The organism is Pseudomonas sp. Irchel 3E20, from assembly GCF_900187645.1.
Taxonomy (GTDB): Bacteria; Pseudomonadota; Gammaproteobacteria; order Pseudomonadales; family Pseudomonadaceae; genus Aquipseudomonas.
In genome coordinates this window covers 1-57,671 of sequence record NZ_FYEE01000007.1, presented here as the reverse complement: position 1 = coordinate 57,671, position 57,671 = coordinate 1, and the positions used below count along the sequence as shown (strand labels likewise).

Genomic DNA, 57,671 nt, shown 5'->3' with positions numbered 1-57,671 from the left:
GTTGACGCGAAACTCCAGCCACTCCACCAGCAAAGCCCGCAGGTTTTTCAGTTGCGGCTTGCCGTCCAGGCCAATGATGTTGACGTTGACCCGGTAGCTGGACTCCAGCTCCGTGCTGGCGAACAGGTGCTGCATCAGCACTTCGTGATCGACCCGGTTATTGGTCGGGATAATCACGATACGGCAGGGGTTTTCGTGGTCGGACTCATCGCGCAGGTCAGCGACCTGGGGCAGTTTCGACGGTTTGGCCTGCATCAGCGCAGCGATCTGCTCCAGCACCTTGGCCCCGGAGACCTGATGCGGCAGCGCAGTGACGATGATGTCGCCGTCCTCGACGTGGTACACGGCGCGCATGCGCACCGAGCCCTTGCCGGTTTCGTACATTTTCAGCAGGTCGGCACGCGGCGTGATGATTTCCGCTTCGGTCGGGTAATCCGGGCCCTGGATGTGCTCGCAGAGCTGCGCGACCGTGGCCTTGGGCTCGTCCAGCAGGCGCACGCAGGCGCTGGCCACTTCCCGCAGGTTGTGGGGCGGCACGTCGGTGGCCATGCCGACCGCGATGCCGGTGGTGCCGTTGAGCAGGATGTTGGGCAGGCGCGCTGGAAGCACCAGGGGCTCGTCCAGGGTGCCGTCGAAGTTCGGGCCCCAGTCCGCGGTGCCCTGGCCCAGTTCGCTGAGCAGCACTTCGGAGTAGCGCGACAGGCGCGCCTCGGTGTAACGCATGGCTGCGAACGACTTGGGATCGTCCGGCGCACCCCAGTTGCCCTGGCCGTCCACCAGGGTGTAGCGGTAGCTGAACGGCTGGGCCATGAGCACCATGGCTTCGTAGCAGGCCGAGTCGCCGTGGGGGTGGAATTTACCGAGTACGTCACCGACGGTACGCGCCGACTTCTTGTGCTTGGAGTCAGCGTCCAGCCCCAGCTCACTCATGGCGTAGATAATGCGCCGCTGTACCGGTTTCAGACCGTCGCCGATATGTGGCAGGGCGCGGTCCATAATCACGTACATGGAGTAATTGAGGTAGGCATTTTCGGTGAAGTCAGCCAGTGACCGGCGCTCTACACCGTCCAGGCTGAGTTCAAGGGAGTCGCTCATGCGGGCCTCATCAGTTCGTTGTCTGGCGCAGCAGCATGGTGCCGCCGCGCTGGGTGAATTCAAGTTGCTTCAAAGCGCTCATGCCCAGCAGCACCTGCTCGCCGTCCAGGCCGGGTGCGATCAGGGCACGCACGTCGCGCAGGACGATATCGCCCAGTTGCAGGCGTTCCAGGCGTGTCCGATAACCCTGGCTGCGCCCGTTGGCGGTACTCAAGGTGACCGGCGCGCCCTTCTCCAGGCCCAGGCGCTCGGCCAGTGCCACGGGGATCGCCACGTCGGTGGCGCCGGTATCGAGCATGAACGTCGCCGGTTGGCCGTTGATCTGGCCGCTGGCGACAAAATGCCCCTGGCCATTGCTGACCAGTTTGACTTCTATATAGCCCGCGCCCTGCTGCGAGGTGACTGCGCTATTGGGGTTCTCGCGGCGCGCTTCCCACTCGCCGAAAAACCGGGTAGCCAAAAACAACCCCGCGCACCAAGCCAGGATCAGCAACACCCGGCCGGCGCGTTTGCCCGGCGCTTGCTGGCTCATGGCGTGGCGCTCCAGCCGCCGTCCGGCGCGGCGAAGCGCCAAACTATCGGCCGTTGCTCGCCGTCGGCGCGGGTGTGGCTGCCGTTATCAACGCCAATCCACGCACCGCCCTCGTCCAGGGCCAGGGCTTCGGTGTTGCCAAACCGGGTGTTGTAGCGCCGTGGCTCGGTCAACGCCTCATTGGCGAACGACCAGCAACGCTCGACCGCGCCCGTGGCCGGGGTGCGGCGGCAGATGCGGTAGGCCATGCGTTCGAGGGTAAACAGTTTGTCCTGGTAGAAGGCCAGGTCGCTGAAGTCCTTGTGCTGGCCCCGGCCGGCGGGGATTTGCGGCGGTGGCTGCTGCGCGCCGCCCTCGCTCATCACCACGCAATTGTCGGGGCAGTCCCACAGGCTCTGCTGCTTGCTCACCCGCAACAGGCCACGGCGCTCGCGCTCGGCGGCCAGCCACAGTTGGGTGCCTGCCGGGTTGACGGCGATGCCCTCGAACAACGCATTGAAGTTGAGCAACATGCCGCTGGCCCGCGCCTGGCGCACCATCAGCGGGGAGATTTTCAGCCACTGCGCCGCGCCCTCGACCGGCACGTGCAGCACGGCGGCGTGGGTTTCGCTGACCACATAGCGATTGCCCGCGCCATCGCAGGTGATGCCCTCAAAATCCAGGTCGCCGCCACGCAGGGGGGCGGCCGCCAGGTTGCGCACGCGCAAGCCCCACGGCAGGCCACTGTCGGGCACCGGCGGCACGTCGATTTTCACGGTTTCGGCTTGCCAGACCGGCGCGCGGGTATCGAGCCGGTAAAGCTGCCCATCGTCGCGGTCCGATACCGTCCATAACTCGCCGCTGCACAGCGCCAGCCCCGAGAGGTTGCCGCTGGGCATGCCGTCCACCGGGTGCTCGGCCAACAGCTTGAGCTCAGGCACGGGCGCGGCGGCGACCGCAGTCGTCAGCACCAGTAACGCCAGGGCCAACGCGCTGCGCATCAGCCCAGCACCTCGGCCAGGTTGCCCTTGGACTCCAGCCACGCCTTGCGGTCGCCGGCGCGTTTCTTGGCCAGCAGCATGTCCATCATTTCCGAAGTCGCGGCAAAATCGTCCAGGGTCAACTGCACCAGGCGCCGGGTGTTGGGGTCCATGGTGGTTTCGCGCAGTTGTGGCGGGTTCATCTCACCCAGGCCTTTGAATCGGGTGACCTGGGGCTTGCCGCGTTTCTTCTCGGCCACCAGGCGATCGAGGATGCCGTCGCGCTCGGCCTCGTCCAAGGCGTAGAAAATCTCCTTGCCCAGGTCGATGCGGTACAGCGGTGGCATGGCGACGTAGACGTGGCCGGCATCTACCAACGGGCGGAAATGCTGGACGAACAGGGCGCAGAGCAAGGTTGCGATATGCAGGCCGTCGGAGTCGGCGTCGGCGAGGATGCAGATTTTGCCGTAGCGCAGCTGGCTCATGTCCTCGGCGCCCGGGTCGACGCCAATGGCGACGGCGATGTTGTGCACTTCCTGGCTGGCCAGCACTTCGCTGCCGTCCACTTCCCAGGTGTTGAGGATCTTGCCGCGCAACGGCAGGATCGCCTGGAATTCCTTGTCCCGCGCCTGCTTGGCCGAGCCGCCGGCGGAGTCGCCTTCGACCAGAAACAGCTCCGAGCGCATCGGGTCCTGCCCGGCGCAGTCGGCCAGTTTGCCCGGCAGCGCCGGGCCCTGGGTGATGCGTTTGCGCTCGACCTTCTTGCTCGCCTTGAGGCGGCGCCCGGCGTTGTTGATCGCCAGTTCCGCCAGTTGCAGGCCCAGCTCCGGGTGCTCGTTGAGCCACAGGCTGAAGGCGTCCTTGACCACGCCCGAGACGAACGCCGCGGCCTCGCGGGACGAAAGGCGCTCTTTGGTCTGGCCGGAGAATTGCGGTTCCTGCATTTTCATCGAGAGCACGAAGGCGATGCGCTCCCAGACGTCCTCAGGTGCCAGTTTTACGCCGCGGGGCAGCAGGCTGCGGAATTCGCAGAACTCACGCATCGCGTCGAGCAGGCCCTGGCGCAAACCGTTGACGTGGGTGCCGCCCTGGGCCGTGGGGATCAGGTTGACGTAGCTTTCCTGGACGCTGTCGCCGCCCTCGGGCAGCCACAGCAAGGCCCAATCGACCGCTTCCTTGTTACCGGCCAGGCTGCCGCAGAACGGTTCGTCGGGCAGGCGTTCGAATTCGCTGACCGCGTCCACCAGGTAGGAACGCAGGCCGTCTTCGTAGTGCCACTCGACCTTCTCGCCGGTGCCTTTGTCTTCAAAACTGACCAGCAGCCCCGGGCACAGCACGGCCTTGGCCTTGAGCACGTGCTTGAGGCGGCTGATGGAGAATTTCGGCGAGTCGAAGTACTTGGGGTCGGGGGCGAAAAACACGCTGGTGCCAGTGTTGCGCTTGCCCACGGTGCCGATCACTTGCAGCTCGGTGGCTTTGTAGCCATCGGCGAAAGTCATTTGGTACTCGTTGCCGTCGCGCTTGACCCGCACCCGCACCTCGGTGGACAAGGCGTTGACCACGGAAATGCCCACGCCGTGCAAGCCACCGGAGAACTGGTAGTTCTTGTTGGAGAACTTGCCGCCGGCGTGGAGCTTGGTGAGGATCAGCTCCACCCCCGAGACGCCCTCTTCGGGGTGGATATCCACCGGCATGCCGCGCCCGTCATCGCTGACTTCCAGGGAATGGTCGGCGTGCAGGATCACCTGCACCGACTTGGCGTGCCCGGCCAAGGCCTCATCGACGCTGTTGTCGATGACTTCCTGGGCCAGGTGGTTGGGCCGACTGGTGTCGGTGTACATGCCGGGGCGTTTGCGCACCGGGTCGAGGCCCGAGAGGACTTCGATGGCGTCGGCGTTATAAGAGCTAGCGCTGGGAGTGGCCATGGGGTCTCGTCGTCAGTGTTCGATTAAATAAAGTCCGGGTTGTCACAGTGCCGCAAAGTCGATGCCCTGGTACTGATCCGGGCCAATGCCGGCAAAGCTCAACAGCGCCGGCAGTTGCTGGGCAAAGCCCTGGTAGCTGTGGTCGCCGCCAGCCTGGATGCGCAGGGCGCAGGCTCGGTAATACTGCTGCGCGAGGCGATAGTCCAGCGTTTCATCGCCGGTTTGCAGCCATACCTGGAACCGCTGCGGGTCCCCAGGAGCGGGCACTTCCAGCTCCGCCAGGGCGGTCACGTGGTCGTGGGTCAATTCCCAGGTTTGGTCGGTGTACAGGTTTTTTTGCGGGCCCAGGTAGCCGTCGAACAGTCGATGGGGGCTGACCGCTGGGTTGACCAGCAGGGCCTTGAGGCCGTGGCGCTCGGCAAGGTGAGTGGCATAGTAGCCGCCGAGTGAGCTGCCGACCAGCAGCGGGCGGCCCAGTTCGCCGATCGCTTGCTCCAGTTGGGCCATGGCCTGGCGGGGGTGGTGATGCAGCGCCGGCACCCGCAGTTGCTCACCCAGGCCGAGGCTGTTCATCACCGCGATCAACTGGCTGGCCTTTTTCGAGGCCGGCGAGCTGTTGAAACCGTGGATATACAGGATCGAACCGGACATTTGCGCTCCCCAGGTATCAGGCAAAGGGCGCAGTTTACAGGGAACCCCGGGTTATGGGAGATGGGCAGCGCGCTTGCTTAATCAGCCATTAATAGCCCGTACCGCCGTAATCCACCTGAAAATCAAACCCGGTCACCCGCTCCACCCCGGTTTCCAACCGCCCATCCGGGTGCAGGCGCAGCCAGCGATAGCCGGGGGCCAGCACATCGACCTGGAAATCATCGGCGCCAGGGGTGAACTGGATGCAGGTGGAGGGCGACGCCAACAGGCGCACATCGCCGCGCTGGCGGTCGAATTCTTGGTGCACATGACCCCACAGCACCGCGCGCGCCTGGGGGAAGCGCTCCAGCACCTCGAACAGCGCCTCGGGGTTGCGCAGGCCGATGGGGTCCAGCCAACCACAGCCCATGGGCACCGGGTGGTGGTGAAAACACACCAGGTGATGGCGCTCCGGGGCCTCGCTCAAGGCGCGGGCGAGCAGTTGCAGTTGTTCGCCCTGCAAGTAACCCGGCACCGAGCCCGGCACGGCGGAATCGAGCAGGGTCACACGCCAATTGCCGATGTCCACGACTGGCTCCAGCAGCGCGCTGCCCTGCGTCGCTTGGGCCATCACGCGCGGCTCGTCGTGGTTGCCCGGGAGCCAACGCGCCGGTGCGCCGATCTGCCCGCTCATGCGGCGAAACTGCTGGTACGACTCCAGCGTGCCGTCCTGGGACAAGTCGCCCGTGGCCAGCAGCAGGTCGATGTGCGCTTGTTGCGCCTGCACCAGTTCGATGACTTTTTGCAGGCTTTGGCGGGTTTGCATGCCCAGCAGCGTGCCGTCGGCATCGGCGAACAGATGGCTGTCGGAGAGCTGCACCAGCAGCACAGGGTCGGCGGTCGTCAGGCTCGGCACGCGGCTCTCCCGCAAAAGGTGATGAATGGCGCGATTATGCTGGGGCCGGCAGGAAAGAGGAAAGCGGTGAAGCGGACGCAGTTCACAACCTCAGCGAACCACTTCGTATTCGTGGCCACAGGCCAGGCAGTGGCTCAGCCACTCGCCAAGAAACACGTTCAACTGCGCCTTCTCATCCGGCTGGTGCATAAACGGATTGGGGTAAGGGTAGATGCCGCGAAAGCGCCGCGCATGTTCGGCGCTGATGACTTCGGCCATGCGCGCATCGTGATAGACCTGCACTTCCAACTGCGGCACCGGCAGCCACGGCAGGCTGTGCTCCTGGCGCACGAACAGGGTCGTGGTGTAGGGGCAGGCCAGTTTCACCTCCAGGGCCAGCACGCCGAGCATCTGGTCACCCTGGGTCACGGCGATGCGCCGCGCCATGGGTTGCTCACGCATGTCCGGCAGCAGGCGCATCAAGCGCGCGTAGTTGGCCTCGCAGGCAGCCTGCAAGGCCACCAGGTCCACCCGATAGCGATCGCGCACTTTGTTTACGACCATAGCCCCCTCACTTCCACGCGGTTCAACGCCAGCCATTGCAGGGCAATGATGCTGGCGGCATTGCAGATCCGCCCGTCGCGCACGGCCTGCAAGGCATCTTCGAAGGCCCACACGCTGACGCGGATATCTTCGGCCTCTTCCTCCAGGCCATGCAGGCCACCGGCGCCGCTGCTGTCGCAACGCCCCAGGAACAGATGCACGAATTCATTGCTGCCGCCGGGCGAGGGAAAGTATTGGGTCATGGGCCACAGCGCCGAAAACACCAGGCCGGCTTCTTCCTGGGCTTCGCGGTGGGCCACTTCTGCGGGTTGCTCGTCCTTGTCGATCAGGCCCGCCACCAGCTCCACCAACCACGGGTTGGTGACCTTGCCCATGGCGCCAACGCGAAACTGCTCGATCAACACCACCTCATCGCGCTGCGGGTCGTAGGGCAGCACGCACACGGCGTCATGGCGCACGAACAGTTCACGGCTGATTTCCCGGCTCATGCCGCCAGCGAACAGTTCATGGCGCAGGAACACCTTGTCGAGCTGATAAAAGCCCTTGAAGCACGCTTGGCGACGAACGATCTGCACCGCAGTGGGCACGGCGTGGGTGAAATCAGTCATGGCGGTCCTCGTTTACTGCGTATTCGATACGAGGCGTTCAACCTCGACTTCGCGCCATCCTAACGCGCCCGCGTGCCATCATGCAGCCCCTTTGCAGACGCCGAGATAGACGGCAAGGGGCGAAAGCCTCTCTAATTGACACTCTTGAGCTTAGTGGCGAACTGACTGCCGCGCAGGCAGTCGAAGCCGGTAACTTTTGCCTTTCCCTGGTTTATGAAGGACGCCCATGTCGCTTGTGAAAATCGCCTCCGTGGCCTGTATCGCCCTGACCCTAGGGGCCTGCCAGAGCCTGTTCCAGCCCAACTACCGCGTTCCGCTGGAAGCCAAGCGCGACGCCTCGGAGCAGATCAAGCCCGGTTGCACGGCCAGCGATTGCCCGCTGGTGAACATCGATACTCTGACCTTCCCTGCCGAGCCGCAACTCGATGCCATCATCGAAAAACGCCTGCTGGACATGACCCGCACCGCGCCCGGCCAACCCGTGGCACCCAGCCTCAACGCCTACCGCGAGCAGTTTCTGCGCGCCGCGCAAAGCCGCAGCAGCAGCTATTTGCAGGCCAAGGTACGGGAACAACATGACGGGCTGGTGATTATCGAGCTGTCCAGCTACCTCGACACCGGCGGCGCCCACGGCGAACCGGGGCGTGGCTTCATCAACTACTCGCGCCCGCAGCACAAGGTCCTGAACCTGGCCGACATGCTGTTGCCCGGCCAGGAAGACGCCTTCTGGAAAGCCGCGCAAGTGGCCCACAACAGTTGGCTGATTAGCACCAAGCTGGATCAGGAACCCGAGTTCGTGAAGAACTGGCCCTTCCAGAAAACCCCCAATGTGGCCCTGACCTATGGCGGGGTGATCCTCAAGTACGCCACCACCACCATCGCGCCCTACGCCTTGGGCCACATCGAGCTGAAAATTCCTTACCCACGCCTCAACGGTGTACTGCGGCCCGAGCTGTTTCCCGGGCGCAGCTAAAGAGGAGAGCGCCTTGTAGCGGCAAGCTAAAAGCTTCAAGAAAAAGCAGATTTGCTCTCGCCCTTAACTTGCCGCTTGTAGCTTGCCCCTCAAACTTTCTTGTAAAGCTGGCTCCCCTCCTGCTTGAACCGTTCAGCCTGTTCCGCCAGGCCTTGGGCGATGTCCGCGTCCACCGCTTCGATGCGTTGGTTGGCGGCGTATTCGCGTACTTCCTGGGTGATTTTCATCGAGCAGAATTTCGGCCCGCACATGGAGCAGAAGTGCGCCACCTTGGCCGAGTCCTTGGGCAGGGTTTCGTCGTGGTAGGAGCGTGCAGTGTCCGGGTCCAGGCCCAGGTTGAACTGGTCTTCCCAGCGGAACTCGAAACGCGCCTTGCTCAAGGCGTTGTCGCGGATCTGCGCGCCGGGGTGGCCCTTGGCGAGGTCCGCCGCGTGGGCGGCGATTTTGTAGGTGATGATCCCTGTCTTGACGTCATCCTTGTTCGGCAGGCCCAGGTGTTCCTTGGGCGTGACGTAGCAGAGCATGGCGCAACCGAACCAGCCGATCATCGCCGCGCCAATGCCGGAGGTGATGTGGTCGTAGCCCGGCGCGATGTCGGTGGTCAGCGGGCCGAGGGTGTAGAACGGCGCTTCGTCGCAGCATTCGAGCTGCTTGTCCATGTTCTCTTTAATCAACTGCATCGGCACGTGGCCGGGGCCTTCGATCATGCACTGCACGTCGTGCTTCCAGGCGATCTTGGTCAACTCGCCCAGGGTTTCCAGCTCACCGAACTGCGCCGCGTCGTTGGCGTCGGCAATCGAGCCGGGGCGCAGGCCATCGCCCAGCGAGAAGCTGACGTCGTAGGCCTTCATGATTTCGCAGATGTCTTCGAAATGGGTGTAGAGGAAGTTTTCCTTGTGGTGCGCCAGGCACCACTTGGCCATGATCGAGCCGCCGCGCGAAACGATCCCGGTAACACGCTTGGCGGTCAGCGGCACGTAGCGCAGGAGCACGCCGGCGTGGATGGTGAAGTAATCCACGCCCTGCTCGGCCTGCTCGATCAGGGTGTCGCGGAACAGCTCCCAGGTCAGGTCTTCGGCGGCGCCGCCGACTTTTTCCAGGGCCTGGTAGATCGGCACCGTACCAATGGGCACCGGCGAGTTGCGGATGATCCACTCGCGGGTTTCGTGGATGTGCTTGCCGGTGGACAGGTCCATGACCGTGTCCGAGCCCCAGCGGATGCCCCAGGTCAGTTTCGCCACTTCTTCTTCGATGGACGAACCCAGGGCGCTGTTGCCGATGTTGCCGTTGATCTTCACCAGGAAGTTGCGGCCGATAATCATCGGCTCCAACTCGGTGTGGTTGATGTTCGCCGGGATGATGGCGCGGCCACGGGCGATTTCGTCACGCACAAACTCGGGGGTGATGATCTTCGGCACACTGGCGCCAAAGCTGTGGCCGGCGTGCTGCTGGTCCAGCAGGCCGGCGGCGCGGGCCACTTCCAGCTTCATGTTTTCGCGGATGGCGACGTATTCCATCTCGGCGGTGATGATGCCTTGGCGAGCGTAGTGCATCTGGCTGACGTTGGCCCCAGGCTTGGCGCGGCGCGGGTTGTTGACGTGGGCGAAGCGCAGCTTGGTCAGCTCGGCGTCGGCCAGGCGTTCCTGGCCGAAGTTGGAACTCAAGCCCGGCAGGCGCTCGGTGTCGCCACGGGCCTCGATCCAGGGCGAGCGCACGTCCGCCAGGCCTTTGCGCACGTCGATCAGCACGTTGGGGTCGGTGTACGGGCCGGAGGTGTCGTAGACCACCACCGGCGCGTTGATTTCGCCGCCAAAATCGGTGGGCGTCACGTCCAGGCTGATTTCGCGCATGGGCACGAGGATGTCGGGGCGCGAACCCTGGACATAGATTTTTTGCGAGCGGGTAAAGGGCTGCACCGATTGTTGGTCGACCTTGGCCGATTCACTCAGGTGCGGGGCGTTTTTTGCTTTTGTGGTCATCACGGGCTCTCCAGACACATCCAGGCAGTGGATTTTTGTCGGAGTGAACCTGTAAACGGACGGACGCACCGAGGCTGGTGCTGTGCTTGGCGTACGAGAGGTGTTCGATTGTCGAACGCAAATCCCGGACGAAGCACAAGAGGACTCGCCGGGTGACGAGAAATCTTGTTCCCTACGCAGGCGTTAACCCGATCAGGTTCAACGGGATCCGAAATGATTCGATCTCAGCCTCTTAGCAAGGCACCCCGACAAGAACGCGGCCAGTCTAGACACAACGGGTAGAGAACGCCAACTCCGGTGCAATCAGCGTGATGAATGGCGCAATTGCAGGATTGTTGCCAATTGCTACCGCTACTACACTCGCAAGGCTGTGCCGGGCCTTGACGCTCTGGATCGTGCGCCGTAGCCTTGGCGTTTAAATTATCGCCGTAATATTTACCTAGGGATTGCCTCATGCTGCGCAAACTTTCACTGGCCCTCGCCGTGTCTTGTGCGACCAATGGATTGGCCTGGGCAGCAGAAGCGCCCCTGACCACCAAGACCGATCTGGTCAGCGTCTACCAGGAAGCCGTGGACAACAATGCCGACCTGGCCGCCGCCCGCGCCGACTATCAGGCGCGCAAGGAAATCGTGCCCCAGGCCCGCGCCGGCCTGCTGCCCAACCTGTCGGCCGGTGCCGACCTGAACAACACCCGCACCCAACTCGACCAGCCGTCCATGACCTCCACCCGCAGCGGCACGGTGTACCAGGCCACCCTGGCGCAGCCGATCTTCCGCGCCGACCGCTGGTTCCAGTTGCAGGCTGCCGAAGCGGTCAACGAACAAGCGGCGCTGGAGCTCTCGGCGACCGAGCAGAACCTGATCCTGCGCAGTGCCGAAAGCTACTTCGCGGTGCTGCGTGCCCAAGACAACCTGGCCTCGACCAAGGCCGAGGAAGCGGCGTTCAAGCGTCAGCTCGACCAGTCCAACGAGCGTTTCGACGTAGGCCTGTCGGACAAGACCGACGTGCTGCAATCCCAGGCCAGCTACGACACTGCCCGGGCCAACCGCATCCTCGCCCAGCGCCAGGTAGACGACGCCTTTGAAGCGCTGATTACCCTGACCAACCGCCAGTACAACTCGATCCAGGGCATTGTCCACACCTTGCCGGTGCTCGCGCCAACGCCCAATGACGCCAAGGCCTGGGTGGACACCGCTGCCAAGCAAAACCTCAACCTGCTGGCCAGCAACTACGCCGTCGATGCCGCCGAAGAAACCCTCAAGCAACGCAAGGCCGGCCACGCGCCGACCCTGGACGCGGTGGCGCAGTACAAAAAAGGTGACAACGACGCCTTCGGCTTCACCAACCCGGACCCGGGCCTGCAGGGCGGGCGCTACGGCAATGACGTGTCGCAGCGCAGCATCGGCCTGCAACTGAACATCCCGCTCTACAGCGGCGGCCTGACCAGCTCCCAGGTGCGCGAATCGTACTCGCGCCTGAGCCAAACCGAGCAACGCCGCGAAGCCCTGCGCCGGCAAGTGGTGGAAAACACCCGCAACCTGCACCGCGCGGTGAACACCGATGTCGAACAGGTGCAGGCACGCCGCCAGTCGATCATCTCCAACCAGAGCGCGGTGGAAGCTACGGAAATCGGTTACCAGGTGGGTACGCGCAACATCGTCGATGTGCTCGACGCCCAGCGCCAGCTCTACACCTCGGTGCGCAACTACAACAACACCCGCTACGACTACATCCTCGACAACCTGCGCCTCAAGCAAGCCGCCGGCACCCTGAGCCCGGGCGACCTGCAAGACCTGTCGCGCTACCTCAAGGCCGACTACAACCCCGACCGCGACTTCCTTCCGCCAGACCTGGCCAAAGCCGCGCAGGAACAGCTCAAGGCCAGGCCTTGAAGTGAGCTAAAACCAAAACCTGAGGGAGCGAGCCCGCTCGCGATGGCGGTGTATCAGCCTGCATCTCGGCTGACTGAGACGTTGCCATCGCGAGCAGGCTCGCTCCCACTGAGGTTTTCAGGGGCTATCAGAGTTTTATCAACCGCCCCAAGCCATCGAGCAAGCGCTTGAGCGCGCCCTGGTTGGCGCGCATCACCTGCAACCCCGCCTCGGCCATTTTCTGCGCATCGCGGGGCAGCTCGAACAGCCGTTGCACCGCCACTGCCAAACCCTGGGCGTCGTCCACTTCCTGCAAAGCGCCGGCGCTGCGCAGCATTGCGGCGATTTCCAGGAAGTTGAACAGGTGCGGCCCGCTCAGCACCGGTTTGGCCAGGGCCGCCGGTTCCAGCAGGTTATGCCCGCCGTTGGGCACCAGGCTGCCGCCGACAAAGGCGCTGTCGGCCAAGGCATACAAAAACAGCAACTCGCCCATGGTGTCGCCCAGCAGCACCGAGGTGTCCGGCGCCACGGCGGCGCCGCTGGACCGGCGCAGCGTGGCCAGCCCTTGCTCCTGGCACAACGCGAACACGCGGTCGAAGCGCTCCGGGTGGCGCGGCACCAGAATCAGCAAGGCATTGGGGTAACTGGCGAGCAGTTGCCGGTGGGCCGCCAAGACGATTTCATCCTCACCCTCGTGGGTGCTGGCAGCGATCCACACCGGGCGCTCCAGGGCTTGCCATTGCTCGCGCAAGGCCGCCGCACGTACTAGCAGTTGTGGGTCGATGCTCAGGTCAAACTTGATCGAGCCGGTGACCTGCACCGTCTCTGGGCGTGCGCCGAGGTCACGGAAGCGCTGCGCCTCGGTTTCGGTCTGCACCGCCAGCAAGCTCATTTCGGCCAGCATCGGCGCCGTCAACCGGGCGAAACGCCCATAGCCCTTGGCCGAACGCTCGGACAACCGGCCATTGGCCAGCGCCACCGGGATACCGCGCTTGGCGCACTGGTGGATATGGTTGGGCCACAACTCGGTTTCCATGATGACCGCCAACCTGGGCTGGGCCCGGTCCAAAAACCGTGCCGCCGCTGTGGGCAAGTCGTAGGGCAGGTAGCAGTGCTGAATGCGCGGCTCGTTGGCGAACAACGCCTGGATCCGCTCCGAGCCGGTGGGGGTCATGCAAGTCACGGTGATCGGCAGCTGTGGATAACGTTCCAGCAAGCCGCGGATCATCGGCGCCGCCGCGATGCTTTCGCCCACGGACACCGCGTGCACCCAGATGCCGCCCGGCTGCAATGCCGGCAAGCCGTAGGCAAACCGCTCGCCCACGCGCCGGGCGTAGGCCGGCGCCTTGCGCGCCCGCAGCCAGAGTCGCAACGCCACCAACGGCAGCCCCAGGTAAAACAGCGCGGTATACAGAGTTCTATTCATGGCGGCGGAGTCTATCGGTTTTTTTGATGGGTGGCCTGCAAGTGCGCGGCAAAACGCTCGGAGAGAAACCGCGCCGCCGGCCCCAACGGCTCGTCGCGGCGCCACACCACTTCGACCACCAGCGGCGGCGGCGTCCATTCGCCCACCAGTTCCACCATCAACCCTTGATACGCCGGGTACTGCACCACATGCCGGGGCAGCCAGGCCCAACCCAAGCCGCGCACCACCCATTCGGCCATCACGTAGAAGCTGTCGGCGCGCCACACCTGCGGGCTCGCCGCCTCGCTGCCGGGATAAGAGCTGGACTGGGTGGACATCAGTAATTGCCGGAACTGCGCCAAGCGCTGGCTATCCACCTGGCCCTGGGCCGACGCCAATGGGTGATCGACGCCGCACACCGTGACCATTTCCACGCTGCCCAGGGCCCGGCGCTCCAGGGCTTCGGGGATCTGGTCGTGGTAGAACAGCAGCCCCAGGTCGGCCTTGCGCTCCACCAGTTTGCGCGCCACATCACCCTGGGCCGCGCTGGCCAGTTGCACCTCCAGGCTGGGAAATTGCCCGGCCAGGGCTTCGAGGGCGTCGAGCACCTCCTGGGACAGCATGGCTTCATCCTGGGCCAGGCGCAGGCGCGCCTCTTCGCCACGCATCAGGGCCATCGCCCGGCCGTTGAGGCGCTCGCATTGGCGCAGCACCTCGCGGGCTTCTTCCAGCAACGCCGCGCCAGCTTCGGTCAGGCGTGGCTGGCGGCCGCTGCTACGCTCGAACAGGCTCACCCCCAGGTCCGCTTCCAGCAATGCCACCGCGCTGCTGATGGCCGATTGCGCCTTGCGCTGGTCCCGCGCCACGGCAGAAAACGAGCGTTGTTCGGCAACGCTGACGAACAGGCGCATTTGCTCCAGGCTCCACTGCATAACCTATCTCCTATTCAGATAGGTAATGACTTTACCCCATTCCCGCAAGCTCTAGAATGCCGACCTCAGAACGCACCACATCACCCCGAGGACTGCTCCATGAACGCCTATTCCTACCTGGCCATCGCCATTTGCGCCGAAGCGATCGCCACCGTCTCGATGAAAGCGGTGAAGGGCTTGAGCACGCCGCTGCCGCTGTTGCTGGTGATCTGCGGCTACGGCATTGCGTTCTGGATGCTCACCCTGGTGGTGCGCACCGTACCAGTGGGCGTGGCCTACGCGGTGTGGGCGGGCATGGGCATCGTCATGGTCAGCGTGGCGGCGCTGTTTATCTACGGGCAGAAACTCGACATCCCGGCCATGCTCGGCATGGCGCTGATCGTCCTGGGCGTGGTGGTCATCCAGCTCTTCTCCAAAACCGCTGGCCACTGACGACCCTGGCTACATGCCGACCAATCACGCTTTTACTTGCCCCTCGCCGCTTGCAACTTAAAGCGGCCCTGTATACTGCGCCCCTTGTCTTGAACGCAGAGGTCGCCCCATGCCATCCCCTATTTCCACCGATGTGCTGATCGTCGGCGCAGGCGTTGCCGGGCTCTGGCTCAATGCGCGGCTGCGGCGCCAGGGCTTTTCGACTGTGGTAGTGGAAAACGCCAGCCTGGGCGGCGGGCAAAGCGTGAAATCCCAAGGCATCATCCACGGCGGCGCCAAGTACGCCCTGCATGGCGCACTGACCGGCGCCTCCGAAGCCATCGCCGACATGCCGCGGCGCTGGCGCGAAGCCCTGGCCGGTAGCGGCGAACTGGACCTCACCGGTGTGCGCCTGCTGTCCGACGCCCATTACCTGTGGTCCCCCGGCACCCTGGCCGGCAACCTCACCAGTTTCTTCGCCAGCAAAGCCGTGCGCGGCCGCGTCGACCAGGTCAAGGGCGAGCAATTGCCCCCGGCCCTGCAAGACAAACGCTTCAAGGGCAAGGTCTACCGCCTCGCCGAACTGGTGGTGGACGTGCCGAGCCTGATCCAACGCCTGGCCGAACTGGGCGGCGACAGTTTGCTCGCCGGCCAAGTGATCGAGCCGTGGCTGGAGCACAACGTGCTGGTGGGCCTGCGGGTCGATGGCCGCGAGATCCGCGCCCAGCGCATCGTCCTCAGTGCCGGCGCCGGCACCGCCGAACTGCTCACGGCCCTGGGCCAGAGCAAACCACTGATGCAGCGCCGGCCGCTGCACATGGTGCTGGTCAAGGGCCCGACCCTCAAACCCCTGTACGCCCACTGCCTGGGCGGCGGGCCGAAGCCGCGCATCACCGTGACCACCCACCCGGCGGCCGACGGCCAGTGGGTCTGGTACGTGGGCGGTGACCTCGCCGAAGCCGAAGGCGTGGCCCGCGAGCCCGCCGCGCAAATCGCCGCGGCACAAAAGGAACTGGGCCAGTTACTGCCCTGGGTCGACCTCAGTGACGCCCGCTGGGCGACCTTGCGGGTGGATCGCGCCGAGCCCCAGCAATCGGGCCTGAGCCGCCCCGACAACGCCTTCCTCGCCGAAGAGGGGCGCCTACTCGTCGGCTGGCCGACCAAACTGGCCTTGGCGCCGGATTTCGCCGATCGGGTCATCAACGCCTTGCAACGCGACGGCATCGTGGCGAATCCGCCCACGCCGTTGCCTGAACTGCCACGCCCGCCCCTGGGCGTGCCTGCCTGGGAGCAACTGCTGCCATGAGCCTACCGACCCTGCACCCCTTCCACCGCCCCCTGGGCAGCACCGGCCTGATGGTTTCGCCCCTGGGCCTGGGCACCGTCAAAATGGGCCGCGACCAAGGGGTCAAGTACCCCAATGGCTTCACCATTCCCGATGACGACGACGCGCGCCGGCTGCTCAAAATGGCCCGCGAACTGGGCATCAACCTGATCGACACCGCGCCGGCCTACGGGCGTAGCGAGGAACGCCTCGGCCCGCTGCTGCGCGGCCAGCGTGACCAGTGGGTGATCGTCAGCAAGGTGGGCGAAGAGTTCGATAACGGCCAGTCGCGCCACGACTTCAGCGCCGAACACACCCGCCGCTCGGTGGAGCGCAGCCTGCAACGCCTGGAAACCGAGGTGATCGACCTGGTGCTGGTGCACTCGGACGGCAACGACCTGGCGATCCTCACTGATAGCGAGGTGTACCAGACCCTTGCGACCCTCAAGGCCGAGGGCAAGATCCGCGGCTTCGGCTTCTCCGGCAAAACCGTGGAGGGCGGACTCAAAGCCCTGGAGCAAGGGGATTGCGCCATGGTCACCTACAACCTCAACGAGCAGGCCGAGCGCGCGGTGATCGATTACGCCGCGGCCCACGGCAAGGCCATCCTGGTGAAAAAAGCCCTGGCCAGCGGCCACGTCTGCCTTGAGTCCGGCGTGGACCCGGTGCGCGCCAGTTTTGAGCTACTGTTTGGCCATCCCGGTGTGGCCAGTGCTATCGTCGGGACCATCAACCCGCTGCACCTCGCCCACAATGTGGCGACCGTCGCCAAGGTATTAGGTAGTCGCTAACGCCGTGCCCAACGCAAGAAGGAGCCGACATGTCGCGCACGCTCATCAGAAAAAACCCCAGTAACTTCAAGACCCTGCCGCTGTTCGTAGAGGCCACGCCCGAAGGCCTGAGCTACCAGAGCATCGGCATGCCGCTCAATTTCGCCCAGACCCTGCACCGCCGCCGCCCGGTGGCGGTGGCCGATACCGAACGCTTTGCCGTGGAGCTGGCCAACCTGGGGGTTTCGGTGCGCCTGACCCTGCACTGGCAAAACCGCGATTACTGGGTGCTGGTGCGCCAGCGTCGCCAGGACCGTGGCGATGTGGTGCTCAAGCTGATTTCCGGCTACGTCCCGGCCCACGAATTGAACCTGCCGCTGCACACCGCCATCCAGGAAATCGCCGAGGAATGCCTGCTGGAAACCCCCGAAGGCTGGCTCGGCGGGCGCTTCAATGACACCTGGCTGCCGGCGCCCTACGCCGCCGCGCTGCATTACCGCGAAGCCCTGCCCTTTCGTCTCTCGCCGCTGTCCGGCTCGGCGCGCCCGGTGCGCAATGCCAGCCTGCCGCTGATCGAACGGCCGCGGGCCTACGTGCACCTGCCCACGGCGTCGTTACAGTTGATCTACGACCTGCGCCTGGAAGTGCCGCGCGAAGCCAAGTCCTTGAGCTTGTTCCATGTCGAGGAGCGGCTGGAGGGCGATCAACTGGTGGCACGCCTGGATCGCAAGCGCCCGGACCTGTACCTGATGCCCCTGACGGACGGCCAGCCTTGCGCCGAGTTGTACACCTTGAAGAAGGATCAACTGCACCCGGCCAGCACCCGCGGCCTGTACCTGGCCGAAAGCTTCGCCCGCCAGGAAGGCTGGGTGGTGCGCGATGAGCGGATCAAGTGGAAGGAGTGGCTCAAGCAGCAAGGCTTGAGCGCACCGACCAACGCCTCGGGCCTGAGCCGCCTGACGGGCAAGGCGCGGCAGTTGCTGAAGAAAATCGTGCCCGGCGGCGGGCACTGACACTGTTGTTTTAGGTAGCAAGCGGGCTTGCGTAACGACCCTAAATCTGTGGCCGCTACAACACCGAATCAGGAGCGCTGCGCACTCCAGCGCGGGCACGCTCGCTTGCTACAACCATCAGCGGCTGCGGATTTTGTCGACGATGGCGGTGGTGGAACTGTTTTCCACCAGGCCCAACACCTTCACTTTGCCGCCATAGGCGCTGACGATGTCGGCGCCGACCACTTGGTCGATCCCGTAATCGCCGCCCTTGACCAGCACGTCCGGCTTGACCTGGGCCAGCAGGTTTTCCGGAGTGCCTTCAGGGAAGCTGATAACCCAATCCACTGCACCGAGCCCGGCGAGCACGGCCATGCGCCGATCGACGCTGTTGATCGGCCGGCCCGGGCCTTTGAGGCGGGTGACCGACGCGTCGTCATTGACGGCGACGATCAGTCGGTCGCCCTGGGCACGGGCCTGCTCCAAGTAGGTCACGTGGCCGGCGTGGAGGATGTCGAAGCAGCCGTTGGTGAACACGATCGACTCGTTGTGGGCGCGGGCGTCGTCGATGGCCAACAGCAATTGGTCAAGGCTCAACACCCCACGCTCGGAGCCTTCTTCGCGCTGGATGGCGCGACGCAGTTCCGGGGCGCTGATGGCCGCCGTGCCGAGCTTGCCGACCACGATGCCCGCCGCCAGGTTGGCCAGGGCCACGGCGTGGGGCAAGTCTTCACCGGCAGCAATAGCGGCGGCCAGGGTGGAAATCACCGTGTCGCCGGCACCGGTCACGTCGAACACTTCACGGGCACGGGCCGGCAGGTGCAGCGGCGGATGTTCGGGGCGCAGCAAGGTCATGCCGTGCTCGCCACGGGTCACCAGCAACGCGCCCAGTTCCAGCTCACGCATCAACGTAGCGCCTTTGCTCACCAACTCATGCTCATCGGCGCAACCGCCCACGATGGTCTCGAACTCGCTGAGGTTGGGGGTAATCAGGCTGGCGCCACGGTAAATCGAGAAATCCTTGCCCTTGGGGTCGGCCAGCACCGGAATCCCCCTGGCACGAGCAGCCTGGATCAATGCCTGATGGTTTTTCAGGGCGCCTTTGCCGTAATCCGACAGCACCAGCACCTTGATACCTTCGAGCAACGCATCAACTTCGCCGGCCAGGGCCAGGGCGTCGGTGGCGAAAGGTTCTTCAAAATCAATGCGCAGCAGTTGCTGGTGACGGCTCATGACCCGCAGCTTGACGATGGTCGGCTGGTGGGCGATGCGCTGGAACATGGCGCGAACGCCCGCGCCTTCAAGGCTGTTGGCCAGGCTATCGGCGGCTTCGTCGTCACCGGTGACACCCACCAGCGAGGCCGGGGCGCCGAGGGCAGCGATGTTCAATGCAACGTTGGCGGCACCGCCGGGGCGGTCCTCGATTTGCTCAACCTTGACGACGGGTACGGGCGCCTCAGGGGAGATCCGTGAGGTGCCGCCATGCCAGTAACGGTCAAGCATGACATCGCCGACCACCAGGACAGGGGCCTGTTCAAAACGTGGCATGGATAACTTCATGGAGACTCCAGGGGCGATAAAAGCGTCGCGGATAATAACATAGCGAAAGTGTGCGGCCGCACCTGAGCCAAGGCTCAGCGGCGGTCATCCGGTGGCAGGGGGCCGAGTGGGCGCACCCAGAAAAGTTCGTGGCGGCGCACCGCTTTGCGGAAGAACTCGTCCTCGCCGGTACGCGGCCAGCGGCGCCCGGCCAGCAGGCGCTGGATCACGCGGCGCACGCGGCGCTTGAACGGTGGCCGGCCCTGCAGGTCGTGCTGCATGCCCAGGGCCATGGCCTTGTCCATCTGCTGCGCGGCGCTCAGGGTCGGGCTCCACAGGCCATCGGCCGGCAGCGCTTCGATGGTCGGCGGCAGGGCGATGCCGTAGCCCGCCGGGCCCATGGGCCAGCGGTCGTTGTCGTGCAGGTGATTGGCGTAAAGCAACAGAGTGCGTGGGCGCCAGGTGCTCTGCTCGATGGCTTGCATCAAGGCGCGAGTGCTGGCCACGTGGTCGCTGTGAGGGTCGAGCTCAGGGTGGGGCGTGAGTACCGCCTCGGGGCGATGCTGTTCCAGCAATTGGGCCAGGTCGGCCACCAGGTTGCGCCAGGTAGGCTGGCCATCGACATCGCCGGGCAGGCGCATGGCGTTGTGCTGGCGCACGGTGCGGATATCGCTTTGCCCCGACTCACGAGAACCGAACGCCTGCTCGGGCTGTTGCGCCATGGCCGGCAATTGCAGGCAGTAATAGCCCAGTTGCACGCAGTTGTGTTGCGCCACACCGCCCCACAACGGCACCGCGAGGCTGTCCCAACTGCGCAGGCGCCCCTTGAGCCGCGCCGCCTCGGCGGCGTCCAGGCCCATGTCGCGAAAGCGTTCGGCTTCGATCTCGCCCTGGGTCAGGGTGACGATGGCCACCTCGGCGGCCCGGCTATAGAGGCCGAACGCCGCCAGTTCGGCATCGTCCGCATGGGGGGCGATGACCAGCAGGCGTTGCTGGGCGAAATCCGGGTTGCTCAAGGCATGGAGGGTGGCCTGCGGGGCCAGGCGACAAAAGCGCCCGCGCAGGCGCAAGGTACCGGCCGCCAAGGCCTGCTCCTGCCCAGAGAGGTTGAGGAAGCGCACCCCCGCCACGCCACGCTCCAGGTCCTGGCGGTCGTCGCCGATCCACACCTGCGGGTCGAGCAGGCGCCCCAGCCAGTGGCTCTTGACCCACACTTGCAGGACCAGGGTTTGCGCCGTGGCGAAGTCGCCCTCCACGCGCAGGACGCCGTTGGCCAGGGCCACGGGAAACTGCGGCGTGCCGGGCGGGAAGTCGTAGCGGTAATCATCACCCGGGGCGTAGAACAGGTGGTCGGCGAACCAGGCTTCATGGGCGATCCAGCCCAGCAGCAGGAACAGCGGCAACGGCCACCAGGCTACCAGCAGCCCGAATGCCAGCGTCGCCAGCAACGCGCCCAGCAGCAGCAGGCGTTTGCGTTGGCGATGGCGCTTGAGCAACTGTTGCTTGCGTCCACTCATGGCTGCATAACCTCGCTCACACCTGGTAGACCGGCACCCGGTGGCACCAGCGGTCCTTGTATTCCCGGTCGGCGCGGCCGAACGAGTAGCGCAGCGGCTTGCCCAACGCCCGCGCCTCTTCCCAGGCAGCCTGGGTGTTGACGAAGCTGAGCACGCTGCCAGGGCTGAACTCGCGGTTCTGCGGGTCGACCCCACCGTTGATGTACTCCAGGCTGACCCACTTGGGCGCCTCGACGCGGTAGAGGATTTGCACCGCCACCGGTTCATCGTTGAGGTAGATGAGCGAGCCGGTCATGAACTCGCGCATCAGGCTGAAGACTTCAGTAAGCCGGGCTTTGCCCGGCGCCTCGAAACCCCAGCGACGTTGAAACAGATCGGCGTAGATCGCCGCCTGTTCGCTGGCGTTCAATTCAAGCATGGGGCGGATGCTGCCACCGGCCTCTTCCAACAGTCGCTGTTCGCGGCGCTGGTTGTAGCGGAATTTCTTGCTGTAATCCTCGGGCTGGCGAGCCAGCGCCAGGCCTTCGGCTTGCTCGCGTAGGCCGGTGAGGTTGGCGGCGTTGAGTTCGGAAACGTAGCGCATGCGGTGACGTACGCGAGCGCGGGCGTCATCGGCGGCCGGGAGGATGATCTCGGCGTTGCCCAGGTCGAACAAGCCGCGCTTGCCCTGGTGCTTGAGCACGTCCTTGGACAACGCGACATGGCGGCCCCAGGTCGGCATCGCGGCGCACAACTCGCCCTCGACGAACCACCCCAGGTAGCGCACGGCAATGCCCGCCAGCCCGGACAGCCGCTCAACCACTTGCGGGTGAGTCGCCACGCTGCCACCAAACGCCTGCCAGGCCTGGGCATAGGCCGAGGCATCGATGGGCGTCCAACCGTTTTCCCGCCAACCACGCCAGTAACTCAGGATCAAGCCAGGGACTCCGTCATCGCTTCGTCGGTGCCTTCGACGAAGTCTTTTTCGTGCAGGCGAGCATAGAAGCCGTTGAGCGCCAGCAACTCGGCATGGGTGCCGCGCTCGACGATGCGGCCCTGGTCCATCAACAGAATCAGGTCGGCTTTTTCGATGGTCGAGAGGCGGTGGGCAATGACCAGGGTGGTGCGGTTCTTCATCACCTGATCGAGGGCGGCCTGGATATGGCGCTCGGACTCGGTGTCGAGGGCCGAGGTGGCCTCGTCGAGAATCAGCAACGGCGCATTCTTGAGCAGAGCCCGGGCAATCGCCAGGCGCTGGCGCTGGCCGCCGGACAGCAGCACGCCGTTCTCGCCCACAAGGGTGTCGTAGCCCTGGGGCATCTGCTCGATGAACTCAGCGGCGTAGGCATCTTCGGCCGCCTTGCGCACATCGTCCATCGGCGCGCCGGCGAGGTCGCCATAGGCGATGTTGTTGGCCACGCTGTCGTTGAACAGGGTCACCTGCTGCGTCACCAGGGCGATATGGCGGCGCAGGTTGGTCAGTTTGTATTCCTCGACATCCACCCCGTCGAGCAGGATGTGGCCCTTGTCGTGGTGGTAGAAGCGCGGGATCAGGTTGGCCAGCGTGGACTTGCCGCTGCCCGAGCGGCCGACCAGGGCCACCATCTGGCCTTCTTCGGCGGTGAAGGAGATGTCGTTGAGCACGACCTTGTCGGTGCCCGGGTATTGGAAGCTCAGGTTGCGCACCTCGAGGCGGCCGCTGACCCGTTCCATCTCCTTGGTGCCGGTATCGACTTCCGGCGTTTCATCGAGCTGCTCGAAGATGCTCTCGGCACCCGCCAGGCCCTTCTGGATCGTGGCGCTGACTTCGGACAACTGGCGGATCGGTTTGGGCAGCAGGCCGGCGGCAGTGATGTAGGCAATCAGTTCGCCCGCCGAAGCGTCGCCGCGCATGTACAGCACCAGGTACATCAACACGGCCATGCCGATGTAGATCACCAGTTGCAGTACAGGGGTGTAGATCGACTGGGTGCGGGTCATGCCCAGGCTGCGGTTCATGTTGTCGGCGCTGGCCTTGTGGAAGCGCTCGATTTCATAGGTTTCGCCACCAAAGCTGCGCACCACGCGGTAGCCCTGGATAGTTTCCGAGGCAACGTGGGTGACATCCCCCATGGCCACCTGGATTTTCTTGCTCTGCTTGCGGAATTTCTTGCTCGCGCTGCTTACCAGCACGGCGATGATCGGCAGGATCGCGAGCAGGACGAGGGTCATTTTCCAGTTGCTGTACAGCAGGTAGCCGAACAGGAACACCACCGTCAGGCCTTCGCGGATCACCACTTTGATGGCGTCGGTCGCGGCGCCGGTGACCATGGTCACGTTGTAGGTGATGCGCGAAATCAGGTGCCCGGAGTTGTGGTTGTCGAAATAGCGGTTGGGCAGGGTCAGCAGGTTGTCGAACAGCGCGCAGCGCAAGTCGTGGACCACGCCACGGGCAACCTTGGCCAGGTAGTAGTTGCCCAGGAACGAGCCGACGCCTTGGTAGATCGCAATCAGCACGATCAACAGCGGCACCCCCAGCACCAGTGAGACACCGAGAAACTTGGTGTCGTTGGGTTTTTGCAGAGCATCGAGGAAGTGCTTGAGCATGTCCGCCAGCATCGGCTGGCTGGAGGCGAAGAGCACGAAACCAACAATACTGATGGCAAAAGCGCCCCAGTACGGGAGCACGTATTTCAGCAACCGCAGGTAGATCTTCATACTCGATTGCTGGTCGGAATTGGCCATTCGGCACGCCTCGTACATTTGAAAAGACAGACAAGCTGCGGATTGTAACAGCGAACCCCTACCAACATTGACTAAGGCGGGGAAGCCACTGCATTAGCGTCGGTTTCACAACGCACCCGCGCCGCCAGCACCATGCTCAAGCCAATCGGCAACCAGGTAATCAACCAGTCTGCGTTGGGCTTGAGCCAAAGCCCGATGCCATCGGTCATCAGCGACGCCCCGGCAAACACCCACAGCGCCAGCAATGCCCGGCCCAGCGGCTGTGCCCGACAAGTCCAGCCGCGCCAACCCGCCGCCAACCACAGCCAGCCGAACAGCAGCAGGCCGATCACGCCTTCGCGCACGCCGGTGTCCAGGAACAGGTTGTGGGGGTGCTTGAACGCTCGGTCCAGTTGTTCGACAGGGATCCAATACTCATGAAACCCCAGCCCCATCGCCCAGTGGTCGAGCAGCAACTGCATGCCCCCGCCCCACAACTGCGGGCGGTACGACAACCCGCGCTGCAACAGGATGTGCGGCTGGAGCAAGGCAATGACCGCCAACCCCAGTACCGCCAGAGCCACCAGCCCTGTGCCCAGGCGCGAGGGCCGCGCCACGCTCATCACCAGCAAACAGGTCGCCAGGGCGATCCACACCCCACGGGTCTGGCTAAAGCCCAGGAACGCCACATAGCCGAACGCCGGAATCAACAATAGCAGCATGACCCAAGGCGAACAGCGCCGGGCCTGGACGACGCACAGCCCGAGAATCGCCAAGGCGCCCACGGCGTGGGCCGCCATGATCGCGGTATCCCATAGACCGACAGCCACCAGCCGCCCCTTGATCGGTTGTTCCGCCAACAGATAGAAGGACGTCAGCGAAACCAACGCGAACACACCACCCAGGATCGAGGAATAGAACAACACCGCTTCTACGCGCCACTTCGGACTCTGCGCGGCCAGCACGATGCCCAGCAACGTCAGGGCCACATACAACGTCACCTTGGCCTTGCCGATCACATCCTCGCCCCCCTTGAACGCCAGCACCACGAGGGTCCAAACCATGAACGCAGCAAAGAGCCACCATTCCGGCTGCTTGAGCATCCGCCGTACATCGCGATGCAACAGCGCCAATACAGCCGGCAGCCATAGTAAAAGGGTCAGCAGTTGGTGATAGAGCTTGTTGCTCGGCAAGACCCACGCCCCGCACAGCATCACGATCAAGCCCAGGGATGCCCACACCGCCAGCACATCCTTTGCAAACAGTTTTTTCATGCTTTTCAGCAACCTGTCTTACCCAGCATCCGATTGGCCACTTGCCGCAAATGAGCTGCATCCGCCTCTTTCCAGGCGCCCTTGATGCAGTAGTGTTCAGTCAAGTAGTGCAAGAAATTGCGCCGCAGCGACTCATCCAATGGCCACTGTGGATAGGCCCGCACCAACGCCAGCAGTTGATCGACGCTGTCAGCGTGCATCACCAAGCCTTCGATAGTGAAGAACGCCTGACCCAGCGTCAGCACCGGCTTACCCAATAACAGGCTTTCCAGGCCAACGGTCGAGTTCAGGGTAATGACGAACTGGCTGGCCTCGATCAACTGCTGGGTGGGGTTGCCATTGGCGAACAACAGCCGCTCATGGGTACGCGCATGCAGGTCGGGGTAAACCTCGCGGCTGGAAGGATGCTCCTTGAACACCACGGTTGCACCCGTCTGCTCGACCAGGCGTTCGCCCAGGGCGAACAGCTCGCGCATATTGCGCACCCAGGGCGAAAACAAACGCACCTGGCTGTCGCGGTCGTCCTGAAACGGAATAAAGATGAACTGTTGCGGCAACTCGATCGGCGCCGGGCCCTCGGTACGGGGCTTGCGTGGAATCAGCACGGCTGGGGCGCTGTCCTGCGCCACGGGATAGGGGTAGTTGCGGTAAAACTCGGCCTCCCGTGGCACGGAGTTGAGGTAATTGACTCCGTGCTCATCCAGGGTCGTGGTGCTGGGCAGCAGGCCATTCTCGAAAAAGAAGGTTTTGCAGCCTTCGGGAGCCAGCGCCGCGAGCAGCCGACAATAGCGGTGGGAACCGTTCCAGAACACCAGCGCCTGGGGGCGTTCGCGGTCCAACAGGGCCTGGGCACGCAAGGCCACCCACAGTAGTTCCAGGCGCAACAGGGCCCGGTACAGGCGCCCCGCGGTCTTGTCTTTGACCCGCCGTTCTTCGCACTTTTCCTCGACCAGGCTCGCCCAGTCGATGCGCGGCAGCACGCTGAAGAGCCGCGACAACCGAGGCCAGGGCATCTGGGCAGGCATGACGATTTTGCCTTCCAGCTCGGTCTCGTTAAGCAAACGATTGAAATACAGACCCTGGTGTTTGGCCAAGGAAATGAACAGCATTGTCGTCATAGGGTGTCCAAAAAAGACCGCATCTATCTCGCCAATACGACACAAGCGCGTACAACAGGTTCGTCGACAACAATTCCCTGTTGCTCGCTGATTTGTGCAGAAAGGATAGAAGCTAGAAATGCTCAGCGGGAGAAAACCAGCGGTGCCTGGAGCGCACAAGAACCGTGGGATCCACGCAATACGAGCCAATTTGCCTGAAAAAGGGCGGCGATTGTAGCACAGCGGTTTTGGCCGCATGCCCACTGCGCTACCATAGCCGGCTGCCCATTCTGTCAGGCCAAACCCGGAGCCTCGATGCAAACGCTCGACCACAGTCTCTACCTCAACCTGCGCGAGGGCGCCGACGTTCTCGAAGCCGATGGTAAAGGGGATAAAGTCCTGCGCCTGGCCGATGGTTCGATGCTCAAGCTATTCCGCCGTAAACGCCTGCTCACCTCGGCCCTATGGGCGCCTTACGCACAGCGTTTCGCCGACAATTGCCAGGCGTTGCGCGAGCGCGCCATCGAGTGCCCCCGCGTGCGCCAGGTCTACCGCATCCCCAGCGTCGAGCGAGACGCCGTGCACTACGACCCGCTCCCTGGCCAGACCCTACGCCAGTTGCTCGCCGCCCCGGGCCACGAAGGCCTGCGCGGGCAATTGGGCACCTTCATCGCGCGCCTGCATGAAGCGGGCGTCTACTTTCGCTCCGCGCACCTGGGCAACGTGGTCCTGACCCCGCAAAACACCCTGGGCTTGATCGACATCGCCGACCTGCGCACCTACCGCAAGCCGCTGCGCAAAAGCCTGCGCCTGCGCAACTTCAAGCACATGCTGCGCTACCGCCAGGACCGTGCGTGGCTGCTCCAAGACAACCAGTTTCTGGAGCATTACCTGGCTCATCAGCGTGTGTGCAACGAAAGGGAATTGAGCCTGGCGCTCAACGCCTGAGGCGTCAGCCTACGGCGGCCAGGGTAATCGTCTCGAAGACCCTGGCCGGGTCTTCGCCGCGCGCCAGGAGGTCCACCAGTTGCACGGTTTTAGCCAGCCCCTGCGAACCGTACACCAAGTGGAAATCGGCAAAGGCCCGGGCCTGGGCGACATGCCCCGGATAATCGAGCTCCAGCGCCTGCAAGCGGCGGGAAAACACCTCGCCATCGCGCACCTGAGCGCCGAAAAACTGCTCGTGGGAAAAGATATCCGCGTCATCCCCGGCATTCACATAGATCACCGGCCGCCCAGCCAAGCCCGCCTCCAACCCGGCGTTGGACATGATATTGACCACCACACTGGACTGCGCCAACGCATCGGCCAAGGTACAGGCCGGCGCCAACAACTCGACATTGCCCAGGCTCGCCGCCGCCTCACTCCAGAACTGCGCCTTGCTGCGCGGGTGGCGCTTGAACAGCACGCGATAATGCCCGTGTGCCGCGGCCCAGTCGCGCAGTAAGGCGTAGGTGCGTTGGTAACCGGGCTCTTTCTCCCGGTCCGGGCCGACACCGAGGATCAGCAGCGTCTTGAGCGCGGGATCAGCTACTGGCAAATCGTAGGTTTCATCAGCCAGGTAGGAACCCACCAACACCACGGTGGACTCACCAAAGCGCAAGCCGCGTGCCTGCAACGCCATCAGCGAACTGCGGCCAAACACACCGTAATAGTCGAAATCGTTCATCGCCAGGCGCCGCGAAGGCTCTAGGGTCGCCGAGTGCGCCAATTGCAGCAGCGTGGCCCCACGCGCCGCCAGCGCCAAACGCAGGAAAGGCGCGTGCAGGCTGCCGTTGCGCTCGTTGACAAGGACTTTGGGCTGATACTGGCTGACCAGCCATTGGGCGTGGGCCGCGTAGGCCAGATAGCGCAACGGCACCGGTTCGGGCGGTGCCAACAGCATGCGCTTGGCGCAGGACTCCGGCGCCGAGCGCAGCGCCGCCTCGGCCAATTGCAGGCCCCGATGGCGCACCGCGTCGATCAGAATGTTCTTGCGCTGCAACGCCATGGACTTGGGCGCCGAGTGCAGCAACAGCACCTCGCAAGGCGTCGGTTCCAGCACGCGGCTCAAGCACAGCCTGGCACGGACGCCAACTGCCACATCCACCAGAAAGTCGCGCAGCAAACGCAGGGCACTGGCGCAGCGACCATGGCGCTCGCGCAGCAGTTTCCAGCGATAACGATCCAGCTCACGGGCCTTTTGTGCCCAACTTCCCTGTATAGGCATCAACACACTCACGCGAAAAGCAATCGGATGGCCTTGCGGGTATAGGACCAGCGCATCAGCGAACGCCAGTCCGTGCGCACGGCCAGGGCATAGAACTTCCTGGCATTGGCGTAATCACCCGCGCTGTAGCAATCGCGGAATAACGACAGGCAGCGCTGGGCCAGGAACGCCTGGCGCAAGTCCTGCAAATCAGCGGGCATGCGCGCCGGGGAAAACACTTCCTCCACCATGCCCACACCGGCCGCCAGGCTCTGCTTGAGGTCGTGGCGCATGCTGCCCGGGTGCTTGTAGATCAGTGCCAATGGCTGGTCGAGCACACTGCACGGGAACCGCGCCAGCACCTGGGCGAACACCGGCAGGTCTTCGGCGTTACGCAAATGCTCGGGATAATTACCGGGCGCGAACACCTCGCGGTGCATGGCGCAGGCGCCATTGGACAGCGACACGGTCTTGTCCAGCAAGTACCCACGCACCCGTTCGCGCGCCGTGACGGGCAAAGGCTTAACGTGATGCAGCGTACGGGAGCCGTCCTCGAACACCGACCAATGGCCGCCGATAATCAACCGCGTCTGGGGAGCGGCCGCAATATGCTGCGTCACTGCCTTCAGCGCCCCCGGCGCCATCTCGTCATCGGCGTCAAGAAAGATCAGGTACTGTCCCTTCCCCTTCAGGATGCCCAGGTTACGCACAGAAGCCAGGCCGCCATTGACCTTGCGTATCACGCGAAAAAGCCCCGGGTGCTCATCCTGCAAGTGCTCCAGCACCTGAGGAGTTTCGTCCGTGGAGCCATCATCGATGACCAACAGCTCTGCGTTCGCCTGCCCTAGCTGCGCCAACACCGAGTTCACCGCACGGGGCAAGGTCTTGGCGTAGTTGTAGGCCGGGATAACAACGCTAATCAGTAATTCAGTCAACGGTGTAGTCGTCCGCGCCATCCTTGACCACCAAAATGTCTTCCATGATGAGGTACTGCAGATCCGAGCCGAAGAACATATTCAGCGCATCGGTGGGCGAGCAGATCATCGGCTCGCCACGGCGGTTGAGCGAGGTGTTCAACGACACGCCATTGCCGGTCAGCACCTCCAGCGCTTTCATCATGTCGTAGTAACGCGGGTTGTAATCGCGCTTGAGCACCTGGGCGCGGGATGTACCGTCTTCGTGGACCACCTCCGGCACGCGGGTTTTCCACTCCTCGGCCACTTCGAAAGTGAAGGTCATGAACGGCGCCGGGTGATCGACCTTAATCATCTGCGGCGCGACGGTGTCGAGCATGGACGGGCAGAAAGGCCTCCAGCGCTCGCGGAACTTGATCTGGTGGTTGATCCGGTCCGCCACGCCGGTGGCGCTTGGGCAACCGATGATCGAGCGCCCGCCGAGGGCACGTGGGCCGAACTCCATGCGGCCCTGGAACCAGGCCACCGGATTGCCATCCACCATGATCTTGGCGATTTTTTCCGGCATGTTGTCGAGCTTGCGCCACGTCGGCGCACTCGGGTGACGGGCGCAGGCCGCGATCACATCTTCGTTGCTGTAGGAAGGGCCGAGGTAGACGTGCTCCATCTTCTCCACCGGCACGCCACGGGCATGGGACACATAGGCTGCGGCACCTACCGCAGTGCCGGCGTCACCGGATGCAGGCTGCACGAACAGTTCCTTGATGTCATCGCGCGCGATGATTTTCTGGTTCAGCTTGACGTTCAACGCACAGCCGCCAGCGAAAGCGAGCTTGCCGGTTTCCTTGAGCACGTCACCCAGGTAGTAGTCGATCATCTGCAACGCCAGTTTCTCGAACAGCGCTTGCATGCTCGCGGCGTAGTGGATGTACGGCTCGTCGGCGATATCGCCTTCGCGCTTGGGGCCCAGCCACTCGATCAGCTTGGGCGAGAAGTAAAAGCCCTTGCCGTTCTCTTTGTAGCGACGCAGGCCAATGACGTTGGCGTAGTCGGTGTTAATCACCAACTCGCCATTCTCGAACGAGGCCAAACGCGAGAAATCGTACTTGCTGGCATCGCCGTAGGGCGCCATGCCCATGACCTTGAACTCGCCGTCGAGCATCTCGAAACCGAGGAACTCGGTGATCGCGCCGTAGAGGCCGCCCAGGGAATCCGGGTCGAAGAATTCCTTGATCTTGTGGATCTTGCCGTTTTCGCCGTAGCCGAAGAACGTGGTGGCGTACTCGCCCTTGCCGTCGATCCCCAGGATCGCGGTTTTCTCTTTGAAACCGGAGCAGTGGTAGGCGCTGGAGGCGTGGGCCAGGTGATGCTCGACCGGCTCGATCTTGATCTTCTTCGGGTCGAAGCCCAGTTGCTCCAGGCACCAGACGATTTTGTTGCGATAACGCTTGTAGCGCCGGTTGCCCATCAGGATCGCGTCAAGGGCGCGGTCCGGGGCGTACCAATAGCGCTTGGCATAGTGCCAGCGGGCCTTGCCGAACAGGCTGATGGGTGCGAACGGAATCGCCACCACATCGACGTCGCCGGGCTTGATGCCGGCCTGTTCCAGGCAGAATTTCGCCGATTCGTAGGGCATGCGGTTCTTTGCATGTTTGTCGCGTACGAAGCGCTCCTCTTCGGCCGCGGCGATCAGCTTGCCGTCGATATACAGGGCTGCGGAAGGATCATGGCTAAGGGCGCCGGACAGGCCAAGAATCGTCAATGCCACAGGGGTCTAGCCTCTAGTAAGTCTGCATGCGGGCGGCGGGCGCCCGAGATGAATGTGCCCTCGCACAGCGGCGACAGGCAGTAAAAGGGCGGGATTATAGCCTAATAAGGCCAGGGTCTGTAGACACGCCTTTGACGCAGGCCAAGCCCTGTGGCAGCCAGCCCAGGCGCGCAACATCGAGCCTGCCGGTTCGCTACTCGCCAGCTACCCTGCTCACAGGGGCGCGACGCGCCGGGACTTTTTCCCGCGCCACCGCCACCAAAGGACAGTATGGCGAGGCCGTCAATAACGATAGGGTGCTAAATAAATCCGCCCGCCACGCTCATCAATCGTTACACTCGCGCCCCTTTTTTTGCCGCCACCCTGCGTGCGGCCCACTACGGACCTTTACCACCCCAATGAAAACAGTTGCCCGCGCCCCTTTCGTCCTCCTCACGCTGTGGGGCTTTATCGGCACCAGCCATGCCCAAAGCCCCGCCCTGGAGCTCGACCCCAGCGTGGTCAGCGGCTCGCGCAGTATCAGCTCCAGCTTTGACCTGCCCTACTCCGTGGACGCCATCAGCCGCGAGCAGATCAGCGACGGCCAACTGGGCATCAACGCCTCCGAAGCACTGTCACGCGTGCCGGGGTTGGTGGTGCAGAACCGCCAGAACTATGCACAGGACTTGCAGATTTCCTCCCGCGGCTTCGGCGCCCGCTCGGCCTTCGGTGTGCGCGGCATCAAGCTGATCGCCGACGGCATCCCCGCCAGCACCCCGGACGGCCAGGGCCAGGCTGCCACGTTCAACCTCGACACCGCCGAGCGCATCGAAGTGCTGCGCGGCCCGGCCGCCAGCCTGTACGGCAGCAACGCCGGCGGAGTGATCCAGATGTTCTCCCGCGAGGGCGGAGGCCCGCCGCGCATCGGCGCCGAAACCCTGTTCGGCAGCGATGGCCTGAACCGCAACCACCTCAGCGCCGAAGGCGCGGTGGAGGGCGCAGGCTTTGTCCTCGATGCCTCCAGCCTGGACACCGACGGCTACCGCGACCACAGCAGCGCACGCCGCGACCAGACCTTCGCCAAGCTCAACTTCAAGCCCGACGATGACAGCAAGATGGCGCTGATCTACAGCAGCCTGGAACAGAACGGCACCCAGGACCCGCTGGGCCAGACCTGGGCGGGGTACAAGGCCGACCCGCGCTCGGTGACGCCGAACGCCCTGAACTACAACACCCGCAAAAGCATCGACCACCAGCAACTGGGCATGAACTACGAACGCTATATCGGCGACGCGACCTTGCAGGTCAACGCCTACACCGGGCAGCGCAGCGTGATTCAGTACCTGTCGATTCCCAAGGGCACGCCCGCCAACGAACGCGGCGGCGGCGGCGTGGTGCAGTTCGACCGCACCTTCTACGGTGCCGGCGTGCGCTGGCTGCAACCGGTTGAGGGCGTGGCCGGCGAGCTGACGCTGATCGGCGGCCTGGACTTCGACCAGAGCCAGGACGACCGCCACGGCTACCAGAATTACAAAGGCAGCCAGTTGGGGGTCAAGGGCGAGGAGCGTCGCGACGAAGTGGACACCGCCCGCAGCCTCGACCCCTATATCCAGGCCAACTGGGCCCTGGGCCGCTGGACCCTGCAAGCCGGCCTGCGCCACAGCACCATGGAAATGGATGTTGACGACAAGTTCCTCAGCAACGGCGACGCCAGCGGCAACAAGCGCTACCAGAAAACCACACCGTCCATGAGCGCCCTGTACGCCTTCACCGAGAACCTGCACGGCTACGTCAGCGCCGGCAAAGGCTTCGAGACCCCGACCCAGGCCGAACTGGCCTACGCCCCCGGCGGCGACGAAGGCTTCAACTTCGGCCTCAAGCCCTCGCAAAGTACCCAGTACGAAATCGGCCTGAAAGCCAAGGTCGGCCAGGACACGCGGATCAACGCCGCCGTGTTCCAGATCACCACCGAGGATGAGTTGGTGGTGGCTGGCTCCGACGCTGGCCGCACCAGCTATCAAAACGCCGGCCGCACCCTGCGCCGCGGCTTCGAGCTGGGCCTGGAAAGCCAACTCAGCGAGCACTGGAGCACCAGCCTGGCCTACACCCGCTTGCAGGCCACCTATGACAGCGACTTTGTCAGCGTAAGCGGAAAGACTAAAAACCCAGTCGACAAAGGCAACTACCTGCCCGGCGTGCCCCAAACCACCCTCTTCGCCGAGCTGAACTGGAAACCCCGGGACTGGGTCAGCACCGCCGTCGAAGGCCTGTACCGCAGCAAGGTCTACGTCGAAGACACCAACCAGCAGCGCGCGGCCCCGGCCTACAGCGTGTTCAACTGGCGCGCCCGCTTCGAGCAGAAGGCCCAGCACTGGACCTTCCACCAGACCCTACGCCTGGACAACCTGCTGGATCGCCAGTACGTGGGCTCGGTGATCGTCGGCGACGGCAACCACCGCTACTACGAAGCCGCGCCGGGGCGCTCGTGGTATGCGGGGGCGGGGGCTGAGTACAACTTTTGACGTGACGCGGGAACAGGCTTGTGCCGGAACCAGGGCTTACCGAGGTAAGCGCTGGTCGATCACCCGGTACAGGGCGCTGTCCGGCGCCCAGTTACGCATGAACCGCGCGCGGTCGCGGGCGTAGGCCGGGGCGAAGCTGCTGGCGGATGAGTGCTGGCACATCGAATCCAAGTCGATCAGCGCCCAGCGGTCCTCGTGCCAGAACAGGTTGTGGCCCTTGAAATCGCCGTGGCTGATGCGCTCGCGGATCAATTCGGCGAACAGTTGATCCAACGCCTGCAACTCACGCTCGGGCGCGGCACCGCTGGCCACGTAGGGGGCAAAGCGCTCGAGAATGTCCGGGCCCGGCAGGTACTCGGTCACCAGGTAAGCGCTACGGCGTAGCCACAGAAAGCGTTTTTCCAGCAAGGCCAGTGGCTTGGGCGTGGCGATCCCCAGGAACACCAGGCGATTGCCTTCACGCCAGGAGTGCCAGGCGCGGCTCGGGCGCCAGAAGCGCTTGAGCCAGTGGGCAAAGCCCTTGATGTTGTAGCGCTTGATAAGCAGGGTGCGCCCCGCCACGTCCACCCGGCCCACGCTGGCCGCGCCGCCGGTTTTATACAGGTGGCCCTGGTCGAGCAAGGCGTCGGCCTGCTCCAGCACCGGCAACATGGCCGCTTCTTCTTCGCGGCGGATGGCGCGCAACATAAACGCACCACGCTGCACGGCGAACAGGGTGCATTCGCGGCCAACCTTTTTCAGCCAATCGCGCAGGCGCCAGGCCCGCACGCGATCGACCTGCTTTTGCAGGGCTTCGAGGGGCAAGGCGTGCTCGCCGTTGCTGAGCAGGTAATGCACCAGCAGCTCTTCGGTGAAGGGCTCCAGGGCCTTGGGCAACTGGGCGAAAAACACCCCGAGGTTTTCCAGCACCTTGTCCCGCGACAGGGGTTTACCGGCCTGTTCGGCGCAGATCCCCGCACCGTCGATCAAATACAGCTCACCGCCGTGGCGCAGCAGGTTATCCAGGTGCAGGTCTTCCTGCCACAGGCCTTTGGCGTGCAACTGGCCGATGGCGGCCAGGGCTTCGCCCAGCACCGCGACTTGCTCGTCGGCCAGCACCGGCAGGGCTTGCACCGCTTGCCAGGCCTCGCCCAGGCTCTGCGCGCCTTCCAGGTACTCGAACAGCAGCCAGCCGCCCGCGCCTTCCTGCAAGCCATCGGCCAACAGCAGCGGCGTGGTCAGGCCTTGTTCGGCGAGCAAACGCACACCTGCCAGTTCACGCTGAAAATGCCGCGCAGCCTTGCTGCCCACCAGCAACTTGGCCAGCACCGCCCGCCCGCGCCAGACCCCGGCCCCCACATAACGCTGGCCCGGCAATACCCGCAACAGGCTGAGCAACTGCAAATCAGCAGGCCCCGCGGCGTCGGCCAGGGTCAGGCTGATGGGTAGCGCGGGCGTGCGACCGGCATTTTTGAGTTCGGACAAACCCATCAACGGGCCTCCTTATGGCTACTGCGTGCGCCCAGGCGTACGAGCCAGGCGTCCACCAGGGTGCTATCGGTGGGCTGGTCCAGGTAGGCCGCCAGCAATATGCGTACATCCGCCGCATTCCATACTCGCGCCGTGCGGCGCAGCAAGGGCTCAAGGTCCTTGACCCGGTCGCGCACGCCAAACAGCAGGGGCCGGGTTTTCTCCAAGTCGATCAACTGGGCCTGGTAACCGTCGCCACTGGCCTGCAAAAAGATGTGCTTGGGGTAGAAGCAGCCGTGGATCTGGCGCAAGCCGTGCAGTTGGCGGGCCAGCACGCCACAGGCCTGCAAAATTGCCCGGTGCTGTACAGCGCTCAGCTCGGCCCAGCGCTGCAACAGCGAATCGAGGTCGTCCCAGCCGTCCAGGGCCCGGGTCAGCAGCAGCGCACGGGTTTCGCCGGGCACTTTGCGCTCGCCGAAAAACGCCGCCTCCAACGCGGGGATGCCCAGGCGCTGGTAACGGCTGATATTGCGAAACTCCCGGGCGAAGCTCGGCTCGCCAAACGGGCGATGCAAGGTGCGGGTCAGGTAGTTGCTCTGGCGCTTGAGGTAGAAGCCCTGCCCTTCCAGGTCCAGGCGATACACGCTGCTCCAGCCGCCACGGCTACTGTTGGGCTCGTCCACCGCCTCAAGCTCTTTGGCCCAGAGCGCGTCGAAAGTGCCCAGGCCATGACGTTCCAGCAAGGCGCGATCCTGCGCCGACATAAAGTCCATCATTCGCGCCCCTCGAAAAATCTCACCACGTGCCGCACCCGCTGCTTATCCGCCGCATTGAGGCGCAAGCGTTGGGTGTATTGCAGGTAAAAGCGCAGGCGCTGGGTGGCCGAAAGATGATATTTGGCCACTTTGTCCAGGCACGCCAAGTCCTTGGTAATACGGTATTTGAGCCAGAAGCCGCGCCAGAAATCACCGTTGGGGCAGTCGATCAGATAGAGGCGATCCTCTTTATCGATCAACAGGTTGCGCCACTTCAGGTCGTTGTGAGTAAAGCAATGCTCGTGCATCGCCCGAGTGTAGAGCGCCAGTTGCCGGCTCAGGCCATCGACCCAGGCCCGGTCCTTGAGGCGCGGGTCCTGGCGCTTGGCCAGGGCCGACAGGTCTTCGGTGTGCGGCAGCTCGCGGGTAATCATCGCCCCGCGATCATAGGCCAGGCCTTTGCGTTCCAGGCCCCAGGCAATGACGTCGGCGGTGGGGATGCCCCACTTGGCGAAGCGCTTGAGGTTCTGCCATTCGGCCTTGACCCGCGGCTTGCCCAGGTAACGGCGCAGGCCCTTGCCGGCGCCCCTGTAGCGCTTGACGTAGTAGTGAATGCCGCCACGTTCGACGCGGATCACTTCCGACAAGGGGTCGTGGGTCAGGCGTTCGCCCTTGAGGGCAAATACGGCGTCCAGGCTGCCGAAGTCCTGGTCCAGGTGACGGTAGGCCGGCTCCAGGTTCCAACCCGCCATCAGAGCGCATCTCCGTAACGCTGCTTGCGCTCGTAGAGTTTCTTGGCCCGGCCCTCCAGGCGCGACAGCAAGGGCGCTTCGTCGCGCAGGATCTGGCGCAACGGCAGCAGGAAATAGCCCTTGAGAAAGCGCAGTTTGTCACGCGGGGTCAGGCCGATGTCCAGCGCCGAGAAGTACAGCGCGGCCAGGTCCTTGTTGCGCCAGCGCTTGGTAATGGCCGGGCGGGTCTGGGCGCGGTGCAGGTCGATGACCGACAGTTTGAGGTCGTCGGCGCGCACCGGTTTGTCGGTGTGCAGCAGGAAGTGGCAGATGTAGCAGTCGCGGTGGTTGACCCCGGCGCGGTGCATCATGCCGGTCATGCGCGCCACTTCGTCGATCAGCGCACGCTTGAGGCGCGGCGCCGGCGGGTGGGCGCGCCAGTCGAGGCTGAAGTCTTCGAGGCTGATGGTCGGCGCCAGTTCTTCGGTCACGATGAACGAATGCTGGTCCGCCGGGTTGCTGCCCCGCTCGCCATAGGCCACGGCGGTCATGGTCGGCACGCCGGCCTGATGCAAGCGTTCCAGCGCCCGCCATTCCTGGCCGGCACCGAGTACCGGCAGCTTGGCGGTGAGCAGGTTTTTGAAGATTTCGCCCCAACCGATGCCGCGGTGGATTTTCACGAAATAGCCGCGCCCTTCGACCTCGGTGCGCAGGGTGCGGCGGGCCTCCAGTTCGCGGTAAACCTGGCCGCTCAAGGCTTCGACTTCGGTGAACGCATCGCGCCCGGCCCAAAGGCGCTTGAACGGTTCGGCGAGAATCAGTTTCATTGCGCTTGCTCCGCCAAAATCACATCTGCCGCGTGCTGCGGCATGCTGTAGAGGTCGGCCGTGTCGGCGAAGGCCAGGCCGTTGAGGCTCCAGGCCTTACGGGCCGCATCGTCGGCCAACATGGTGGCCAGGTACTGCGCCAATTGGGCTTGGTCGAAAGGTTCGTCCAGCACCAGGCCCGCGTCCGCCTCGCGGATGTAGTGGGCATAACCGCACACCGCGCTGACCAACACCGGCAACCCCGCCACCACGGCTTCGAGCAACACGGTGCCGGTGTTTTCGTTGTACGCCGGGTGGATCAACAGGTCGGCGCCCAGCAAGAAGCGCGGGATGTCGCTGCGCCCCTTGAGGAACTGCACCTGGTCGCCCAAGCCCAATGTGGCACTTTGCAATTGGAATACCTTGGGGTCGTCCTGGCCGATTACAAACAGCCGCGTGCGTTTTTTCAGTTCCGCCGGCAGCGCCGCCAGGGCCTTGAGGCTGCGGTCCACGCCCTTGGTCTTGAACCCGGAGCCGATCTGCACCAGCAGCAGGTCGCTGTCGCCCAAGTTGAACTCACAGCGGAACTGCGCACGGATTTCGTCGGCATTGGCCGGTGCGCGGCGGTCCTGGGCGATGCCCGGGGGCAGCAGGTGGAAGCGCTCCAGCGGCGTGTCGTAGTGCTTGATGAACAACGGCTGTTGCACCTCGGAGATCATCAGCACCTGGGTTTTCGCGTCTTTGCCGAACACCGCCCGCTCGTACTCGGCAAAGTGCCGGTAGCGGCCCCAGCGGCGGTACAGCGGGTTGCGCAGGGTTTGCGCCTTGTCTTCAAAGCAGCCGTCGGCGGCGTAGTAGACGTCCAGGCCGGGCATTTTGTTGAAGCCGATCAAGCGGTCCACCGGGCGGCGGGCCAGGTCGGCCTGCATCCATTCGGTGAGTTTTTCGTTGCGCCTGTGATTGAAGAACGCCTTGACCGGCGCCACCAGCACCTCGAAACCGGGCGGGATATCGCCTTCCCAGATCAGGGTGTAAACGCGGATTTGGTGCCCGCGCTGCTGGCACTCCAGGGCGATGCGCATGAAGTCGCGCTGCAAACCGCCAAACGGGAAGTATTTATAAAGGACGAAAGCCAGTTGCATCAGCGCAATTCCTCAGCCAGTAACAACGTGCTTAAACGGCTAGCAACACGCTCGGGATTGACGCGAGTGAAGCACAGCGGCCACTCGCGCTTGAGATCGAACCGCTGCTGGTCCCGCGCAGTCGGTTGATAAGTGCATTTTTTTTGCAGGCACGGCGCGCAGGGAAAATCGCTGGCCAGGTGCACCTGGCTCTTGCCGTAGGCGCCAGTCAGGCCGACGTTGGTGGGGCCGAACAGGGAGATGGTCGGCACGTCCAGCGCCGCGGCCAAGTGGCCTAACCCGGTATCCACCGCCACGCACGCCTGGGCGGCGGCCAACACTTTGGCCACACCGGCCAGGTTCAATTTGGGCAGCACCTGGGCATGGGGAAAACCGCTGGCGATGCGCTCGGCCCGGGCCTTTTCCGCCGGGTTACCCCACGGCAGCTTCACTTCCAAGCCATGGTGGCCCACGCGTTCGGCCAACTCGCGCCAATAGGCTTCGGGCCAGTGCTTGGTGTCCCAGGTGGTGCCGTGCAAGAACAGCACGAACGGCTGGCGACGCGGCAGCTCCACCAGTTTCTCGATGCTCAAACCGTAGTCGCCCAAGCCCTTGGGCAAGTCGTAGCCCAGGGCCACGGCGAACAACTGGCGCAGGCGTTCAACCGCATGCTGCCCACGGGCCACCGCCAAGCGCCGGGAATAGAAGCGCGCCGCCAACGGCTCGCGGGCCGACTGGCGATCGAAACCGGCCACCGGGGCGCGAACATAGCGGGTCAGCCAGGCACTTTTGAGCAGGCCCTGGGCGTCGATCACTAGGTCGTATTTGTTGGCGCGCACGCTTTGCTTGAAGCGCCGCCATTCGCCACTTTTGAAGGTTTGCCAGAGGTTCTGCCGCCAGCGGCGGATCGCCACGGGCAACACCTTGCCCACGGCCGGGTGCCAAGTGGGGATCTCGGCGAAGCCTTCTTCCACCACCCAATCGAAGGTGATGCCGGGGATGGCACGGGCGGCGTCCGTCAGGGCGGGCAAGGTGTGGATGACGTCGCCCAGGGACGAGGTCTTGATGAGCAATACCCGCAACTTAACGGACCTCGACCGGGGCGCTGTGCAAGCGCTGCAAGGCGTCCACCACCGGTTGCGGCATCAATTGGCGCAGGCAGTTGTAATGGCCGAAACGGCAGGTGCGGTCAAAACAGGGGCTGCAATCGAGGCCCAGGCGTACGATTTCCACCTGGTCGGCCAGCGGCGGGGTGAACCCCGGCGAGGTCGAACCGTACACCGCCACCAATGGGCGGTTCAGCGCGGCCGCCACGTGCATCAGCCCGGAATCGTTGGACACCACCGCGTCCGCGCAGGACAGCAGGTCGATGGCTTCGGCCAGCGAGGTGCCGCCACTGAGGTTCATCGCCTCCTCGCGCAGCCCCGGGATCAGGCGGTTGCGGATGTCTTCGCCGACGCTGTGGTCGTTTTTCGAGCCAAATAGCCAGACCTGCCAGCCTTCGCGGATTTTCAGCTCCGCGACCTTGGCGTAGTGCTCCGACGGCCAGCGCTTGGACTCGCCGAACTCAGCGCCCGGGCACAGGGCCAGCACCGGGCGATCCAGGCTCAGGCCGAACTTGGCCAGGGCTGCATCGCGGGTCAGCGGGTCGATTTGCAGGGCCGGGCGCGGGTAAGGCGTAGGCAACTCGGCGCCCGGCGCGTAGGCCAGGGCCATGAAGCGCTCGATCATCAGCGGGTAGCGTTCTTTGTCGAGGCGGCGCACGTCGTTGAGTAGGCCGTAGCGGAACTCGCCACGCCAACCGGTGCGCTGGGGGATGCCGGCGAAGAACGGCACCAACGCCGATTTCAGCGAATTGGGCAGCAGGATCGCCTGGTCGTATTGGCCCGCCAGGGTTTTGCCGATGCGCCGACGCGTCGCCAGCTCCAGGGCGCCGTGGCCGAGGGGGAAACTCAGGGCCTGGCGAACTTCGGGCATGCGTTCCAGGATCGGCCGGCTCCACTCGGGGGCCAGCACGTCGATTTCGCACTGCGGGTGACGTTGCTTGAGGCACTGGAACAGTGTCTGCGCCATCACCATGTCACCGACCCAACTGGGTCCAACGATCAGGATATTCATGTAGTTCCCACAAACGATACGGGGAGGCTTACGCCTCCCCGCCTCGATAGTCATTGTGAAGCGGCGCCCCCAGTGGGGCGCCGCTCGCACATTAGATGTGCGTCGCCCGCATCAGCTTAGCCCCAGCTCGCGCCAAATCCGCAGGACTTGCTGGCGTTCGTCCACGAACTGGTCCCCTGCCACCACGCCAGCCTCGTTCTGCAAGGCCTGGCGGTGCGCGGCGGCGCGGTAGGCCTTGTACACCTCGCGCAGCAGGCTGGCATCGGCCACGGGCATCAGCCCTGCCTGCTCCAGCCCTTCCAGAATGCGGATATTGTCGGTGTAGCGCAGCAACGACGGATGTTGCGCAGACCACGCCAAAGCGGCGTATTGCACCATAAATTCAATATCGACGATACCTCCGGCGTCCTGCTTGAGGTCGAACGGTGCGCTGGCCTGGAAGGCATTGGCGCCCGTGCCGGCCGCCGTGGCCTTGGTGCCGAGGTTGTCGCGCATCTTGGCGCGCATCTCGCTGACTTCCTGGCGCAGCTTGGGCAGATCCTGCTCGCGCCCCAGTACCCGGGCGCGCACCTGCTCGAAGGCGCGGCCCACCTCCTCACTGCCCACCAACACCCGCGCCCGTACCAGGGCTTGGTGCTCCCAGGTCCAGGCCTCGTTCAACTGATAGCGCTCGAAGGCGCCGAGGGAGCTGACTAGCAGCCCGGATGCGCCCGAAGGTCGCAGGCGCATGTCCACTTCGTAGAGCTGGCCGGAGTTGGTCTGGGTGGTCAGTAGGTGAATGATGCGCTGGCCCAGACGGGTGAAAAACTGCGCGCCGTCGATGGGTTTGGCGCCATCGGTCTCGGCCTGCGGGTCGCCGTCGTGGATGAACACCAGGTCCAGGTCCGAGCCGTGGCCCAGCTCCAGGCCACCCACCTTGCCGTAGCCGACGATGATGAAGCCCGGGTCGCACAGGGTGCCGTCGGTGCGTTGCGGCACGCCGTACTTGGCCACGGTCTGACGCCAGGCCAGGGCCAGCACTTGTTCGAGAATCGCCTCGGCGAGCCAGGTCAGGTAGTCGCTGACTTTCATCAACGGCAGGCTGCCGGCGATTTCCGAGGCTGCGACGCGCAAACGGTGGGCCAGTTTGAAATGGCGCAGGGCCTCCATCTGCTGCTCCAGGTCATCCTCGGGAATGCGCGTCAGGCGCTCGCGCAATTCGGCGGCCAACTCCGGCGCCAGGGGCGGCTTGAACAGGCGCCCCTCGTTGAGCAACTCGTCGAGCAGCAGCGGAAAACGGGTGATCTGCTCGGCGATCCAGGGGCTGGCGGCACATAGCGTCAGCAGGCGGCGCAAGGCCCCGGGGTTTTCCGTGAGCAGCACCAGGTAGGCCGAACGCCGCGCCACCGCTTCCACCAGCGGCAGTACCCGTTCGAGCACCAGGTCCGGGTCGGCGTGCTCTACAGCCTGGGCCAGCAAACGGGGAATGAACGCATCCAGGCGCTCGCGACCCAAGCGCTGCATGGCCCGCAACTGCGGGCTACCACGCAGGCCGGCCAAGGCTTTGAGGGCCTTGGGGCCATCGACAAAACCGCCCTCGTGCAATTGCCGGCACGCGGCCTCTTCGTCCTGGGCGTCCTCCCACAGCGGCAGCCATTCGCCGCCGACCACCACTTCGCTTTCCTCGCCTTCGTCTTCATCCGGGTCGGCGATAACCTGGCGGAAATGCCAATCCACCCGGCTGCGCCAGTACATCAGTTGTTCGTGGAACGCCGCCCAGTCGGTAAAGCCGAGCATGAAGGCGATGCGCGCCTGATCCTGCTCGCCATCGGGGAGCATTTGGGTCTGGCGGTCGGCAATCGCCTGGATCGCGTGCTCGGTGTAACGCAGGAACTCATAACCTTCGCGCAACTCGCCGACCACTGCCGGCGGCAGGTAGCCCTGCCCTTCGAGAGTGCCAAGCACCTTTAATAGAGGCCGCTGTTGCAGGCTCAGGTCGCGGCCGCCGTGGATCAGTTGAAAGGCCTGGGCGATGAACTCCACCTCGCGGATGCCGCCGGAGCCAAGCTTGATGTTGTCGGCCATGCCCTTGCGCCGCACTTCCTGCTGGATCAACTGCTTCATGGTGCGCAGCGCTTCGATCGCGGAGAAGTCCAGGTAACGCCGGTAAACGAAGGGCCGCAGCAGGTCGAGCAGATGCCCGCCGGCCACCTGGTCGCCCGCCACCACCCGCGCCTTAATCATCGCGTAGCGTTCCCAGTCGCGGCCCTGGTCCTGGTAGTACTGCTCCAGCGCATTGAAGCTCAGCACCAGGGCACCGGACGAGCCATAGGGCCGCAGGCGCATATCGACGCGAAAAACGAAGCCATCGACGGTCATCGGGTCGAGGGCTTTTATCAGGCGCTGGCCCAGGCGGATGAAGAACTCCTGGTTGTCCAGCGCACGCTTGACCCCCACCGTCTCGCCGCCCTCGGGGTAGGCGAAGATCAGGTCGATGTCCGAAGACAGGTTGAGTTCCACCGCACCCAACTTGCCCATGCCCAGGATTACCATCGGCTGCGGCTCGCCGCTGCGCGCGCCGGTGGGCGTGCCGAACTGTTGGCAATGGCGCAGGTACAACCATTGATAGGCTTGGTCGATGCAGGCGTCGGCCATGTCCGAAAGGTCGCGGCAGGTCTGCACCAGGTCAGCCTGGCGGGTCAGGTCGCGCCAGATGATCCGCACCTGGTGGCGCGTGCGCTGGCGGCGCAGGATGCGAGCCAGCTCATCATCGGTGTCGGCGGCCGCCACGGCGCTGGCGATCTGCGCGCACAACTCGCCCGGCCCATAGGCGCGGTCCAACTCGCCGGACTGCACCAGCGCCAGCAACATCAAAGGGTCACGCACACTCTGTTCAATCACGAAGTCGCTGGCTGCCGTGACGCGGGCAAAGGCCGCCCAACGCTCGGCGGGCCAGGCGGCCAGGCCATGGTCATCGTCAAGGGCTGCCACGGCGGCGCGAAACGCCTGCTCGGCGCGGCTGACCAATGGCAGGAGAATGGCCGGCAGTTCGGTCAACGGGGGCAGGCTCATGGTCTATCCTTGGTCGGCATTAGAAAGAGGGCAATGTAGTGAACGCCCGAAAAGCGCTACCTGACTGACTGTCCAACAAAAGTTAGAAATAGCTGAAAACTGTATTTTTTTGGTAGCGAACATCAACCCGTCACCTTTCATTGCTCGACAAAGACCTGCAATAACGTTTTTTCTCATCAACCAATAGGAGCAGACGGGTCACTCTTCTGTAGTTTTACTACTCGTCTATACATCCGAAGGGCTGAAATGGCCGACGATTTGTAGTAAAACTACACGACGCCGGAACAACCTGCCGGCCATCCAAGAATTTTATGTCGTCTGCCCACAAGGCCAGTCGCAAACTCAGGCAACCGATTCTGGTAGCCTTTCCGCCCTGGAGCAAGCCATGCAAGACCTCGATCCCGTCGAAACCCAGGAATGGCTGGACGCCCTGGAATCGGTTCTCGACAAAGAAGGCGAAGACCGTGCTCACTATCTGATGACCCGTATGGGCGAACTCGCGACCCGCAGCGGCTCGCAACTGCCCTACGCCATCACCACGCCGTACCGCAACACCATCCCCGTTACCCACGAAGCACGCATGCCTGGCGACCTGTTCATGGAACGCCGCATTCGCTCGCTGGTACGCTGGAACGCGATGGCCATGGTGATGCGCACGAACTTGAAAGATTCTGACCTGGGCGGTCACATCTCCAGCTTCGCCTCCAGCGCAACCCTGTATGACATCGGCTTCAACTACTTCTTCCAGGCCCCCACCGACGAACACGGCGGCGACCTGATCTACTTCCAGGGCCACACCTCGCCAGGCGTCTACGCCCGTGCGTTCATGGAAGGCCGCATTACCGAAGAGCAAATGAACAACTTCCGCCAGGAAGTGGACGGTGGCGGCCTCTCGTCGTACCCGCACCCTTGGCTGATGCCTGATTTCTGGCAGTTCCCCACCGTGTCCATGGGCCTGGGCCCGATCCAGGCGATCTACCAGGCACGCTTCATGAAGTACCTGGAAGCACGCGGCTTCATCCCCGCCGGCAAGCAGAAAGTCTGGTGCTTCCTGGGTGACGGCGAGTGCGACGAGCCCGAATCCCTGGGCGCCATCTCCCTGGCCGGCCGCGAGAAGCTCGACAACCTGATCTTCGTCATCAACTGCAACCTGCAGCGCCTCGACGGCCCGGTTCGCGGCAACGGCAAGATCATCCAGGAACTCGAAGGCGTGTTCCGTGGCGCCCAGTGGAACGTGACCAAAGTCATCTGGGGCCGTTTCTGGGACCCACTGCTGGCCAAGGACGTGGACGGCATCCTGCAACGTCGCATGGACGAAGTCATCGACGGCGAATACCAGAACTACAAGGCCAAGGACGGCGCGTTCGTCCGTGAGCACTTCTTCAACACCCCTGAACTCAAGGCGATGGTTGCCGACTTGTCCGACGACGAGATCTGGAAGCTCAACCGTGGCGGCCACGACCCGTACAAGGTCTACGCGGCGTACCACCAAGCGGTCAACCACAAAGAACAGCCGACCGTGATCCTGGCCAAGACCATCAAGGGTTATGGCACTGGCGCCGGCGAAGCGAAGAACACCGCGCACAACACCAAGAAAGTCGATGTCGACAGCCTGAAGTTGTTCCGCGACCGCTTCGACATCCCGGTCAAGGACGATGAGCTGGAAAACCTGCCGTTCTTCAAACCCGAAGAAGGCAGCGCCGAAGCCCGTTACCTGAGCGAACGCCGCACCGCACTGGGTGGTTTCGTGCCACAGCGCCGCGCCAAGAGCATCAGCATCCCGACGCCGCCCCTGGACACCCTCAAGGCGATCCTGGACGGCTCGGGCGACCGTGAAATCTCCACCACCATGGCCTTCGTGCGCATCCTGGCGCAACTGGTCAAGGACAAGGAAATCGGCCCACGCATCGTGCCGATCATCCCGGACGAAGCCCGTACCTTCGGCATGGAAGGCATGTTCCGCCAACTGGGCATCTACTCCTCCGTCGGCCAGCTCTACGAGCCCGTCGATAAAGACCAGGTGATGTTCTACCGCGAAGACAAGAAGGGCCAGATCCTCGAAGAAGGCATCAACGAAGCGGGCGCCATGAGTTCCTTCATCGCTGCCGGTACGTCGTACTCCAGCCACAACCAGCCGATGCTGCCGTTCTACATCTTCTACTCGATGTTCGGCTTCCAGCGCATTGGCGACCTGGCCTGGGCCGCTGGCGACAGCCGCACCCGTGGTTTCCTGATCGGTGGCACCGCCGGGCGCACCACGCTCAACGGCGAAGGCCTGCAACACGAAGACGGTCACAGCCACATCCTGGCGGGTACCATCCCGAACTGCCGTACCTTTGATCCGACCTACGGCTATGAGCTGGCGGTCATCATCCAGGACGGCATGAAGAAAATGACCGAAGAGCAACAGGACGTTTTCTACTACATCACCGTGATGAACGAGTCCTACCAGCAGCCAGCCATGCCGGCCGGTGTCGAGGAAGGCATCGTCAAGGGCATGTACCTGCTTGAAGAAGACACCCGCGAAGCGGCCCACCACGTGCAACTGATGGGCTCCGGCACCATCCTGCGTGAAGTGCGCGAAGCGGCGAAGATCCTGCGCGAAGAGTTCAACATCGGCGCCGACGTATGGAGCGTGACCAGCTTCAACGAACTGCGTCGCGACGGCCTCGCCGTGGAGCGCAGCAACCGCCTGCACCCAGGCCAGAAGCCTGCGCTGAGCTACGTCGAAGAGTGCCTGAGCGGCCGTAAGGGTCCGGTCATCGCCTCCACCGACTACATGAAGTTGTTCGCCGAACAGATTCGCCAGTGGGTCCCGTCCAAGGAATTCAAAGTCCTGGGCACCGATGGTTTCGGCCGCAGTGACAGCCGTAAGAAGCTGCGTCACTTCTTCGAGGTTGACCGTCACTTCGTGGTGTTGGCAGCCCTGGAAGCCTTGGCTGACCGTGGTGACATCGAACCCAAGGTGGTGGCCGAGGCCATCGTCAAGTTCGGTATCAACCCGGAAAAACGCAACCCACTGGACTGCTGAGGAGAATTTTTGTGAGCGAACTCATTCGCGTACCTGACATCGGCAGCGGTGAAGGTGAAGTCATTGAACTGTTTGTCAAAGTCGGCGACACCATCGAAGCCGACCAGAGCATCCTGACCCTGGAGTCGGACAAGGCGAGCATGGAAATCCCTGCTCCCAAGGCCGGCGTGGTCAAGAGCCTGAAAGTGAAACTGGGCGACCGCCTCAAAGAAGGCGACGAACTGCTGGAGCTGGAAGTCGAGGGCGCCGCTGCTGCGGCACCTGAGGCCACCACGCCTGCCGCAGCCCCCGCACCCGCGGAAAAACCGGCTGCTGCCCAGGCCCCTGCGGCACCGGCCGCTGCACCGGCGGCCGCGACTGTCCAGGACATCCACGTCCCGGACATCGGTTCCTCGGGCAAGGCCAAGATCATCGAGCTACTGGTCAAGGTCGGCGACAGCGTCGAGGCCGACCAGTCGCTGATTACCCTTGAGTCGGACAAGGCCAGCATGGAAATCCCGTCGCCGGCTGCCGGCATCGTGGAAAGCATCGGCGTCAAGCTCGAAGACGAAGTCGGTACTGGCGACTTCATCCTCAAGCTCAAGGTCCAGGGCGCTGCTGCCCCGGCCGCCCCAGCGCCTGCCGCTGCGGCACCTGCGCCCAAGGCTGAAGCGCCTGCCGCCGCACCTGCGCCGGCCGCCAAGGCCGAAGCCGCGCCAGCCCCGGTGGCTGCGCCAGCGCCAAGCGGTGCCAAGGCTCACGCCGGCCCTGCGGTGCGCCAACTGGCCCGTGAGTTCGGCGTTGAACTGAGCGCCGTCAGCCCTACCGGCCCCCACGGCCGCGTGCTCAAAGAAGACGTGCAGGTCTACGTCAAAGCCATGATGCAGAAGGCCAAGGAAGCACCGGCCGGTGCGACCGGCGGCGCGGGCATCCCACCGATCCCGGTAGTGGATTTCAGCCGCTTCGGCGAAACCGAAGAAGTGCCGATGACTCGCCTGATGCAGATCGGCGCGTCGAGCCTGCACCGCAGCTGGCTGAACATCCCCCACGTGACCCAGTTCGACCAGGCTGACATCACCGAGCTGGAAGCCTTCCGTGTCGCACAGAAAGCCGTGGCCGAAAAGGCCGGCGTCAAGCTCACCGTGCTGCCACTGCTGCTCAAGTCCTGCGCGCACCTGCTCAAGGAAATGCCGGACTTCAACAGTTCCCTGGCCCCGAGTGGCAAGGCGATCATCCGCAAGAAGTACGTGCACATCGGCTTTGCCGTCGACACCCCCGAAGGCCTGCTGGTGCCGGTCATCAAAAACGTCGACCAGAAGAGCTTGCTACAACTGGCCGCCGAGGCCGCTGCGCTGGCCGCCAAGGCGCGCGACAAGAAGCTCACCGCCGACGACATGCAAGGCGCCTGCTTCACCATTTCCAGCCTCGGGCACATTGGCGGCACCGGTTTCACGCCGATCGTCAACGCCCCGGAAGTGGCGATCCTCGGTGTCTCCAAGGCCACCATCCAGCCCGTCTGGGATGGCAAAGCCTTCCAGCCGAAACTGATGCTGCCGTTGTCGCTGTCCTACGATCACCGTGTCATCAACGGCGCAGCCGCCGCACGCTTCACCAAGCGTCTGAGCGACCTGCTGGCCGATATCCGCACCATCCTGCTGTAACACCCGCCGGCCCTGCCTTGCGCAGGGCCGTTGGGCTCCACGTTTTCCGAGCGCCACGCTCGTACCTCAACCCCGCCCCTGTGGCGGGGCTTTTTTTGCCCGCCAATATCCTCGTCACTCTTAGAGGCCTGACAGCAAGCCTGAACTTTCCCACACCACAGTTACCTTCAGCCCACCCAGGCAAAGCAAAGTGTGCAACCTATAAAGTCCAATAGAACACAGCAATTGGCGCTCTTTCTAAAACAGCAACCCTGCGCAACTTACTAGCCTTTATTCACGCACTCCCACTCGGAGAAAAAACCCACCCCCCCATATATCGAAAGGATTCGAATATGATTAGCGCCACTGTCGGGCCTATTGTCGGCCATACAACGCTGCACAGCACACGCATATTTCTACGGGGCGAACACGTTCCCTCAGAGTCATCTTATTGCGCCCTGCGTTATCGCCTGCGCGGCACAGATACTTGGTCGGACCCACATTTTGCGGAGCTTTTCGAACAGCAAGACATGACCGCCGTCATTGCCTTGGATGACCTGCGTGAGGATGCCCGCTATGAATTCCAGGCAGGCTGGTTCAGCGCCCCCCATGACAAAGACGTCACGGGTTTCCCCAACGATCTATCACTGGACTGGCCTGAAGCGCTCTATTCGTTCAAGACCGCTACCCGCCAAAAAGACACCGAACTGACCTACGTCATCGGCTCCTGTCGCTACCTGCGGGTTACCCTGGGCATACCTTCTGCGCCGGCACTCGGAGATCGTATTTTCAAATCCATTCACGAACTGTCCGAGCATTCCAGCACGCCACTGGACGGCTTACTGATGATCGGTGACCAAGTCTATTTGGACGACCTCAACTTTGCCGCCCCCGACCGAAGTTACAACCAAATACTGCATAAGTATCGCCTCGCATTTTCCCAACCCCATATCAAGAACCTCATGGCCAACGTTCCTACTTACATGATTCTTGATGACCACGAAATTGAAGATAACTGGCCCGCGAAAAAAAGCCGTGCCGATAACTCACTCTACGACAATGCCATTCGCGCCTATGAGATTTACCAACACAGCCACGGCCCCCAACCAGAGCAAGTTGGTTCTAGCCACGCCCCTGCAAGTCACTACGGTTATCAATTCACCAATGGCGACTGTGAATGGTTCGTGCTCGATACCCGCACCCGCAGATCACTAAGCGCCAATAACCGGCGCATACTTGACGAAGAACAGGAGGCCGCCTTACTTAAATGGCTCATCACTAGCCAAGCCCGAGTTAAGTTCATCGTCACCACCGTGATGTTCTTTCCCGACGCCAAGAACGATGGCGATGACACTTGGAAATTCTTCCCCGACCAGCGCCAACGGATTCTCGACACCATCCAGACACACCGCATCCAAAACGTCATTTTCATCGCCGGCGATGTCCATGGCTCCATGACCTGCGCACTGACCCACACCCAGGATGCAGACTTTCTGGTGCACACCATCGTGTCTTCGCCGTTTTGCAACTCCAAACTCCTGCCCTACGCCAAAACCAGCGACTTCATCCTTGACCGCCCACTGGAGAGCGTGTCGGCGGACCACTACACGCCCACCCTGACCAGCGCGGTTATCAGCCAGGACAACTTTGCGCACATCAGCATCCAGCAAACACAGGTGCTGGTGAACTTCCAAGGCATCAGCGGAGAACTTCTCGAATCGGTGGCAATCCCCCTGCGCTGAACCCTTGATTACCGGTCGGCGGTCCCCCGCGGCCGTTGACCTGAGTCAGGCTTTGGCAATGTTCTGGAGAAAACCGCTCTCCTGCCGATAGCCTGTTATAGCACTTAGCCTTCATCCTCTCTTGTCAGCCTGCTGTGCATCATGCAACCTTGCCGCAGGCAACAGTAAAGAGGGCGTGAGCCCGGCGCGATCAGCATTTTCGAAGCGAGTTTCCCCATGAAAAGCCAACCTGATGTCGCCACTCGCCTGGCGGCCGAGGTAGTGACGCAGTTGCCCGTGCCCTCGCGGCTCGGCATGCTGCGTTTCGAGCGGCTGAATGAGGCTAGCTGGGCGCTGCTGTTTCTGGACCCCAATTGCGAACGCCAGTTCGGCCTGCCTGCCGTCGAACTCTGCGCCTTGGTGGGCTCGCCCTACGCCAGCCTGATGGAACCGCAAGCGCGCTATCAGTTGCACGACACCATCCAGCAGCAACTGGCCCAGAGCCCTCACTATCTGGTGCGTTACACCCTGCACACCGCTCTGGGCGAGTTGAGCCTGCTGGAGTTGGGCGAAGCCTATAAGCAGCACAATCGCCACTTGCTGCGCGGCTACCTGATGGTGGTGGACGGTCTGTTCGACGGCATCGCCACCACCCCGTGCCTGGACCTGGAAACCCAGAACAGCCGCCTGCAAATTGCCCTGGAACTCAACCAGCGCGCCCAGCAGGAGCAACTCCAACACCTGGAGCGCGTGCGCGCCCAGCAAGAGCTGATCCTGCTGCTGGCTCGCCAGCGCTACAGCACCGGCAATTCGCTGCAAGAAGCGGCCGAACTGATTACCCGCAGCGCCTGCGACATCTACCAGATCGACAGCGCCAGTATCTGGAACCTCGAGGGCCAGCAACTGGTGCCAATCTCGGCCTACAACCGCAGCTCCCAGGAGTACCGCGTGCCGGCGCCGCTCGACGCCAGCGGCTTCCCAAGTTACCTCGAAGCCCTGCACACCAGCCGCGCCATCGACGCCAACAACGCCATGCGCGACCCACGCACCCGGGAGATGGCCGAAAGCCTGCGCCCGCGGGATGTGAACGCCCTGCTCGACGCCAGCATCCGCGTCGATGGCCAGGTCGTCGGCGTGCTGTGCCTGGAACAGACCGGCGTAACCCGCGCCTGGCAGTCCGACGAAATCGCTTTTGCCGGCGAATTGGCCGACCAGTTCGCCCAGGTCATCAACAACCACAACCGCCGCACCGCCACCAGCGCCCTGCACCTGTTCCAGCGCGCCGTCGAGCAGAGCGCCAACGCCTTTTTGCTGGTCAGCAGCGAGGGCGTGGTGGAGTACGTCAACCCCAGTTTCACCGCGATCACCCAGTACAGCACCGAAGAAGTCCACGGCCACAAGCTCTCGGAGCTGCCGGCGCTGGAGAATCTCAGCGAATTGCTGTTCGACGCCCAGTCCAACCTGGTCAAGAGCAACAGTTGGCAGGGCGAATTCAAGAGCCGACGCAAAAACCTGGAGCCCTACTGGGGCCAGTTGTCCATCTCCAAGGTGTATGGCGACAACCGCGAGCTGACCCACTACATCGGCATTTACGAAGACATCACCCAAACCAAGCTCGCCCAGCAGCGCATCGAACGCCTGGCCTACACCGACAACCTGACCAACCTGGGTAACCGCCCCGCCTTCATCCGCAACCTGGACGAGCGCTTCGCCCGCGACAGCGATACGCCCATCAGCCTGCTGCTGGTAGACATCGACAACTTCAAACGGATCAACGACAGCCTCGGCCACCAGACCGGCGACAAGTTGCTGATAAGCCTGGCCCGGCGCCTGCGCAATAGCCTGAGCCCCACTGGCAGCCTGGCGCGGTTTGCCAGTAACGAGTTCGCGGTGCTGCTGGACAACACCGACCTCGAAGGCGGCCAGCAAGTGGCCAGCCAGTTGCTGATGACCCTCGACAAACCGATGTTCGTCGACAACCAACTCATCAGCGTCACCGGCTCTGTGGGCCTGGCCTGCGCGCCCCTGCACGGCCGCGACCCGCAAACCCTGATGCGCAACGCCGGCCTGGCGCTGCACAAGGCCAAGGCCAACGGCAAGCATCAGGTGCAGGTGTTCACCGAGGCGCTGAACGCCGAAGCCAGCTACAAGCTGTTCGTGGAAAACAACCTGCGCCGCGCCCTGACCCAGAACGAACTGGACGTGTTCTACCAGCCCAAGCTGTGCCTGCGCAGCGGCCGCCTGCTGGGCATGGAAGCACTGCTGCGCTGGAACCACCCGGAAAAGGGCATGATCCGCCCCGACCAATTCATCAGCGTCGCCGAAGAAACCGGGCTCATCATCCCGATCGGCAAATGGATCGCCCGCCAGGCCTGCCGCATGAGCAAACAACTGACCGCCAGTGGCCTGGGCAACCTGCAAGTGGCGATCAACCTGTCACCCAAGCAGTTTTCCGACCCGGACCTGGTGGCCTCCATCGCCAGTATCCTCAAGGAAGAGCAACTGCCGCCCTCGCTGCTGGAGCTGGAGCTGACCGAGGGCTTGCTGCTCGAAGCCACGGAAGACACCCACCAGCAACTGGACCAGCTCAAAAAACTGGGCCTGACCCTGGCCATGGACGACTTCGGCACCGGCTATTCGTCGCTGAGTTACCTGAAGAAATTCCCGATCGACATCATCAAGATCGATCGTAGCTTCATCAACGAAATCCCGGACAACCAGGACGACATGGAAATCACCTCCGCAGTGATCGCCATGGCCCACAACCTCAAGCTCAAGGTCGTCGCCGAAGGCATCGAAACCGCCGAGCAACTGGCCTTCCTGCGCCGCCACCGCTGCGACGTCGGCCAGGGCTACCTGTTCGACCGGCCCATCCCCGGCGCAGAGCTGGTGGAGAAGCTCAAGCGCTACCCCCGCGGCCCAATCGCCTGACAGCGCGGTAACACTCGGGCACACTGGCGGTCTGTCTATTTACAACTCAACCTGACTGAGGGGACTGAACATGGTCTTGCGCTCGGAAATCCTGGTGAACAAAAACGTGCTTCCAACCAAAGAACAAGCCCTGCCCGGGCGCGAAACCCCGATGAAACTGCCCGAGACGCACTTCGTCAACGGTAACCCGCTGCTGGGTCCGTTTATGGACGATGTGGGGTTTGCGATCTTTGGCCTCGGCTGTTTCTGGGGCGCAGAACGCAAATTCTGGCAACGCGACGGCGTGGTCAGCACCGTGGTCGGCTATGCCGGCGGCTTCACGCCGAACCCGACCTACGAAGAAGTCTGCTCGGGCATGACCGGCCACAGCGAAGTGGTGCTGGTGGTCTACGACCAGGCCAAACTCAAGTACGAAGATCTGTTGAAAATGTTCTGGGAACTGCACAACCCAACCCAGGGCATGCGCCAGGGCAATGACATCGGCAGCCAATACCGCTCGGTGATCTACGCCACCACGCCAGAACAACTGGACGCGGCAAAAGCCAGCGCACAGGCCTATCAGCAAGCGCTGACCAAGGCCGGCCTGGGCGATATCACTACGCAAATTGACGAAGCGCCGACCGTGTACTTCGCCGAGGCCTACCACCAGCAGTACCTGGCGAAAAACCCCCAGGGCTATTGCGGGATCGGCGGCACGGGCGTGACCTGCCCGATCTGAAGATCGCAGCGGCAAGCTAAACGCTGCAAGCGCGGGTTCCTCCCCCTACTTGCCGCTTGAAACTTGCCGCTCACCACTCTTATTCCTCAATAAGCCAATCCATCTGCCACCCGCCCTGGGTCTGGCCCAGTTTCTTGGATAGCCACGGCAGCAACTCGCGCAGTTCCTCTTCCAGGCCCCACGGCGGGTTGGCGATGGCCAGCCCCGAGCCATTGAGGCTGCTGGGCGTGTCCAGCGGATGCACCAGCAACTCCACCCGCAGCAACTTCGGCGCACCGGTTCCGGCCAGGTCCTGGTAGAAGCGACGCAGGGCACGCTGGTCCTTGACCGGGTACCAGATCGCCGCGACGGTCTGGCGCATGCGCCCCACTGCTTCCTTGAGGGACGCGGCGCAGCGCTGCATTTCGTCGAGTTGCTCGAACGGCGGGTCGATCAGCATCACCGCCCGCTTCTCCGGCACCGGCAGCATGGCCCGTGGCACGTGCCAGCCCTCGCCCAGGTGAACCTTCACCCGGCGGTCGCCCTTCATGTTGTCCTTGAGCAACACACCGTCCTCGGGGTGTTTCTCGTTGAGCAACACGCGGTCCTGAGGGCGGGTCAGGCGCCGCGCCAGCTCTGGAGAGCCGGGGTAGTAGCGCAATTGGCCATCGGGGTTCATCTCGTGCAGCACGCGCATATAGTCGGCGGCCAGCGGCGGCAGGTCCGCCTCGCCCCACAGCCGCGCGATGCCTTCCAGGTACTCGCCGGTACGGCTGGCCTGGTCGCCCTGCAGGTCGTACAGGCCGATCCCGGCGTGGGTGTCGAGGTAGGCGAACGGCTGCTCCTTGCGCGACATCAGGGCGATGAGGCGGGTCAAGGTCAGGTGTTTGAAGACGTCGGCGTGGTTGCCGGCGTGGAAGGCGTGACGATAGTTCATGGTTGCTCCTGCGCAGGGGGCGGAGTTTACCTTTTACCGGCACAAACGTGCAGGGCTGCGCGTCAGGTGACGCTTATGCCGTAAACACGGGGGCATTTCTGAAAATAATCTAAGTAAAGTCCATAGATTCTGTAGGACTAAGCTTGCCCACCAGCCAGCCAACGGGGTATTACCTGCACGGCACGCTGAAACTATCGCCAACAACCCCGCTCCCCACGCCCGGAGCCCCCACCCAATCCAAGGAGGTCATACCCACTCATGAAAGACGCCACCATCGCCCTGCACCACGGCTTCAAATCCGACCCCACCACCAAAGCCGTGGCCGTGCCCATTTACCAGAACGTCGCTTTCGAGTTCGATAACGCTCAGCACGGCGCCGACCTGTTCAATCTTGACGTACCTGGCAACATCTACACGCGGATCATGAACCCGACCAACGACGTGCTGGAGCAACGCCTCGCCGCCCTCGAAGGCGGCATCGCGGGCCTGGCCGTCTCGGCCGGCAGCGCCGCGATCCACTACGCGATCCAGACCCTGACCCGTGCCGGCGACAACATCGTCACCACGCCGCAACTCTATGGCGGCACCTACACCCTGTTCGCCCACTTGCTGCCCAGCTTCGGCGTCGATGTGCGCTTCGCCCGCGACGACAGCGCCGAGGCCATCGCCGAACTGATCGATGACAACACCAAACTGGTGTACTGCGAGAGCATCGGCAACCCAGCGGGCAACATCATCGATCTCCAGGCCCTGGCCGACGTTGCCCACGCCCGTGGCGTGCCGCTGATGGTGGACAACACCGTGGCTACGCCCATCCTGTGCAAACCGATCCAGTTCGGTGCCGACATCGTCGTGCACTCGGTGACCAAATACGTGGGCGGCCACGGCAACTCCCTGGGCGGCGTGATCGTCGATGGCGGCACCTTCCCCTGGGCCGACTACCCGGAAAAATTCCCCGGCCTCAACACCCCTGAACCGGCCTACCACGGCGTGGTGTACACCGAAAAGTTCGGCCCGGCGGCCTTTATCGCCCGCGCCCGCACCGTGCCCCTGCGCAATACCGGCGCGGCCCTGGCGCCAATGAACGCATTCCTGCTGCTGCAAGGCCTGGAAACCCTGGCCCTGCGCATGGAACGCCACACCGAAAACGCCCTCAAAGTGGCGCAGTTCCTCAAGGACCACGAGCAAGTGGCGTGGGTCAGCTACGCCGGCCTGAGCGACCATCCGCACCATGAACTGGCGCTCAAATACATGCAGGGCAAGCCCTCGGCGATCCTTTCTTTCGGCCTCAAGGGCGGCTACGAGGCCGGCGTGCGCTTCTACGACGCCCTGCAAATCTTCAAACGCCTGGTCAACATCGGCGACGCCAAATCCTTGGCCTGCCACCCGGCTTCCACCACCCACCGGCAAATGAACGAAGCCGAGCAGGCCAAGGCCGGGGTCAAACCGGAAATGATCCGCCTCTCGGTCGGCATCGAGGCCATCGAAGACCTCCTCGAAGACCTGCAACAAGCCCTGCGCGCCTGACGCTCCCCTTCGCGCTGTAGCAAGCGGGCAAGCCCGCTTGCTACAACAACGGCTACAGCAGATTCAGGCCGTGCCTTGACTCAACCGGAGCAATCCCACACACACCTGGGACTTACCCGGCGACACATGACAACCACCCTTACACTTTCGTAATTCCCCGCCTACAAATGGCGGCTTTCTTGCCCAACCGCCAAAATCCCGGCCTGCTAGCGTCGTCCATTACCTGCCAATGGATGGACCCCACGCCATGACCACACGCTACGCAAAAATCGCCATGACCCTTGCCCTCGCGGCCTTCGCCTTTCTCGCGATGCTTAACAACCTCACCGACTACGGCTCCAACTTCGCCTTCGTGCGCCATGTGCTGAGCATGGACACCCTGTTCGCCGACAACAGCGAACTGCACCGCGCCATCCACACCCCTTGGCTCTGGCACGCGGCTTATGCCCTGATAATCGCCACCGAAGCCCTCACCGCCGCCCTGCTGGGCTGGGGCGCGCTGATGTTATGGCGCGCACGGCACAGCCACGGCAGCGGCTTCAACCGCGCCAAAAAATACGCGTTGGCCGGCCTCACGGTGGGCTTCATGCTGTGGTTCTTCGGCTTCATGGTGATCGGCGCCGAGTGGTTCATGATGTGGCAATCCCCCACCTGGAACGGCCAAAACGCCGCGTTCCGCTTCTACATGGCGATCCTGGGAGTACTGATCTTTCTTAATCAGCCGGACGGGGATGTGGGCCAGGGGTGAGGCCTGCACCCAACAATAAAGGCCTATATCCATCGGGATGCGGGCCTTGTGCACAGATCGATTGAACACCGTAGCGCAGTCATTCAACCCGCACGCTGGCCCCATGGCTTGCAAGCCCAAGGCAGCCGCATGCCAGCCGATGCCCATCCATCACCACACTCAGACCGTTCATGCGCCGATGGGGGTGGCCCTGTGTAAACGCGTAGATGCCTAAATGCAGCGGGCAGGTGGCTTTGTCGCCAAGCACAGCGACGGTTTTGCCGTTGATCTGATGAGTGCCGGCAAGCTGGCACTCGATAACCTTGCCGCCACTGCTGGTGGCGTCGCCTAAACAAACGGGGTGCTTCATTGCGTCACTCCCGGTGCGCCGAAAAGGAAGGGGTCGGCCCAGCGGGTTTTCGCGTTGTGGGCTTTGGTGGCTGCGTCGGGCGGGCGGACCATTTGCACGGTGGCCCCACCGCCCTGATTTCCAGCGCATAGGTCCGTTCGCGCTCCGCGATTTGCTCGGCGGTCAGTGGCGCCGGTTGCGTAACCGCCAGCCTTGGATTGACCCACTGCATCAGGGCCTTGCCACCCCACACCGCGCCATACAGCAACGCCACGACACCGCATACGGCAGCCAGGCCAACGAGGGTGGGTGGCGCAATGTTTCTCATCGTCATTTCGTCTGTCTCTAAGTACGTGATCGCTTGATAGGTCACGAACGTCAGCCAACCGAGAACCAGTACGAACCCGGTCCAGAGGAAAGCCTTTAAGCGCGGCCGGCTGCTCATGATTGACCTCCTGTGTGGCCGGGTCTTCTGACCAATGGGGGCGGCGTCATGGGCACCAGCTCAGGAGAGGGAAATGTTCCGTATTGGTAGTAACGGAAATTGGCAGTGACCAAGGCTCGCGCCTGCGCGCTGAGCTTTGGCCAACCTGGCATTTGGGTCAGCCCATCTTTGTATGCTTTTTCATCCACCCGCCAATCCGCCACCGCAATCAGCACCTCACGAATATGCGGATCGTCCAAACATTTTCCCTGCCCCACCGCCACATCCATCGCCGTCACCCAGCGGTGGTTTTCCGGGCTGCGCAACACCG

General features: G+C 63.5%; 47 protein-coding genes and 1 riboswitch (1 of these 48 running past the window's edge). Of the genes, 15 read left to right on the top strand and 32 right to left on the bottom strand.

Annotated features, from left to right (window positions below):
* From parC to CKW13_RS14570, 8 genes are all read right to left on the bottom strand, one after another.
* On the bottom strand, positions 1 to 1,095 hold the 5' portion of the coding sequence (gene parC, locus CKW13_RS14605; protein WP_095109336.1) for a DNA topoisomerase IV subunit A. 1,170 nt of this gene lie to the left of the window's left edge; only the first 1,095 of its 2,265 coding nucleotides appear in the window; the start codon lies at positions 1,093 to 1,095; its stop codon lies off the left edge, out of view.
* 10 nt (positions 1,096 to 1,105) lie between these two features.
* Positions 1,106 to 1,627 carry a TIGR02281 family clan AA aspartic protease gene (locus tag CKW13_RS14600; RefSeq protein WP_095109335.1) on the bottom strand — a complete coding sequence of 174 codons (522 nt, stop codon included), beginning with the start codon at positions 1,625 to 1,627 and terminating at the stop codon, positions 1,106 to 1,108.
* Entirely contained in the window at positions 1,624 to 2,607 is a 984-nt protein-coding gene (locus CKW13_RS14595; protein WP_095109334.1) for an esterase-like activity of phytase family protein, read from the bottom strand. Before CKW13_RS14595 ends, CKW13_RS14600 begins: the two co-directional genes overlap by 4 nt.
* On the bottom strand, positions 2,607 to 4,511 hold the full coding sequence (gene parE, locus CKW13_RS14590; RefSeq protein ID WP_095109333.1) for a DNA topoisomerase IV subunit B: 1,905 nt from the start codon (positions 4,509 to 4,511) through the stop codon (positions 2,607 to 2,609). Before parE ends, CKW13_RS14595 begins: the two co-directional genes overlap by 1 nt.
* A 42-nt stretch (positions 4,512 to 4,553) precedes the next feature.
* Entirely contained in the window at positions 4,554 to 5,162 is a 609-nt protein-coding gene (locus tag CKW13_RS14585; protein WP_095109332.1) for a YqiA/YcfP family alpha/beta fold hydrolase, read from the bottom strand.
* 88 nt (positions 5,163 to 5,250) lie between these two features.
* A complete protein-coding gene (gene cpdA / locus CKW13_RS14580) occupies positions 5,251 to 6,057 on the bottom strand; it encodes a 3',5'-cyclic-AMP phosphodiesterase (RefSeq protein WP_095109331.1) in 807 nt (268 codons plus the stop codon).
* Between the two features lie 90 nt (positions 6,058 to 6,147).
* On the bottom strand, positions 6,148 to 6,600 hold the full coding sequence (locus tag CKW13_RS14575) for a DUF1249 domain-containing protein (protein ID WP_095109330.1): 453 nt from the start codon (positions 6,598 to 6,600) through the stop codon (positions 6,148 to 6,150).
* Complete coding sequence (locus tag CKW13_RS14570) at positions 6,591 to 7,208, bottom strand: NUDIX domain-containing protein (protein WP_095109329.1); 618 nt, start codon at positions 7,206 to 7,208, stop codon at positions 6,591 to 6,593. Before CKW13_RS14570 ends, CKW13_RS14575 begins: the two co-directional genes overlap by 10 nt.
* Positions 7,209 to 7,434: 226 nt before the next feature.
* Here CKW13_RS14570 and CKW13_RS14565 point away from each other — a divergent pair, with 226 nt between their 5' ends.
* On the top strand, positions 7,435 to 8,181 hold the full coding sequence (locus CKW13_RS14565) for an RsiV family protein (RefSeq protein WP_095109328.1): 747 nt from the start codon (positions 7,435 to 7,437) through the stop codon (positions 8,179 to 8,181).
* A gap of 89 nt (positions 8,182 to 8,270) precedes the next feature.
* On the opposite strand, the gene thiC is transcribed toward CKW13_RS14565, so the two are convergent.
* Entirely contained in the window at positions 8,271 to 10,160 is a 1,890-nt protein-coding gene (thiC, locus tag CKW13_RS14560; protein WP_095109327.1) for a phosphomethylpyrimidine synthase ThiC, read from the bottom strand.
* A 152-nt stretch (positions 10,161 to 10,312) separates the two neighbouring features.
* Positions 10,313 to 10,418, bottom strand: a riboswitch (TPP riboswitch).
* A gap of 195 nt (positions 10,419 to 10,613) precedes the next feature.
* Between thiC and CKW13_RS14555 the strand changes: the two genes are divergently transcribed.
* Positions 10,614 to 12,053 carry a TolC family outer membrane protein gene (locus tag CKW13_RS14555; protein ID WP_095109326.1) on the top strand — a complete coding sequence of 480 codons (1,440 nt, stop codon included), beginning with the start codon at positions 10,614 to 10,616 and terminating at the stop codon, positions 12,051 to 12,053.
* A 127-nt stretch (positions 12,054 to 12,180) separates the two neighbouring features.
* Here the strand turns inward: CKW13_RS14555 and waaA are convergent, their stop codons facing one another.
* On the bottom strand, positions 12,181 to 13,458 hold the full coding sequence (waaA, locus tag CKW13_RS14550; protein WP_095109325.1) for a lipid IV(A) 3-deoxy-D-manno-octulosonic acid transferase: 1,278 nt from the start codon (positions 13,456 to 13,458) through the stop codon (positions 12,181 to 12,183).
* Between the two features lie 11 nt (positions 13,459 to 13,469).
* Complete coding sequence (locus tag CKW13_RS14545; RefSeq protein ID WP_095109324.1) at positions 13,470 to 14,369, bottom strand: LysR family transcriptional regulator; 900 nt, start codon at positions 14,367 to 14,369, stop codon at positions 13,470 to 13,472.
* 99 nt (positions 14,370 to 14,468) lie between these two features.
* Between CKW13_RS14545 and CKW13_RS14540 the strand changes: the two genes are divergently transcribed.
* The 4 genes from CKW13_RS14540 (at position 14,469) to CKW13_RS14525 (ending at position 17,887) form a co-directional block, all read left to right on the top strand.
* Positions 14,469 to 14,801, top strand: coding sequence for a multidrug efflux SMR transporter (locus CKW13_RS14540; protein ID WP_095109323.1), 333 nt, complete (start codon positions 14,469 to 14,471; stop codon positions 14,799 to 14,801).
* Between the two features lie 109 nt (positions 14,802 to 14,910).
* The gene (locus CKW13_RS14535; RefSeq protein ID WP_095109322.1) at positions 14,911 to 16,086 is read left to right on the top strand and encodes an FAD-binding oxidoreductase; all 1,176 of its coding nucleotides are present in this window, start codon (positions 14,911 to 14,913) and stop codon (positions 16,084 to 16,086) included.
* Positions 16,083 to 16,895 (top strand): aldo/keto reductase, encoded by an 813-nt coding sequence (locus CKW13_RS14530; RefSeq protein WP_095109321.1) that lies wholly within the window; start codon positions 16,083 to 16,085, stop codon positions 16,893 to 16,895. The genes CKW13_RS14535 and CKW13_RS14530 overlap by 4 nt, the downstream gene beginning before the upstream one ends.
* 29 nt (positions 16,896 to 16,924) lie before the next feature.
* The gene (locus CKW13_RS14525) at positions 16,925 to 17,887 is read left to right on the top strand and encodes a metal ABC transporter ATPase (protein WP_095109320.1); all 963 of its coding nucleotides are present in this window, start codon (positions 16,925 to 16,927) and stop codon (positions 17,885 to 17,887) included.
* Positions 17,888 to 18,004: 117 nt separating this feature from the next.
* Here the strand turns inward: CKW13_RS14525 and hldE are convergent, their stop codons facing one another.
* From hldE to CKW13_RS14495, 6 genes are all read right to left on the bottom strand, one after another.
* On the bottom strand, positions 18,005 to 19,426 hold the full coding sequence (gene hldE / locus CKW13_RS14520; RefSeq protein ID WP_095109319.1) for a bifunctional D-glycero-beta-D-manno-heptose-7-phosphate kinase/D-glycero-beta-D-manno-heptose 1-phosphate adenylyltransferase HldE: 1,422 nt from the start codon (positions 19,424 to 19,426) through the stop codon (positions 18,005 to 18,007).
* A gap of 74 nt (positions 19,427 to 19,500) precedes the next feature.
* Positions 19,501 to 20,922 (bottom strand): PIG-L deacetylase family protein, encoded by a 1,422-nt coding sequence (locus CKW13_RS14515; protein ID WP_095109318.1) that lies wholly within the window; start codon positions 20,920 to 20,922, stop codon positions 19,501 to 19,503.
* Between the two features lie 16 nt (positions 20,923 to 20,938).
* Complete coding sequence (locus tag CKW13_RS14510; protein WP_095109515.1) at positions 20,939 to 21,835, bottom strand: GNAT family N-acetyltransferase; 897 nt, start codon at positions 21,833 to 21,835, stop codon at positions 20,939 to 20,941.
* Positions 21,835 to 23,625: a lipid A export permease/ATP-binding protein MsbA gene (gene msbA, locus CKW13_RS14505; protein ID WP_095109317.1), complete on the bottom strand. Its 1,791-nt coding sequence runs from the start codon at positions 23,623 to 23,625 to the stop codon at positions 21,835 to 21,837. The genes CKW13_RS14510 and msbA overlap by 1 nt, the downstream gene beginning before the upstream one ends.
* Before the next feature lie 71 nt (positions 23,626 to 23,696).
* On the bottom strand, positions 23,697 to 24,878 hold the full coding sequence (locus CKW13_RS14500; RefSeq protein WP_095109316.1) for an O-antigen ligase: 1,182 nt from the start codon (positions 24,876 to 24,878) through the stop codon (positions 23,697 to 23,699).
* Positions 24,879 to 24,883: 5 nt separating this feature from the next.
* A complete protein-coding gene (locus CKW13_RS14495; protein WP_095109315.1) occupies positions 24,884 to 25,996 on the bottom strand; it encodes a capsular biosynthesis protein in 1,113 nt (370 codons plus the stop codon).
* Positions 25,997 to 26,290: 294 nt separating this feature from the next.
* Here CKW13_RS14495 and CKW13_RS14490 point away from each other — a divergent pair, with 294 nt between their 5' ends.
* The gene (locus CKW13_RS14490; protein WP_095109314.1) at positions 26,291 to 26,923 is read left to right on the top strand and encodes a toluene tolerance protein; all 633 of its coding nucleotides are present in this window, start codon (positions 26,291 to 26,293) and stop codon (positions 26,921 to 26,923) included.
* 4 nt (positions 26,924 to 26,927) lie between these two features.
* Here CKW13_RS14490 and CKW13_RS14485 read toward each other — a convergent pair whose 3' ends face one another.
* The 3 genes from CKW13_RS14485 to CKW13_RS14475 are packed head-to-tail and all read right to left on the bottom strand — an operon-like array spanning position 26,928 to position 30,845.
* Complete coding sequence (locus tag CKW13_RS14485; protein WP_095109313.1) at positions 26,928 to 28,184, bottom strand: capsule biosynthesis protein; 1,257 nt, start codon at positions 28,182 to 28,184, stop codon at positions 26,928 to 26,930.
* Positions 28,185 to 28,192: 8 nt separating this feature from the next.
* A complete protein-coding gene (locus CKW13_RS14480) occupies positions 28,193 to 29,098 on the bottom strand; it encodes a glycosyltransferase family 2 protein (protein WP_095109312.1) in 906 nt (301 codons plus the stop codon).
* Complete coding sequence (locus tag CKW13_RS14475; protein ID WP_095109311.1) at positions 29,091 to 30,845, bottom strand: carbamoyltransferase; 1,755 nt, start codon at positions 30,843 to 30,845, stop codon at positions 29,091 to 29,093. Before CKW13_RS14475 ends, CKW13_RS14480 begins: the two co-directional genes overlap by 8 nt.
* A gap of 398 nt (positions 30,846 to 31,243) precedes the next feature.
* Between CKW13_RS14475 and CKW13_RS14470 the strand changes: the two genes are divergently transcribed.
* Positions 31,244 to 33,346, top strand: a complete 2,103-nt coding sequence (locus CKW13_RS14470; RefSeq protein ID WP_095109310.1) for a TonB-dependent receptor — start codon at positions 31,244 to 31,246, stop codon at positions 33,344 to 33,346.
* A gap of 36 nt (positions 33,347 to 33,382) precedes the next feature.
* On the opposite strand, the gene CKW13_RS14465 is transcribed toward CKW13_RS14470, so the two are convergent.
* The 8 genes from CKW13_RS14465 to glnE all read right to left on the bottom strand — a co-directional run bounded on the left by CKW13_RS14465 (position 33,383) and on the right by glnE (position 43,377).
* Positions 33,383 to 34,816 (bottom strand): lipopolysaccharide kinase InaA family protein, encoded by a 1,434-nt coding sequence (locus CKW13_RS14465; protein WP_095109309.1) that lies wholly within the window; start codon positions 34,814 to 34,816, stop codon positions 33,383 to 33,385.
* Entirely contained in the window at positions 34,816 to 35,571 is a 756-nt protein-coding gene (locus CKW13_RS14460) for a lipopolysaccharide kinase InaA family protein (RefSeq protein WP_095109308.1), read from the bottom strand. Before CKW13_RS14460 ends, CKW13_RS14465 begins: the two co-directional genes overlap by 1 nt.
* Positions 35,568 to 36,302, bottom strand: coding sequence for a lipopolysaccharide kinase InaA family protein (locus CKW13_RS14455; RefSeq protein WP_095109307.1), 735 nt, complete (start codon positions 36,300 to 36,302; stop codon positions 35,568 to 35,570). Before CKW13_RS14455 ends, CKW13_RS14460 begins: the two co-directional genes overlap by 4 nt.
* A complete protein-coding gene (rfaP, locus tag CKW13_RS14450; RefSeq protein ID WP_095109306.1) occupies positions 36,302 to 37,108 on the bottom strand; it encodes a lipopolysaccharide core heptose(I) kinase RfaP in 807 nt (268 codons plus the stop codon). The genes CKW13_RS14455 and rfaP overlap by 1 nt, the downstream gene beginning before the upstream one ends.
* Positions 37,105 to 38,229 (bottom strand): glycosyltransferase family 4 protein, encoded by a 1,125-nt coding sequence (locus CKW13_RS14445; protein ID WP_095109305.1) that lies wholly within the window; start codon positions 38,227 to 38,229, stop codon positions 37,105 to 37,107. The genes rfaP and CKW13_RS14445 overlap by 4 nt, the downstream gene beginning before the upstream one ends.
* On the bottom strand, positions 38,229 to 39,290 hold the full coding sequence (gene waaC, locus CKW13_RS14440; protein WP_095109304.1) for a lipopolysaccharide heptosyltransferase I: 1,062 nt from the start codon (positions 39,288 to 39,290) through the stop codon (positions 38,229 to 38,231). The genes CKW13_RS14445 and waaC overlap by 1 nt, the downstream gene beginning before the upstream one ends.
* Position 39,291: 1 nt before the next feature.
* Positions 39,292 to 40,326, bottom strand: coding sequence for a lipopolysaccharide heptosyltransferase II (gene waaF, locus CKW13_RS14435; protein WP_095109303.1), 1,035 nt, complete (start codon positions 40,324 to 40,326; stop codon positions 39,292 to 39,294).
* A gap of 111 nt (positions 40,327 to 40,437) precedes the next feature.
* Entirely contained in the window at positions 40,438 to 43,377 is a 2,940-nt protein-coding gene (gene glnE / locus CKW13_RS14430) for a bifunctional [glutamate--ammonia ligase]-adenylyl-L-tyrosine phosphorylase/[glutamate--ammonia-ligase] adenylyltransferase (RefSeq protein ID WP_095109302.1), read from the bottom strand.
* A 385-nt stretch (positions 43,378 to 43,762) separates the two neighbouring features.
* Between glnE and aceE the strand changes: the two genes are divergently transcribed.
* From aceE to msrA, 5 genes are all read left to right on the top strand, one after another.
* Entirely contained in the window at positions 43,763 to 46,408 is a 2,646-nt protein-coding gene (gene aceE, locus CKW13_RS14425; RefSeq protein ID WP_095109301.1) for a pyruvate dehydrogenase (acetyl-transferring), homodimeric type, read from the top strand.
* An 11-nt stretch (positions 46,409 to 46,419) separates the two neighbouring features.
* Entirely contained in the window at positions 46,420 to 48,048 is a 1,629-nt protein-coding gene (gene aceF, locus CKW13_RS14420) for a dihydrolipoyllysine-residue acetyltransferase (protein WP_095109300.1), read from the top strand.
* Between the two features lie 332 nt (positions 48,049 to 48,380).
* Positions 48,381 to 49,769: an alkaline phosphatase D family protein gene (locus CKW13_RS14415; RefSeq protein ID WP_095109299.1), complete on the top strand. Its 1,389-nt coding sequence runs from the start codon at positions 48,381 to 48,383 to the stop codon at positions 49,767 to 49,769.
* A 216-nt stretch (positions 49,770 to 49,985) separates the two neighbouring features.
* Positions 49,986 to 52,679, top strand: coding sequence for a bifunctional diguanylate cyclase/phosphodiesterase (locus CKW13_RS14410; protein ID WP_095109298.1), 2,694 nt, complete (start codon positions 49,986 to 49,988; stop codon positions 52,677 to 52,679).
* Positions 52,680 to 52,749: 70 nt separating this feature from the next.
* Positions 52,750 to 53,397: a peptide-methionine (S)-S-oxide reductase MsrA gene (gene msrA / locus CKW13_RS14405; RefSeq protein ID WP_095109297.1), complete on the top strand. Its 648-nt coding sequence runs from the start codon at positions 52,750 to 52,752 to the stop codon at positions 53,395 to 53,397.
* Positions 53,398 to 53,476: 79 nt separating this feature from the next.
* On the opposite strand, the gene CKW13_RS14400 is transcribed toward msrA, so the two are convergent.
* Positions 53,477 to 54,313 carry a 23S rRNA (adenine(2030)-N(6))-methyltransferase RlmJ gene (locus CKW13_RS14400; protein ID WP_095109296.1) on the bottom strand — a complete coding sequence of 279 codons (837 nt, stop codon included), beginning with the start codon at positions 54,311 to 54,313 and terminating at the stop codon, positions 53,477 to 53,479.
* A gap of 258 nt (positions 54,314 to 54,571) precedes the next feature.
* Here CKW13_RS14400 and CKW13_RS14395 point away from each other — a divergent pair, with 258 nt between their 5' ends.
* Both CKW13_RS14395 and CKW13_RS14390 read left to right on the top strand, forming a co-directional pair.
* The gene (locus CKW13_RS14395) at positions 54,572 to 55,840 is read left to right on the top strand and encodes an O-acetylhomoserine aminocarboxypropyltransferase/cysteine synthase family protein (protein ID WP_095109295.1); all 1,269 of its coding nucleotides are present in this window, start codon (positions 54,572 to 54,574) and stop codon (positions 55,838 to 55,840) included.
* A 247-nt stretch (positions 55,841 to 56,087) separates the two neighbouring features.
* Positions 56,088 to 56,588 carry a DUF2165 family protein gene (locus CKW13_RS14390; protein ID WP_095109294.1) on the top strand — a complete coding sequence of 167 codons (501 nt, stop codon included), beginning with the start codon at positions 56,088 to 56,090 and terminating at the stop codon, positions 56,586 to 56,588.
* 79 nt (positions 56,589 to 56,667) lie between these two features.
* Here the strand turns inward: CKW13_RS14390 and CKW13_RS14385 are convergent, their stop codons facing one another.
* From CKW13_RS14385 to CKW13_RS14375, 3 genes are all read right to left on the bottom strand, one after another.
* Complete coding sequence (locus tag CKW13_RS14385) at positions 56,668 to 56,937, bottom strand: PAAR domain-containing protein (RefSeq protein ID WP_095109293.1); 270 nt, start codon at positions 56,935 to 56,937, stop codon at positions 56,668 to 56,670.
* Between the two features lie 4 nt (positions 56,938 to 56,941).
* Positions 56,942 to 57,361: a hypothetical protein gene (locus CKW13_RS24450; protein WP_095109292.1), complete on the bottom strand. Its 420-nt coding sequence runs from the start codon at positions 57,359 to 57,361 to the stop codon at positions 56,942 to 56,944.
* The coding region (locus CKW13_RS14375) for a DUF3274 domain-containing protein (protein WP_141233977.1) at positions 57,358 to 57,671 on the bottom strand (314 nt) is incomplete at its 5' end. The genes CKW13_RS14375 and CKW13_RS24450, both read right to left, overlap by 4 nt.

Coding starts and splice junctions, on each gene's coding strand:
- CKW13_RS14600 (WP_095109335.1), bottom strand. CDS start 1,627: ATGAGCCAGCAAGCGCCGGGCAAACGCGCCGGCCGGGTGTTGCTGATC.
- CKW13_RS14595 (WP_095109334.1), bottom strand. CDS start 2,607: ATGCGCAGCGCGTTGGCCCTGGCGTTACTGGTGCTGACGACTGCGGTC.
- parE (WP_095109333.1), bottom strand. CDS start 4,511: ATGGCCACTCCCAGCGCTAGCTCTTATAACGCCGACGCCATCGAAGTC.
- CKW13_RS14585 (WP_095109332.1), bottom strand. CDS start 5,162: ATGTCCGGTTCGATCCTGTATATCCACGGTTTCAACAGCTCGCCGGCC.
- CKW13_RS14575 (WP_095109330.1), bottom strand. CDS start 6,600: ATGGTCGTAAACAAAGTGCGCGATCGCTATCGGGTGGACCTGGTGGCC.
- CKW13_RS14570 (WP_095109329.1), bottom strand. CDS start 7,208: ATGACTGATTTCACCCACGCCGTGCCCACTGCGGTGCAGATCGTTCGT.
- CKW13_RS14565 (WP_095109328.1), top strand. CDS start 7,435: ATGTCGCTTGTGAAAATCGCCTCCGTGGCCTGTATCGCCCTGACCCTA.
- thiC (WP_095109327.1), bottom strand. CDS start 10,160: ATGACCACAAAAGCAAAAAACGCCCCGCACCTGAGTGAATCGGCCAAG.
- CKW13_RS14555 (WP_095109326.1), top strand. CDS start 10,614: ATGCTGCGCAAACTTTCACTGGCCCTCGCCGTGTCTTGTGCGACCAAT.
- waaA (WP_095109325.1), bottom strand. CDS start 13,458: ATGAATAGAACTCTGTATACCGCGCTGTTTTACCTGGGGCTGCCGTTG.
- CKW13_RS14545 (WP_095109324.1), bottom strand. CDS start 14,369: ATGCAGTGGAGCCTGGAGCAAATGCGCCTGTTCGTCAGCGTTGCCGAA.
- CKW13_RS14540 (WP_095109323.1), top strand. CDS start 14,469: ATGAACGCCTATTCCTACCTGGCCATCGCCATTTGCGCCGAAGCGATC.
- CKW13_RS14535 (WP_095109322.1), top strand. CDS start 14,911: ATGCCATCCCCTATTTCCACCGATGTGCTGATCGTCGGCGCAGGCGTT.
- CKW13_RS14530 (WP_095109321.1), top strand. CDS start 16,083: ATGAGCCTACCGACCCTGCACCCCTTCCACCGCCCCCTGGGCAGCACC.
- CKW13_RS14525 (WP_095109320.1), top strand. CDS start 16,925: ATGTCGCGCACGCTCATCAGAAAAAACCCCAGTAACTTCAAGACCCTG.
- hldE (WP_095109319.1), bottom strand. CDS start 19,426: ATGAAGTTATCCATGCCACGTTTTGAACAGGCCCCTGTCCTGGTGGTC.
- CKW13_RS14515 (WP_095109318.1), bottom strand. CDS start 20,922: ATGAGTGGACGCAAGCAACAGTTGCTCAAGCGCCATCGCCAACGCAAA.
- msbA (WP_095109317.1), bottom strand. CDS start 23,625: ATGGCCAATTCCGACCAGCAATCGAGTATGAAGATCTACCTGCGGTTG.
- CKW13_RS14500 (WP_095109316.1), bottom strand. CDS start 24,878: ATGAAAAAACTGTTTGCAAAGGATGTGCTGGCGGTGTGGGCATCCCTG.
- CKW13_RS14495 (WP_095109315.1), bottom strand. CDS start 25,996: ATGACGACAATGCTGTTCATTTCCTTGGCCAAACACCAGGGTCTGTAT.
- CKW13_RS14490 (WP_095109314.1), top strand. CDS start 26,291: ATGCAAACGCTCGACCACAGTCTCTACCTCAACCTGCGCGAGGGCGCC.
- CKW13_RS14485 (WP_095109313.1), bottom strand. CDS start 28,184: ATGCCTATACAGGGAAGTTGGGCACAAAAGGCCCGTGAGCTGGATCGT.
- CKW13_RS14470 (WP_095109310.1), top strand. CDS start 31,244: ATGAAAACAGTTGCCCGCGCCCCTTTCGTCCTCCTCACGCTGTGGGGC.
- CKW13_RS14465 (WP_095109309.1), bottom strand. CDS start 34,816: ATGGGTTTGTCCGAACTCAAAAATGCCGGTCGCACGCCCGCGCTACCC.
- CKW13_RS14460 (WP_095109308.1), bottom strand. CDS start 35,571: ATGATGGACTTTATGTCGGCGCAGGATCGCGCCTTGCTGGAACGTCAT.
- CKW13_RS14455 (WP_095109307.1), bottom strand. CDS start 36,302: ATGGCGGGTTGGAACCTGGAGCCGGCCTACCGTCACCTGGACCAGGAC.
- rfaP (WP_095109306.1), bottom strand. CDS start 37,108: ATGAAACTGATTCTCGCCGAACCGTTCAAGCGCCTTTGGGCCGGGCGC.
- CKW13_RS14445 (WP_095109305.1), bottom strand. CDS start 38,229: ATGCAACTGGCTTTCGTCCTTTATAAATACTTCCCGTTTGGCGGTTTG.
- waaF (WP_095109303.1), bottom strand. CDS start 40,326: ATGAATATCCTGATCGTTGGACCCAGTTGGGTCGGTGACATGGTGATG.
- glnE (WP_095109302.1), bottom strand. CDS start 43,377: ATGAGCCTGCCCCCGTTGACCGAACTGCCGGCCATTCTCCTGCCATTG.
- aceE (WP_095109301.1), top strand. CDS start 43,763: ATGCAAGACCTCGATCCCGTCGAAACCCAGGAATGGCTGGACGCCCTG.
- CKW13_RS14415 (WP_095109299.1), top strand. CDS start 48,381: ATGATTAGCGCCACTGTCGGGCCTATTGTCGGCCATACAACGCTGCAC.
- CKW13_RS14410 (WP_095109298.1), top strand. CDS start 49,986: ATGAAAAGCCAACCTGATGTCGCCACTCGCCTGGCGGCCGAGGTAGTG.
- msrA (WP_095109297.1), top strand. CDS start 52,750: ATGGTCTTGCGCTCGGAAATCCTGGTGAACAAAAACGTGCTTCCAACC.
- CKW13_RS14400 (WP_095109296.1), bottom strand. CDS start 54,313: ATGAACTATCGTCACGCCTTCCACGCCGGCAACCACGCCGACGTCTTC.
- CKW13_RS14395 (WP_095109295.1), top strand. CDS start 54,572: ATGAAAGACGCCACCATCGCCCTGCACCACGGCTTCAAATCCGACCCC.
- CKW13_RS14390 (WP_095109294.1), top strand. CDS start 56,088: ATGACCACACGCTACGCAAAAATCGCCATGACCCTTGCCCTCGCGGCC.
- CKW13_RS14385 (WP_095109293.1), bottom strand. CDS start 56,937: ATGAAGCACCCCGTTTGTTTAGGCGACGCCACCAGCAGTGGCGGCAAG.
- CKW13_RS24450 (WP_095109292.1), bottom strand. CDS start 57,361: ATGAGCAGCCGGCCGCGCTTAAAGGCTTTCCTCTGGACCGGGTTCGTA.